The 56813-nt window shown below is 73.1% G+C and carries 50 protein-coding genes (2 of these 50 cut by a window edge); 26 read left to right on the top strand and 24 right to left on the bottom strand.

Going from position 1 to position 56813, the window contains the following annotated elements:
* The 3 genes in view from ACFW3D_RS18990 to ACFW3D_RS19000 are tightly spaced (at most 37 nt apart) and all read right to left on the bottom strand, a layout consistent with a single transcriptional unit that may run on beyond the window.
* Positions 1 to 486 carry the 5' portion of a phosphatase PAP2 family protein gene (locus tag ACFW3D_RS18990; protein WP_500505314.1) on the bottom strand. 357 nt of this gene lie to the left of the window's left edge, so 486 of the gene's 843 nt are visible here — the first part of the coding sequence; it begins with the start codon at positions 484 to 486; its stop codon lies beyond the left edge, outside the window.
* A gap of 37 nt (positions 487 to 523) precedes the next feature.
* A complete protein-coding gene (locus ACFW3D_RS18995) occupies positions 524 to 1612 on the bottom strand; it encodes a LacI family DNA-binding transcriptional regulator (protein ID WP_500505315.1) in 1089 nt (362 codons plus the stop codon).
* A 25-nt stretch (positions 1613 to 1637) separates the two neighbouring features.
* Positions 1638 to 3296, bottom strand: coding sequence for a glycoside hydrolase family 13 protein (locus ACFW3D_RS19000; RefSeq protein ID WP_500505316.1), 1659 nt, complete (start codon positions 3294 to 3296; stop codon positions 1638 to 1640).
* A gap of 325 nt (positions 3297 to 3621) precedes the next feature.
* Between ACFW3D_RS19000 and ACFW3D_RS19005 the strand changes: the two genes are divergently transcribed.
* The 5 genes from ACFW3D_RS19005 to ACFW3D_RS19025 all read left to right on the top strand — a co-directional run bounded on the left by ACFW3D_RS19005 (position 3622) and on the right by ACFW3D_RS19025 (position 9728).
* The gene (locus ACFW3D_RS19005; RefSeq protein WP_500505317.1) at positions 3622 to 4896 is read left to right on the top strand and encodes an extracellular solute-binding protein; all 1275 of its coding nucleotides are present in this window, start codon (positions 3622 to 3624) and stop codon (positions 4894 to 4896) included.
* Between the two features lie 94 nt (positions 4897 to 4990).
* Positions 4991 to 5992 (top strand): carbohydrate ABC transporter permease, encoded by a 1002-nt coding sequence (locus ACFW3D_RS19010; RefSeq protein WP_500505319.1) that lies wholly within the window; start codon positions 4991 to 4993, stop codon positions 5990 to 5992.
* Positions 5993 to 6005: 13 nt separating this feature from the next.
* Positions 6006 to 6935 (top strand): sugar ABC transporter permease, encoded by a 930-nt coding sequence (locus ACFW3D_RS19015; RefSeq protein WP_500505320.1) that lies wholly within the window; start codon positions 6006 to 6008, stop codon positions 6933 to 6935.
* 92 nt (positions 6936 to 7027) lie between these two features.
* Entirely contained in the window at positions 7028 to 8659 is a 1632-nt protein-coding gene (locus ACFW3D_RS19020) for a glycoside hydrolase family 13 protein (RefSeq protein ID WP_500505322.1), read from the top strand.
* Positions 8660 to 8690: 31 nt separating this feature from the next.
* Complete coding sequence (locus ACFW3D_RS19025) at positions 8691 to 9728, top strand: LacI family DNA-binding transcriptional regulator (protein ID WP_500505323.1); 1038 nt, start codon at positions 8691 to 8693, stop codon at positions 9726 to 9728.
* 325 nt (positions 9729 to 10053) lie between these two features.
* Here ACFW3D_RS19025 and ACFW3D_RS19030 read toward each other — a convergent pair whose 3' ends face one another.
* A complete protein-coding gene (locus tag ACFW3D_RS19030) occupies positions 10054 to 11511 on the bottom strand; it encodes an alpha/beta hydrolase (RefSeq protein ID WP_500505324.1) in 1458 nt (485 codons plus the stop codon).
* Positions 11512 to 11839: 328 nt separating this feature from the next.
* On the opposite strand from ACFW3D_RS19030, the gene pulA reads away from it, so the two are divergent.
* From pulA to ACFW3D_RS19045, 3 genes are all read left to right on the top strand, one after another.
* Positions 11840 to 17269 (top strand): pullulanase-type alpha-1,6-glucosidase, encoded by a 5430-nt coding sequence (gene pulA, locus ACFW3D_RS19035; RefSeq protein WP_500505325.1) that lies wholly within the window; start codon positions 11840 to 11842, stop codon positions 17267 to 17269.
* A 215-nt stretch (positions 17270 to 17484) separates the two neighbouring features.
* A complete protein-coding gene (locus ACFW3D_RS19040; protein WP_500505326.1) occupies positions 17485 to 18225 on the top strand; it encodes a TNT domain-containing protein in 741 nt (246 codons plus the stop codon).
* Positions 18226 to 18236: 11 nt separating this feature from the next.
* Positions 18237 to 18587, top strand: coding sequence for a hypothetical protein (locus tag ACFW3D_RS19045; RefSeq protein WP_500505327.1), 351 nt, complete (start codon positions 18237 to 18239; stop codon positions 18585 to 18587).
* Between the two features lie 85 nt (positions 18588 to 18672).
* On the opposite strand, the gene ACFW3D_RS19050 is transcribed toward ACFW3D_RS19045, so the two are convergent.
* The 3 genes from ACFW3D_RS19050 to ACFW3D_RS19060 all read right to left on the bottom strand — a co-directional run bounded on the left by ACFW3D_RS19050 (position 18673) and on the right by ACFW3D_RS19060 (position 21805).
* A complete protein-coding gene (locus ACFW3D_RS19050) occupies positions 18673 to 19182 on the bottom strand; it encodes a GNAT family N-acetyltransferase (RefSeq protein WP_500505328.1) in 510 nt (169 codons plus the stop codon).
* Between the two features lie 81 nt (positions 19183 to 19263).
* Entirely contained in the window at positions 19264 to 19629 is a 366-nt protein-coding gene (locus ACFW3D_RS19055) for a hypothetical protein (RefSeq protein WP_500505329.1), read from the bottom strand.
* 208 nt (positions 19630 to 19837) lie between these two features.
* The gene (locus tag ACFW3D_RS19060; protein ID WP_500505330.1) at positions 19838 to 21805 is read right to left on the bottom strand and encodes a hypothetical protein; all 1968 of its coding nucleotides are present in this window, start codon (positions 21803 to 21805) and stop codon (positions 19838 to 19840) included.
* Positions 21806 to 21956: 151 nt separating this feature from the next.
* Here ACFW3D_RS19060 and ACFW3D_RS19065 point away from each other — a divergent pair, with 151 nt between their 5' ends.
* Complete coding sequence (locus tag ACFW3D_RS19065) at positions 21957 to 22481, top strand: DUF1203 domain-containing protein (RefSeq protein ID WP_500505331.1); 525 nt, start codon at positions 21957 to 21959, stop codon at positions 22479 to 22481.
* 55 nt (positions 22482 to 22536) lie between these two features.
* Here the strand turns inward: ACFW3D_RS19065 and glnII are convergent, their stop codons facing one another.
* Positions 22537 to 23556, bottom strand: a complete 1020-nt coding sequence (gene glnII / locus ACFW3D_RS19070) for a glutamine synthetase (RefSeq protein WP_500505333.1) — start codon at positions 23554 to 23556, stop codon at positions 22537 to 22539.
* A 220-nt stretch (positions 23557 to 23776) separates the two neighbouring features.
* Here glnII and ACFW3D_RS19075 point away from each other — a divergent pair, with 220 nt between their 5' ends.
* Genes ACFW3D_RS19075 through ACFW3D_RS19085 form a run of 3 tightly spaced genes read left to right on the top strand, consistent with a single transcriptional unit; the run spans position 23777 to position 25480 of the window.
* Complete coding sequence (locus ACFW3D_RS19075; RefSeq protein WP_500505335.1) at positions 23777 to 24151, top strand: 5-carboxymethyl-2-hydroxymuconate Delta-isomerase; 375 nt, start codon at positions 23777 to 23779, stop codon at positions 24149 to 24151.
* Positions 24152 to 24153: 2 nt separating this feature from the next.
* Positions 24154 to 25023: a Gfo/Idh/MocA family protein gene (locus tag ACFW3D_RS19080; protein WP_500505336.1), complete on the top strand. Its 870-nt coding sequence runs from the start codon at positions 24154 to 24156 to the stop codon at positions 25021 to 25023.
* Between the two features lie 58 nt (positions 25024 to 25081).
* Positions 25082 to 25480: a hypothetical protein gene (locus tag ACFW3D_RS19085; protein WP_500505337.1), complete on the top strand. Its 399-nt coding sequence runs from the start codon at positions 25082 to 25084 to the stop codon at positions 25478 to 25480.
* Positions 25481 to 25486: 6 nt separating this feature from the next.
* On the opposite strand, the gene ACFW3D_RS19090 is transcribed toward ACFW3D_RS19085, so the two are convergent.
* Entirely contained in the window at positions 25487 to 26104 is a 618-nt protein-coding gene (locus tag ACFW3D_RS19090; protein WP_500505338.1) for a hypothetical protein, read from the bottom strand.
* A 71-nt stretch (positions 26105 to 26175) separates the two neighbouring features.
* Here ACFW3D_RS19090 and ACFW3D_RS19095 point away from each other — a divergent pair, with 71 nt between their 5' ends.
* A complete protein-coding gene (locus ACFW3D_RS19095) occupies positions 26176 to 27198 on the top strand; it encodes an NADPH:quinone reductase (RefSeq protein WP_500505340.1) in 1023 nt (340 codons plus the stop codon).
* 76 nt (positions 27199 to 27274) lie between these two features.
* Positions 27275 to 27859, top strand: a complete 585-nt coding sequence (locus ACFW3D_RS19100) for a TIGR03086 family metal-binding protein (protein ID WP_500505341.1) — start codon at positions 27275 to 27277, stop codon at positions 27857 to 27859.
* A gap of 40 nt (positions 27860 to 27899) precedes the next feature.
* Here the strand turns inward: ACFW3D_RS19100 and ACFW3D_RS19105 are convergent, their stop codons facing one another.
* Entirely contained in the window at positions 27900 to 28736 is an 837-nt protein-coding gene (locus ACFW3D_RS19105) for an undecaprenyl-diphosphate phosphatase (protein WP_500505342.1), read from the bottom strand.
* A 367-nt stretch (positions 28737 to 29103) separates the two neighbouring features.
* Here ACFW3D_RS19105 and ACFW3D_RS19110 point away from each other — a divergent pair, with 367 nt between their 5' ends.
* From ACFW3D_RS19110 to ACFW3D_RS19150, 9 genes are all read left to right on the top strand, one after another.
* On the top strand, positions 29104 to 30198 hold the full coding sequence (locus ACFW3D_RS19110) for a magnesium and cobalt transport protein CorA (RefSeq protein WP_500505343.1): 1095 nt from the start codon (positions 29104 to 29106) through the stop codon (positions 30196 to 30198).
* A 26-nt stretch (positions 30199 to 30224) separates the two neighbouring features.
* Positions 30225 to 31400: an NAD(P)/FAD-dependent oxidoreductase gene (locus tag ACFW3D_RS19115; protein ID WP_500505344.1), complete on the top strand. Its 1176-nt coding sequence runs from the start codon at positions 30225 to 30227 to the stop codon at positions 31398 to 31400.
* Positions 31397 to 31705, top strand: coding sequence for a (2Fe-2S)-binding protein (locus ACFW3D_RS19120; protein ID WP_500505345.1), 309 nt, complete (start codon positions 31397 to 31399; stop codon positions 31703 to 31705). The genes ACFW3D_RS19115 and ACFW3D_RS19120 overlap by 4 nt, the downstream gene beginning before the upstream one ends.
* Before the next feature lie 367 nt (positions 31706 to 32072).
* Positions 32073 to 33407, top strand: a complete 1335-nt coding sequence (locus ACFW3D_RS19125) for an FAD-dependent oxidoreductase (protein WP_500505347.1) — start codon at positions 32073 to 32075, stop codon at positions 33405 to 33407.
* Complete coding sequence (locus ACFW3D_RS19130) at positions 33404 to 34303, top strand: dihydrodipicolinate synthase family protein (protein WP_500505348.1); 900 nt, start codon at positions 33404 to 33406, stop codon at positions 34301 to 34303. The genes ACFW3D_RS19125 and ACFW3D_RS19130 overlap by 4 nt, the downstream gene beginning before the upstream one ends.
* Positions 34304 to 34347: 44 nt before the next feature.
* Positions 34348 to 35349, top strand: a complete 1002-nt coding sequence (locus ACFW3D_RS19135) for a proline racemase family protein (RefSeq protein ID WP_500505350.1) — start codon at positions 34348 to 34350, stop codon at positions 35347 to 35349.
* A gap of 58 nt (positions 35350 to 35407) precedes the next feature.
* Positions 35408 to 36079: a GntR family transcriptional regulator gene (locus ACFW3D_RS19140; RefSeq protein ID WP_500505351.1), complete on the top strand. Its 672-nt coding sequence runs from the start codon at positions 35408 to 35410 to the stop codon at positions 36077 to 36079.
* A complete protein-coding gene (locus ACFW3D_RS19145; protein ID WP_500505352.1) occupies positions 36067 to 36768 on the top strand; it encodes a (2Fe-2S)-binding protein in 702 nt (233 codons plus the stop codon). The genes ACFW3D_RS19140 and ACFW3D_RS19145 overlap by 13 nt, the downstream gene beginning before the upstream one ends.
* A 145-nt stretch (positions 36769 to 36913) precedes the next feature.
* The gene (locus ACFW3D_RS19150) at positions 36914 to 37705 is read left to right on the top strand and encodes an SAM-dependent methyltransferase (protein ID WP_500505380.1); all 792 of its coding nucleotides are present in this window, start codon (positions 36914 to 36916) and stop codon (positions 37703 to 37705) included.
* A 212-nt stretch (positions 37706 to 37917) separates the two neighbouring features.
* Here the strand turns inward: ACFW3D_RS19150 and ACFW3D_RS19155 are convergent, their stop codons facing one another.
* Complete coding sequence (locus ACFW3D_RS19155) at positions 37918 to 38376, bottom strand: SRPBCC family protein (protein ID WP_500505354.1); 459 nt, start codon at positions 38374 to 38376, stop codon at positions 37918 to 37920.
* Between the two features lie 245 nt (positions 38377 to 38621).
* Positions 38622 to 40034, bottom strand: a complete 1413-nt coding sequence (gene glnA / locus ACFW3D_RS19160) for a type I glutamate--ammonia ligase (RefSeq protein WP_500505356.1) — start codon at positions 40032 to 40034, stop codon at positions 38622 to 38624.
* Positions 40035 to 40233: 199 nt separating this feature from the next.
* Between glnA and ACFW3D_RS19165 the strand changes: the two genes are divergently transcribed.
* Entirely contained in the window at positions 40234 to 40701 is a 468-nt protein-coding gene (locus tag ACFW3D_RS19165; RefSeq protein WP_500505358.1) for an RDD family protein, read from the top strand.
* A 92-nt stretch (positions 40702 to 40793) separates the two neighbouring features.
* Here ACFW3D_RS19165 and ACFW3D_RS19170 read toward each other — a convergent pair whose 3' ends face one another.
* The 4 genes from ACFW3D_RS19170 to lipB all read right to left on the bottom strand — a co-directional run bounded on the left by ACFW3D_RS19170 (position 40794) and on the right by lipB (position 43835).
* On the bottom strand, positions 40794 to 41474 hold the full coding sequence (locus ACFW3D_RS19170) for a DUF4191 domain-containing protein (RefSeq protein WP_500505360.1): 681 nt from the start codon (positions 41472 to 41474) through the stop codon (positions 40794 to 40796).
* 77 nt (positions 41475 to 41551) lie between these two features.
* Positions 41552 to 41776: an SCO2195 family GlnR-regulated protein gene (locus tag ACFW3D_RS19175; protein WP_500505361.1), complete on the bottom strand. Its 225-nt coding sequence runs from the start codon at positions 41774 to 41776 to the stop codon at positions 41552 to 41554.
* A 238-nt stretch (positions 41777 to 42014) separates the two neighbouring features.
* On the bottom strand, positions 42015 to 42989 hold the full coding sequence (gene lipA / locus ACFW3D_RS19180; RefSeq protein ID WP_500505363.1) for a lipoyl synthase: 975 nt from the start codon (positions 42987 to 42989) through the stop codon (positions 42015 to 42017).
* Between the two features lie 39 nt (positions 42990 to 43028).
* Positions 43029 to 43835, bottom strand: coding sequence for a lipoyl(octanoyl) transferase LipB (gene lipB / locus ACFW3D_RS19185; protein ID WP_500505364.1), 807 nt, complete (start codon positions 43833 to 43835; stop codon positions 43029 to 43031).
* 356 nt (positions 43836 to 44191) lie between these two features.
* Here lipB and ACFW3D_RS19190 point away from each other — a divergent pair, with 356 nt between their 5' ends.
* Positions 44192 to 45709 (top strand): NsdA family TPR-like regulatory protein, encoded by a 1518-nt coding sequence (locus ACFW3D_RS19190; RefSeq protein ID WP_500505365.1) that lies wholly within the window; start codon positions 44192 to 44194, stop codon positions 45707 to 45709.
* A 781-nt stretch (positions 45710 to 46490) separates the two neighbouring features.
* Here the strand turns inward: ACFW3D_RS19190 and ACFW3D_RS19195 are convergent.
* Positions 46491 to 47777, bottom strand: a complete 1287-nt coding sequence (locus ACFW3D_RS19195) for an NAD(P)/FAD-dependent oxidoreductase (RefSeq protein ID WP_500505366.1) — start codon at positions 47775 to 47777, stop codon at positions 46491 to 46493.
* 109 nt (positions 47778 to 47886) lie between these two features.
* Positions 47887 to 48789: a TIGR01777 family oxidoreductase gene (locus tag ACFW3D_RS19200; protein ID WP_500505367.1), complete on the bottom strand. Its 903-nt coding sequence runs from the start codon at positions 48787 to 48789 to the stop codon at positions 47887 to 47889.
* Between the two features lie 50 nt (positions 48790 to 48839).
* Between ACFW3D_RS19200 and ACFW3D_RS19205 the strand changes: the two genes are divergently transcribed.
* Positions 48840 to 49325 (top strand): GNAT family N-acetyltransferase, encoded by a 486-nt coding sequence (locus ACFW3D_RS19205; protein WP_500505368.1) that lies wholly within the window; start codon positions 48840 to 48842, stop codon positions 49323 to 49325.
* 49 nt (positions 49326 to 49374) lie between these two features.
* Here the strand turns inward: ACFW3D_RS19205 and ACFW3D_RS19210 are convergent, their stop codons facing one another.
* The 6 genes from ACFW3D_RS19210 to ACFW3D_RS19235 form a co-directional block, all read right to left on the bottom strand.
* On the bottom strand, positions 49375 to 49890 hold the full coding sequence (locus ACFW3D_RS19210) for a DUF4240 domain-containing protein (protein WP_500505369.1): 516 nt from the start codon (positions 49888 to 49890) through the stop codon (positions 49375 to 49377).
* A gap of 61 nt (positions 49891 to 49951) precedes the next feature.
* Complete coding sequence (locus ACFW3D_RS19215) at positions 49952 to 50917, bottom strand: helix-turn-helix transcriptional regulator (RefSeq protein ID WP_500505370.1); 966 nt, start codon at positions 50915 to 50917, stop codon at positions 49952 to 49954.
* 402 nt (positions 50918 to 51319) lie between these two features.
* Positions 51320 to 53068 carry a 2-oxoglutarate dehydrogenase, E2 component, dihydrolipoamide succinyltransferase gene (gene sucB / locus ACFW3D_RS19220; RefSeq protein ID WP_500505371.1) on the bottom strand — a complete coding sequence of 583 codons (1749 nt, stop codon included), beginning with the start codon at positions 53066 to 53068 and terminating at the stop codon, positions 51320 to 51322.
* A gap of 51 nt (positions 53069 to 53119) precedes the next feature.
* A complete protein-coding gene (lpdA, locus tag ACFW3D_RS19225; RefSeq protein WP_450388025.1) occupies positions 53120 to 54508 on the bottom strand; it encodes a dihydrolipoyl dehydrogenase in 1389 nt (462 codons plus the stop codon).
* A 303-nt stretch (positions 54509 to 54811) separates the two neighbouring features.
* Positions 54812 to 56323 carry a leucyl aminopeptidase gene (locus tag ACFW3D_RS19230; protein WP_500505372.1) on the bottom strand — a complete coding sequence of 504 codons (1512 nt, stop codon included), beginning with the start codon at positions 56321 to 56323 and terminating at the stop codon, positions 54812 to 54814.
* A 289-nt stretch (positions 56324 to 56612) separates the two neighbouring features.
* On the bottom strand, positions 56613 to 56813 hold the end of the coding sequence (locus ACFW3D_RS19235) for an adenosylcobinamide-GDP ribazoletransferase (protein ID WP_500505373.1). 636 nt of this gene lie beyond the right edge of the window; 201 of the gene's 837 nt are visible here — the last part of the coding sequence; its start codon lies beyond the right edge, outside the window; its stop codon occupies positions 56613 to 56615.

Below are 56813 nucleotides of genomic sequence, written 5' to 3' on the forward strand. Positions count from 1 at the left end.
CAGCCGGGGCGGCGCCAGGGGGAAGAAGTAGTAGCCGAGCAGTGCGATGCCCGTCGTCACGAACAGGACCAGCCGGGTCGGCGCGTAACGTCCGGGATGCCTGCGGAAGAGCCAGACGAGCACCGCCAGGGTGACGATGAAGTGGAGCGTCGCGTAGTAATAGTTCATCCCGACGATGAGCCACGTTACGGAGTTCACGGCATGATTGACCGCGTGCTCGAAGGCGAGCCCGAGGGACTGCTCGAAGCCCCAGACGTGGCTCGCGTTCCGCATGGCGTCGTCCTGCTGCTCCGGTACGGCGTTGCGCACCAGTGAGTAGATCCAGTAGCTGATCGCGATCAGCAGGATCTCGAACCACAGCCGGGGACGGCGTGGTGCCAGCAGTCCGTTGCCCGTCGTCGCTCCATCGGCGTCACGGGAATCGATGGAGCGCGGTGGTACGCCGCCACTGCGGTGGGCCATGATCTTCGCGGTCGATTCCCCCATGGGGCGATAGTCTGCCATGCGGTCCGGTGCCGCCCGATCAACCCCCGGTGGGATTCCGTGCATCCCGCGTACGCCTCCCGGCCGACTGCTGTACGGGTACGGCTGCCCCCGCCTTGGGACCTGATGCCGTCGAGCCGCGGACGACCAGTTCGGGCAGGAAGACGAACTCGCTGTGCGGGGCCGGGGTACCACCGACCTCCTCCAGCAGCGCGCGCACGGCGGCCTGGCCCATGGCCGTGACCGGCTGCCGGATGGTGGTGAGCGGCGGATCGGTGAAGGCGATCAGCGGGGAGTCGTCGAAGCCGACGACGGAGACGTCCCCGGGGACGGACAGCCCCTGCTGCCGTGCCGCGCGGACGGCGCCCAGCGCCATCATGTCGGAGGCGCACACCACGGCCGTGCAGCCCGCGTCGAGCAGGCCGGAGGCGGCCGCCTGACCACCCTCGAGGGTGAACAGCGAGTGCTGGATACGCTCGGCCGCCTCGTCGGCGGCTATGCCGAGCACCTCCTCCATGCTGCGCAGGAAGCCCTCGATCTTGCGCTGCACGGGGACGAACCGCTTCGGACCGACCGCGAGGCCGATCCGTTCGTGGCCGAGCGCCGCCAGATGGGTGACGGCCAGACGCATGGCACCGCGGTCGTCGGGCGAGACGAACGGCGCCTTGATCCTGGCGGAGAAGCCGTTGATCAGGACGAACGGCACGCCCTGGCCGTGCAGCCGGTCGTAGCGCGCCACGTCGGCGGTGGAGTCGGCGTGCAGTCCGGAGACGAAGATGATCCCGGCGACGCCGCGCTCGACGAGCATCTCGACGAGTTCGTCCTCGGTCGAGCCGCCCGGTGTCTGGGTTGCCAGCACCGGGGTGTACCCCTGCCGGGTCAGGGCCTGCCCGATGACCTGGGCGAAGGCCGGGAAGATCGGGTTCTCCAGCTCGGGCGTGATGAGCCCGACGAGGCCCGCGCTGCGCTGCCTCAGCCGTACCGGCCGTTCGTATCCCAGCAGGTCGAGGGCGGCCAGCACGGACTGGCGGGTGGCGGCGGAGACACCTGGCTTGCCGTTGAGGACACGGCTGACCGTCGCTTCGCTCACCCCCGCCTGGGCTGCGATGTCGGCAAGCCTTGCGGTCACAGGATTGGACTGTACCGGTCGCATCTCAGATCGCCCACCAGATGCACGAATCAGCCGGAAGACGGACGGATCCGCCGGTGAAGGAGACGGGCTCGGAGGAGAGCACCGGACGCCCCGGAACGGGGAGTTGGACCGCCGCCGGATTGACGTTGACGGTGCACACCAGGCCGGGCCGGGAGAACGCCAGCACCCCCTCGGGAGCGTCCAGCCAGCGCATCGGTCCGTCGCCGAGGCCGGGCAGCTCACGGCGCAGCCGCAGGGCCGAGCGGTACAGCTCCAGAGTGGAGTCGGGGTCGCCGGTCTGCGCCTGGACGCTCAGCGCGCCCCAGTCCGCGGGCTGCGGCAGCCAGCTGCCGGCCGGGCCGAAGCCGTGGCTGGGGCCGCCGGTGGTCCAGGGGATCGGCACCCGGCAGCCGTCGCGCAGCCCGTCCTGGCCCTTGTCCCGGAAGAAGGAGGGGTCCTGGTGGACCTCGTCGGGCAGGTCGGTGACCTCGGGGAGGCCCAGCTCCTCGCCCTGGTAGACGTACACGGAGCCGGGCAGCGCGAGCATCAGCAGGGCCGCGGCGCGCGCCCGGCGCAGCCCGGCCGCGCCGTCGCCGTAGCGGGTGACGTGCCGGACGACGTCGTGGTTGGAGAGCACCCAGGTGGTGGGGGCACCCACCGAGACGGTGGCGGCGAGGGACTCCTCGATCACCGCGCGCATCGCCCCGGCCTCCCACGGGCACTGCAGGAAGTGGAAGTTGAACGCCTGGTGCAGCTCGTCCGGGCGGACGTACAGCGCCATGCGCGCGGCGTTCGGCGCCCAGGCCTCGGCGACGCCGATGCGCTCGGCCGGCAGTCCCTCCGGCCGGGGGCCGGGGGAGTAGGAGTCGAGCAGCCGGCGCCAGGAGCGGTGGATCTCGTGGACCCCGTCCTGGTCGAAGAACGGGAGCATCTGGGAGCCGATCATCTTGACCTGCTCCTTGTGCCCGATGTCGGGCAGGCCGGCCGCCTTGACCATGCCGTGGGCGACGTCGATGCGGAAGCCGTCGACGCCCAGGTCCAGCCAGAAGCGCAGGACGGCGTCGAACTCCTCGCGGACCTCCGGGTGCTCCCAGTTGAGGTCGGGCTGCTCGGGTGCGAAGAGGTGGAGGTACCAGTCGCCGTCCGAGACCCGGGTCCACGCGGGGCCGCCGAAGACCGACTCCCAGTCGTTGGGCGGTAGTTCGCCGTGCTCGCCCCGGCCGGGACGGAAGTGGTAGCGCTCGCGGGCCGGCCCCCCGCGCCGGTCCGCGAGCGCCGCCCGGAACCACGCGTGCCGGTCGGAGGTGTGGTTCGGGACGATGTCGACGATCACCCGCAGGCCCAGCTCGTGGGCGCTGCGGATGAGCGCGTCGGCGTCCGCGAGGGAGCCGAAGAGCGGGTCGACGCTGCGGTAGTCCGCGACGTCGTAGCCGCCGTCCGCCTGGGGGGAGGCGTAGAAGGGGGTCAGCCACACGGCGTCGGCGCCGAGTTCCGCCAGGTACGGCAGCCGGGCCCGGATGCCGGGCAGGTCGCCCACGCCGTCGCCGTCGCCGTCGGCGAAGGAGCGCACGTACACCTGGTAGATGACGGCGCTGCGCCACCAGCCGGGAGTGCGCCCCTCGGGGGCGGCCGGGGTCTCTTCGGTCGCGTCGTGGATGACGGGGGCGAGCTCTTGGGTCATGTCGGTCCCTCGAAAGTCGGCGCCGGTCCCTGCCGATGATTCCGATCCGCCGCGTGATCGGCAATGCCTTTCAGAAATTTGCGGAAGATCGCGTAACGGCTTCCAGGGCGGTGAGCGTCCCATGGCGCGTCTCCCGTCGGCAACTGTGAGGACACGCAGATGTAACGATCGGAAGATCTTGCAAGTCTTTGCAGCAAGGTCTTTCGTCGGGCTTTCTTCCCTGTTACGTTCCTCGACAGCCCGGCGGCCGCAACGGCGCAGTCGGCAGGGGGGACGCGGTGACGCGTCCCGCACCATCACGGGCTTTCATCCTGGAGGAGATCACATGCGGCGTGGCATAGCGGCCACCGCGCTGGTTGCGGCGCTCGGGCTCGCGGCGACGGCTTGCGGCGGCGACGACGGCGGCAGTGACAAGGCCGGCGGTCCCGTCACCATCACCTGGTGGGACACCTCGAACGCGACGAACGAGGCGCCGACCTATGAGGCCCTGGTCGCGGAGTTCGAGAAGGCGAACCCGAAGATCAAGGTCAAGTACGTCAACGTCCCCTTCGACGCGGCGCAGAACAAGTTCGACACCGCCGCGGGCAGCAAGGGCGCTCCGGACGTGCTCCGCTCCGAGGTCGGCTGGACGCCCGCCTTCGCCAAGAAGAGCTACTTCGTCGCGCTGGACGGCACCGACGCCCTCGCCGACAAGGACAAGTTCCAGGCCTCCCTGCTGAAGCAGGCCCAGTTCGAGGGCAAGACCTACGGTGTCCCGTTCACCACGGACACCCTGGCCCTGGTCTACAACAAGAAGCTGTTCCAGCAGGCCGGCATCGCCGACGCCCCCAAGACCTGGGACGACCTGAAGACCGCCGCGGGGACGATCAAGAAGAAGACCGGCGTCGACGGCTTCTGGCTGAACACCGCCTCTTACTACGCCCAGCCGTTCCTGTACGGCGAGGGCACCGACATGGTGGACACCGCTTCCAAGAAGATCACCGTCAACGGCGAGGCCGCCGCCAAGGGCCTGAAGACCTGGCAGGGCATGTTCTCCGGCGCCGGTCTGCACAAGGCCGACACCACCGCCGACTCCTACGCCCACATCCAGGACGCCTTCGTCAACGGCAAGGTCGCCGCGATCATCCAGGGCCCGTGGGAGATCACCAACTTCTACAAGGGCTCCGCGTTCGCCGACAAGAACAACCTCGGCATCGCCCCCGTCCCGGCCGGTTCCTCCGGCTCGGCCGGCGCCCCCACCGGTGGCCACAACCTCTCGGTCTACGCGGGCTCGGACAAGGCCCACCAGGAGGCCGCGATCCGGTTCGTGAAGTTCATGACCTCGGCGAAGAGCCAGACGCAGATCGCCCTGAAGAACTCGACCCTGCCGACCCGCTCGGACGCCTACACCGCCGAGGTCACCGCCGACCCGGGTGTCAAGGGCTTCCAGTCGGTGCTGTCCGTCGCCCAGCCGCGGCCGGAGCTGCCGGAGTACGGCTCCCTGTGGGGCCCGCTCGGCGAGGAGCTGACCAAGGTCGCCGGCGGCAAGGAGCCGCTGGACAAGGGCCTGGACAGCGCGGCCACCGCGATGGCCAAGCTGCTGCCCGACTACAGCAAGTGATCCCCGCGGCCGCCGGTCCCGCCCCTCACCGGGCGGGGCCGGCGGCCACCGGCTGTTCCACCCGGTAAGAAACCCCCGCAGAAGAGGGCCAACGATGACAGTCGCCGCCCAGGGCACGGTGTCCAAGTCCCGCGGTTCCCGCGGGCCGCGCCCCGGTCCGATCAAGCGCCTCAAGCGCTCCTACCAGAAGTACTGGTACGCGTACGCGATGATCGCCCCGGTGGTCATCGTGCTCGGCGTGCTGGTGGGCTACCCGCTGGCCCAGGGCTTCTACCTCACGCTCACCGACGCCAACAGCCTGAACTCGGCCCGCACCATCGGCGTCAACCACATCGACGCCACCTACGAGTTCATCGGGCTGCACAACTACGCCGACATCCTGTGGGGCCCGACGGCGTACGACCGCTTCTGGTCCCACTTCATCTGGACGGTGATCTGGACCGCGGTCTGCGTGACCCTCCACTACGGCCTGGGCATGGGCCTGGCCCTGCTGCTCAACCAGAAGCTGCGCGGCCGGACCTTCTACCGCATGATGCTGATCCTGCCCTGGGCGGTGCCGACCTTCGTCACCGTCTTCTCCTGGCGGATCATGCTCAGCGACTCGGGAGTGGTGAACTCCTTCCTCGGCGCGCTCCACCTGCCGCAGCCGCAGTGGCTGGAGGACAGCACCTTCCAGCAGATCGCCGCGATCGGCGTCAACACCTGGGTCGGCGTCCCCTTCATGATGGTGTCCCTGCTCGGCGGCCTGCAGTCGATCCCCTCGGAGCTGTACGAGGCCGCGGAGATGGACGGCGCCAACGCCTGGCAGCGCTTCCGCAACGTGACCCTGCCCGGCCTGCGCTCGGTCAGCAGCACGGTGATCCTGCTCGGCATCATCTGGACGTTCAACCAGTTCGCCATCATCTACCTGCTGTTCGGCAGCGGGGCCCCGGACGCGCAGATCCTGGTGACCTGGGCGTACTACCTCGGCTTCGGCCAGCAGCCGCGCGACTACGCGCAGTCCGCCGCCTACGGCGTCCTGCTGCTGTCCATCCTGGTCGTCTTCACCGCCTTCTACCGCCGCTGGCTCGCTCGCAACGAGCAGCTCGCCGGCTGAGGGGATCAGCAGCATGAGTACCACCACCAAGATGACGATCCCGGGCTCCGGCCCCAGCTGCGACCCGCTCGACGCCCCGGCCGGGCAGCAGCCCCCGCGCGGCGTCCGCCGTCGCGGTCAGCGCAGCCGCACCGCCTCGGTGCTGTCGCACGGTGTGCTGATCATCGCCAGCCTCATCGCGCTGTTCCCCATCGCGTGGCTGATCTTCCTCTCCCTCGGCCCGGACAAGGACGACTACCTGCACCCGGGGCGGATCCTGGACAAGGCGGGCTTCGCCAACTACTCCTTCGTCCTGGAGCACACCAGCTTCTTCACCTGGATGGGCAACACCGCCATCATCGCGGGCGCCACCTGCCTGATCGGCGTGCTCATCGCCGCCACCACCGGCTACGCGGTCTCCCGGATGCGCTTCCCGGGCTACAAGAAGTTCATGTGGGCGCTGCTGGTCACCCAGATGTTCCCGGTCGCCGTGCTCATGGTCCCGATGTACGTGATCCTCTCGGACCTGGGCCTGATCGACACCTACGGCGGCCTGATCCTGGTCTACTGCAGCACGGCCGTGCCGTACTGCGCCTGGATGCTCAAGGGCTACTTCGACACCATCCCGTTCGAGATCGACGAGGCGGGCCGGGTCGACGGACTCAGCCCCTTCGGCACCTTCTGGCGGCTCGTACTGCCGCTGGCCCGGCCGGGACTCGCGGTCGCCGCCTTCTACACCTGCCTCACCGCGTGGGGCGAGGTCGCCTTCGCGACCACCTTCATGCTCGACGACGGCAAGTACACCCTCGCCGTCGGCCTGAGCAGCTTCGTCAGCGAGCACGACGCGCAGTGGAACCTGATGGCCGCCACCGCGGTCCTGATCGCCATCCCCGTCAGCGTCGTCTTCTACCTCGTGCAGAAGCACCTGGTCACCGGCCTCACCGCCGGCGCGGCCAAGTCCTGACCCGTACCGTCCGGGGCGCCCGGCCCGACCGGCCGGGCGACCCCGCCTCGCCTCAACGCCGCACCGAGCCTTCCATTTTTCAAGGGATCACCATGACCCAGTACCTGGCGGACTCCACCCGTCACCCCCACTCCTCCGACCGGCCCGTGGCCACCACGGACTGGTGGAGAGACGCGGTCATCTACCAGGTCTACCCCCGCAGCTTCGCCGACGGGAACGGCGACGGCATGGGCGACATCCCCGGCATCCGCGAGCGCCTGCCGTACCTGCGCGACCTCGGCGTCGACGCCGTCTGGCTGAGCCCGTTCTACGCCTCCCCGCAGGCCGACGCCGGCTACGACGTCGCCGACTACCGGGCCATCGACCCGATGTTCGGCACCCTCCACGACGTGGACGGGCTGATCCGCGACGCCCACCGGCTGGGGCTGCGGATCATCGTCGACCTGGTCCCCAACCACTCCTCCGACCAGCACGAGTGGTTCAAGCAGGCGCTGCGCGAGGGCCCCGGCTCCCGGCTGCGGCAGCGCTACCACTTCCGTCCCGGCAAGGGCGAGAACGGCGAACTGCCCCCCAACGACTGGGAGTCCGTCTTCGGCGGGCCGGCCTGGACGCGCGCTGCCGACGGCGAGTGGTTCCTGCACCTGTTCGCCCCGGAGCAGCCGGACTTCAACTGGGAGCACCCGGCCGTCCAGGACGAGTTCCGCTCGATCCTGCGCTTCTGGCTGGACATGGGCGTCGACGGCTTCCGCATCGACGTCGCGCACGGGCTGGTCAAGGCCGACGGCCTGCCCGACATCGGCGCCCACGAGCAGCTCAAGCTCCTTGGCAACGATGTCCTGCCCTTCTTCGACCAGGACGGCGTCCACGAGATCTACCGCTCGTGGCGGCGCATCCTGGACGAGTACGACGGCGAGCGCATCGCCGTCGCCGAGGCCTGGACCCCCACCGTCGAGCGCACCGCCAACTACGTCCGCTCCGACGAACTGCACCAAGCCTTCAACTTCCAGTACCTCGGCACCAAGTGGGACGCCACCGAGCTGCGCGAGGTCATCGACCGCTCGCTCGACGCCATGCGCCCGGTCGCCGCGCCCACCACCTGGGTGCTGTCCAACCACGACGTGGTCCGCCACGCCACCCGGCTGTCCTCCGACGGGAAGACCCACGACCCGCGCCGCGCCCGCGCCGCCTCCCTGCTGATGCTGGCGCTGCCCGGCTCCGCGTACGTCTACCAGGGCGAGGAACTCGGCCTGCCCGAGGTCACCGACCTGCCCGACGAGGCCCGTCAGGACCCGGCGTTCTTCCGCGCCGCGGGCCAGGACGGCTTCCGTGACGGCTGCCGCGTCCCGATCCCGTGGACCCCCGACGGCCCCAGCCACGGCTTCGGCAGCGGCGGCAGCTGGCTGCCGCAGCCCGAGCGGTGGGCGGAGCTCAGCGTCGCCGCGCAGACCGGCGACCCGGCCTCCACCCTGGAGCTGTACCGCTCCGCCCTGCGGCTGCGCCGCGAGCGCGACGGCCTCGGCGCGGGCGAGTCGGTCCAGTGGCAGGACGCCCCGCAGGGTGTGCTGTCCTTCCGCCGGCCTGGCTTCGTGTGCACCGTCAACACCACGGCCACGCCCGTGACGCTGCCCGTGCCGGGAGCGCTCCTGCTGGCCAGCTCTCCCGTGGAGGTCACCGCGGACGGGGTCGTCGTCCCGGCCGACACGACCGTCTGGTGGGCCGTTTGACGTGCGTCGCGGTCGCATAGGGTCTGCAGGTGTGAACACCACAGCCCGACTCGCCGACATCGCGGCGCAGGCGGGGGTCAGCGAGGCCACCGCCAGCCGCGTGCTGAACGGGAAGGCGGGGGTCGCCCCCGCCACCCGGCAGAAGGTGCTGGCCGCACTGGACGTGCTCGGCTACGAGCGTCCGGTGCGGCTGCGCCGGCGCAGCGCCGGCCAGATCGGGCTGATCACCCCCGAGCTCAACAACCCGATCTTCCCCGCCTTCGCCCAGGTCATCGAGCAGAACCTGACCGGCTACGGCTACACGGCGGTGCTGTGCACCCAGCACCCCGGCGGTTCCACCGAGGACGAACTCGTGGAGGCGCTCGTCGAGCGCGGGGTACGCGGCATCGTGTTCCTGTCGGGGCTGCACGCCGACGTCACCGCCGACCCCGAGCGCTACGCCCGCCTCCTCGGCCAGGGCGTGCCCTACGTGCTGGTCAACGGCTTCAACCCGGCGATCGCCGGGCCGTACATCTCGCCGGACGAGCGCGCCTCCGCGCGCATCGCCGTCCAGCACCTGGTGGAGCTCGGCCACCAGCGGATCGGCCTGGCCGTCGGGCCCAACCGCTTCGTGCCCGTGCACCGCAAGGTCGAGGGCTTCGTCGAGGCACTGGGCAGCCTGCTCGGGCTCGGCGACGAGCAGGCCGCGGAGTGCGTCCAGCACACCCTCTTCTCCGTGGAGGGCGGCCACGCTGCCGCCGGGGCACTGCTGGACAAGGGCTGCACGGGCATCGTCTGCGGCAGCGACCTGATGGCCCTGGGCGCGGTGCGCGCGGTGCGGGAGCGGGGGCTGACCGTTCCCGGGGACGTCTCGGTCGTCGGCTACGACGACTCGCCGCTGATCGCCTTCACCGACCCGCCGCTGACCACCGTCCGCCAGCCGGTCGAGGCGATGGGCGCGGCCGCGGTGAACGCGCTGCTGGAGGAGATCGGCGGCAACCCGGTGCAGCGCTCGGAGTTCGTCTTCCAGACGGAGCTGGTCGTGCGCGGTTCCACGGGTCAGGCGCCCGGCGCCGGCCGGCGTTCCTGACGGCGGGGCCGCCGGTCCCTCACGCGTCCCGCGTGCTCGTGCCGGGGCGGGCCCTGGACCTGCCCCGGGCGGGGCGCAGCGGGGTGGCTTCGTCGGTCCTGGGCCCGCCCCCGCCCCGGTGGCGACCGGTCCAGCCGGCCGGGCGCGTGGGGCCCGCCGTCAGGGGCGGACCCCCGGCCGGTCGGACCGGGCTGAAGAGGAACGTAACAGCCGCTCCGGCCACGACGGAAGGCCCCTGCAGAAACTTTCTGCAAGATTCTGCAGGGGCCTCGCGGAAGGACGTGACCGCAGGTGGGAGGCCACGTGCCGGTCCGGCGGGGAGCCGCTAGGGAGCGATGCCCACGCCGTCCAGCCGGCTCCACGCGCGCTCCTGCGCGGCGGACAGCGCCGGCCAGTGCCGCGCGCCCGGCCGCGGGTACACGCGGGAGGCGTAGGAGCGCGGGACGTACCCCGGCTCGAAGAAGCACCCGGTGCCGTAGGTGGCGTCGAACGCCGGGCAGGAGGCCGCCACCGAGCCGGGCGTGGGCTTGTGGCCGGTGCGTACCCAGGTCGCCAGCGACCGCATCGCTGCGGCGTACTCCGAGGCGCTGAGCTCGCTGTGCTCGCTCTCCCGCGTGAAGTTCTGCACCAGCAGCCCTCCGCGGTGGGCGCCCTCCAGGGAGGCCCGGTAGGCCGCCTCGTGCTCGACGAAGGCGGTCGGGTCGTCGATGGCGTGGACGGTGAGCACCGGGATCGACACGGCGCCGGTGACATCGCTGTCGAAGGACAGGTCCCGCCGGGCCGCCGGGTCGGCGGCGAAGCGCTCCACGCCCGCGTTGAGCGCCGCGTCGTCGTGCGAGCCGGTGTAGCGGACGGTGGTGTTGCCGAACGGGTTACGGCCGCCCAGCCGGTTGTGCACGATGTCGCGGAAGGTGAAGGTCGCGAACCGCAGGTGCGACTCCAGCGTCCGCTCCGGGATCCCCGTCACGGCCAGGATGTCGTCGAGGTTGCGCTGCTGCAGGGCGGTGCGCTCCTGCGGGGGCGAGGAGTAGCCGGTGCACTCCTGCAGGCGGGAGCGGAGTCCGGTGGCCGTCATCGTCGAGTCGGCGCGCAGACCCATCCACAGCGGGTACTGCGGCTCGGTGGGCCTGGGGTGGTTGCCGCAGTAGTACTGGTAGACCACGCGCAGGTCCACCCGGTAGTCGTAGCCGCGCGAGCCCCCGCCCAGGACGCCGCTGGTCAGCAGGGCGCCGTCGTACGGCGACCGGTGACCGGCCGCCTGGATCTCGGCGACCTTGGCCGCCACGTTCCCGCCCCAGGACTGGCCGTGGACGAAGGTCCGGCGCGGGGTGCCGAAGCGCTGCACGAACAGCCGCCGCACGTTCTCGGTGTCCTCGGCCGCCATCCGCGTGCCGTAGCCGCCGCGGCGGTAGGACGAACCCGCCCAGGCGTAGCCCTCCTTCACCATGACCGACCAACGCGCCAGGTCCCCGACGCTGCGTTCCGGGTCGGAGGTGTCGCCCAGGTCCGGGCCGCCGTGGGCGTGGACGACCAGGGAGCCGTTCCAGTCGTGGGGGACCGCCATCGCGTAGTGGGCGCCGTTCGCGTCCTGGCCCCGGTAGCAGGTGGCCTGCTCCGCCAGCTCTGCCGGGCAGTCGGCGGGGGCGGGCCCGCCCGCGGCCGCGGCAGGCAGGGGACCCGCGAGCCCGGCGGCGAGGAGGGCGGCGATGCCCCCGGCAGCCAGGGCGATGCGGCGTCGTGCGGTTCCGGACCGGGGGTGGTGGGGGGAGTGCCCGGTGACCATCGTCTCGTCCTTCCGTCGTCGTCCGGCGCTTCATTGCGCGGGCCCCGAATGTTTCGGGACGCGGGCGGCGGGGGTCCAGAGCCGTGGCCATTGCGTTCATAGTGTTCGGTGATCCGCCGGTGCCCAGAGGAATGTGACGGAGTGTCACATCCGGAGCACGGCCACTGTCGCGAGTGCCGTTGGAAATCCTTGCGACATCTTGCTGTAAGACCTTCGTGAGAGGTACGGTCCCGGCACGGTCCGGCACCGCTGCCGGGCGAAGGCTCATGGCGCGTGGGCTCCCAGAGGTACAACCGTCCGCACACGGATTCCGCAAGGAGAACACCCCGTGGCCCAGCACACCGGGCTGCCCGCGTCCACGCGCCCACGCGCGCGCAGACGCGGAGCCGCAGCCGTCGCGGTGGCGGCCCTCGCCGCCGCCTTCGCCGTCCCCGCATCGGCGCCCGCCGCCTCCGCGGCCGCCCCGCCCCCGCCGCCCTCCGACGCGGCGCTCGCCGCCCAGGCCGCGCGTCACGACCTGACGCGGGAGCAGTTCTACTTCGTACTGCCGGACCGTTTCGCCAACGGCGACGCGTCCAACGACAGGGGCGGTCTGACCGGCACCCGGCTCAGCACCGGCTACGACCCCACCGACAAGGGCTTCTACCAGGGCGGTGACCTCAAGGGGCTCACCGACCGGCTCGACTACATCAAGGGCCTGGGCACCACCGCGATATGGATGGCGCCGATCTTCAAGAACCGGCCCGTGCAGGGCACGGGGGAGCAGGCGTCGGCCGGCTACCACGGCTACTGGATCACCGACTTCACCCAGGTCGACCCGCACTTCGGCAGCAACGCCGACCTCAAGGCGCTGATATCCAAGGCCCACGCCAAGGGCATGAAGGTCTTCTTCGACGTCATCACCAACCACACCGCCGACGTCGTCGACTACGACGAGAAGTCCTACGGCTACCTCTCGAAGGGCGCCTTCCCCTACCTGACGAAGGACGGTGTGCCCTTCGACGACGCCGACTACGCGGAGGGCGGCGAGGGCTTCCCCGCCGTCGACCGCGACTCCTTCCCCCGCACGCCCGTCGTCACCGCGAAGAGCAAGGTCCCGTCCTGGCTCAACGACCCGACGATGTACCACAACCGGGGCGACTCCACCTTCGCCGGCGAGAGCTCCGACCAGGGCGACTTCTCCGGCCTGGACGACCTGTGGACCGAGCGTCCCGAGGTCGTGAAGGGGATGGAGGAGATCTACGAGAAGTGGGTCCGCGACTTCGCCGTCGACGGCTTCCGCATCGACACCGTCAAGCACGTCGACCTGCCGTTCTGGACCCAGTGGGCCACGGCCCTCGACGCCTACGCCGCGAAGCACGGCCGCGACGACTTCTTCATGTTCGGCGAGGTCTACTCCGCCGACACCTCCATCACCTCCCCGTACGTCACCCAGGGGCGACTCGACGCGACGCTCGACTTCCCCTTCCAGGACGCCGCCCGCCAGTACGCCTCCCAGGGCGGCTCCGCAGGCAGGCTCGCCTCGGTCTTCGGCGACGACTACAAGTACACGACCGACAAGGCCAACGCGTACGAGCAGGTCACCTTCCTCGGCAACCACGACATGGGCCGCATCGGCACCTTCCTGAAGCAGGACAACCCGAAGGCCGACGACGCCGAACTCGTGCGCCGGGACCGGCTCGCCAACGAGCTGATGTTCCTCTCCCGCGGCAACCCGGTGGTCTACTACGGCGACGAGCAGGGCTTCACCGGCGCCGGCGGCGACAAGGACGCCCGTCAGACGCTGTTCGCGTCCAAGGTCGCCGACTACCTCGACGACGACCAGCTGGGCACCGACCGCACGCACGCGAGCGACGCCTATGACACCGGCGCCCCCCTCTACAAGGCGATCGCGAAGCTGGCCGGGCTCCGCAAGGCCCACCCGGGGCTCGCCGACGGCGTCCAGACCGAGCGTCACGTCACCGACGGCGCCGGGATCTACGCCTTCTCGCGCACCGATGCCAGGACCCGCACCGAGTACGTCGTCGCCGTCAACAACGCGACGGAGGCGCGGACCGCCGGCATCCCCACCGGCTCCGCCGGCACCGCCTTCACCGCCCTGTACGGCACCGAGGGCTCCGTCACCAGCGGCGCCGACACCAAGATCGCCGTCACGGTCCCGGCGCTGTCCACCGTGGTCTACAAGGCGGCCAAGCCGCTCGGTACCCCCGCCGCCAAGGCCTCCCTGACCCTGAAGGCCCCCGCCGCGGCCGCCACCGGCACCGTCGAGCTCTCCGCCGACGTCGACGGCGGGCAGCTGAACCGGGTCGTCTTCGCCGCGCAGACCGGCAACGGGCCGTGGAAGGTCCTCGGCTCCGCGGACCACGCGCCGTACAAGGTCACCCAGACGGTCGGCGACGACGTGACGCCCGGCACCGCGCTGCGGTACAAGGCCGTCGTGATCGATTCCGCAGGCCGCACCGCGAGCGCCACCGCCGGGACCACCAGCGGCACCCCGGCCGTCCCCGAGACCCCGGTGGCGAGCAGCCGCGACTACGCGGTCGTCCACTACAAGCGGGCCGACAACAATTACACCGACTGGCGCCTGTACGCCTGGGGCGACATCGCCGACGGCGAGGGCACCACCTGGCCGGCCGGCCACGACTTCATCGGCCGTGACGCCTACGGCGCCTTCGCCTACGTCAAGCTCAAGCCGGGCGCGTCCAGCGTCGGTTACCTCGTCATCGACAAGGACGGCAACAAGGACGTCGCCGCCGACCGCTTCATCGACGTCACCAAGACCGGTGAGATCTGGGTGGAGCAGGGCAAGGAGGCCGTCGCCACCCAGGCGCCGTCCGGCACCGAGCCGGGGCAGGACCGCTCCAAGGCCGTCCTGCACTACCACCGTGCCGACGGGGATTACAGCGGCTGGGGCCTGCACACCTGGACCGGCGCCGCGAACCCCACCGACTGGACCGCCCCGCTGCAGCCGGTGCGCACCGACGCCTTCGGCGCCGTCTTCGAGGTGCCGCTCGCCGCGGGCGCCACATCGCTCAGCTACATCATCCACAAGGGCGACACCAAGGACCTGCCCGCCGACCAGTCGCTCGACCTCACCGCCGGCGGACACGAGGTGTGGCTGCTGAACGGCACCGAGAAGTACCTGCTGCCCACCACCGCGGGCTCGTCCGCCGACCTCGACCTGTCCTCGGCCAAGGCCCAGTGGATCGACGCGGACACCGTCGCCTGGAAGACCGGCGACAGCGCGGCCGGCGTCCAGCTGGTGTACGCCCCCGGCGGCGGCCTGACGATCAAGGACGGCGCCCTGACAGGCGAGGGCCACTGGCTCCGCCTGCAGCGCGTCGCGGGCGGCCTGACCGACGCCCAGAAGGCCCGATTCCCGCACCTGAAGGACTACGCGGCCTTCACGATCGACCCCCGCGACCGCGACCGCGTCCGCACCGCCCTCACCGGCCAGGTCGTCGCCACGCAGCGGCTCGCCAATGGCGCGTTGCTGTCCGCCACCGGCGTCCAGATCCAGGGAGTCCTGGACGACCTGTACGCGGCCAAGGCGACCAAGGCCGCGCTCGGACCGGTCTTCGACTACGGCAAGCCCAGTCTGTCCGTGTGGGCTCCGACGGCGCAGTCCGTCGCCCTGGACCTCGACGGGCGCACCGTCCCGATGCGGCGCGACGCCTCCACCGGCGTATGGAGCGTGCACGGCGAGCGGAGCTGGACCGGCAAGCCGTACCGCTACGTCGTCAAGGTCTGGGCGCCCAGCGTCCAGAAGGTCGTCACCAACAAGGTCACCGACCCCTACTCGGTCGCCCTGACCGCCGACTCCAAGCAGAGCCTGGTGGTCGACCTCGACGACGCGTCCCTCGCCCCGCGCGGCTGGTCCGGCCTCGCCAAGCCCCGGGCCGTCGGCCTGAACAACGCCCAGATCCAGGAACTCCACATCCGGGACTTCTCCGTGGCGGACACCACCGTCCCCGCGAAGGACCAGGGCAGGTACACCGCCTTCTCCGACACCGGGTCCGCGGGCATGAAGCACCTGCGGGAACTCGCGAAGTCCGGGGTCTCCTACGTCCACCTGCTGCCGGCCTTCGACTTCGCGACCGTCGCGGAGAAGAGCGCCGACCAGGCCACCGTCGGCTGCGACCTCGGCGCCTACCCGGCCGACTCCGACCAGCAGCAGGAGTGCGTGGCCGCGGTCGCCGCGAAGGACGCCTACAACTGGGGCTACGACCCCTTCCACTACACCGTTCCCGAGGGCTCCTACGCCACCGACCCGGAGGGCACGAAGCGCACCGTCGAGTTCCGGAGGATGGTGCAGGGCCTCAACCAGGCGGGTCTGCGGGTCGTCATGGACGTGGTCTACAACCACACCGCGGCGAGCGGCCAGGACGACAAGTCCGTCCTCGACCGGATCGTGCCCGGTTACTACCAGCGCCTGCTGGACGACGGCACCGTCGCCAACTCCACCTGCTGCTCCAACACCGCGACCGAGAACGCGATGATGGGCAAGCTGGTCGTCGACTCGATCGTCACCTGGGCCAAGGAGTACAAGGTCGACGGCTTCCGCTTCGACCTGATGGGCCACCACCCCAAGGCGAACATCCTCGCGGTCCGCAAGGCGCTGGACGCGCTGACCCCCGCGAAGGACGGCGTCGACGGCAAGAAGATCATCCTCTACGGCGAGGGCTGGAACTTCGGCGAGGTCGCCGACGACGCCCGCTTTGTGCAGGCCACGCAGAAGAACATGGCCGGCACCGGTGTCGCCACCTTCTCCGACCGGGCCCGCGACGCGGTCCGCGGCGGCGGCCCCTTCGACGCCGACCCCGGTGTCCAGGGTTTCGCCTCCGGCCTGTTCAACGAGCCCAACGGCTCCGCCGCCAACGGCAGCGAGGCCGAGCAGCGGGCCCGTCTGCTGCACTACCAGGACCTCATCAAGGTCGGCCTCACCGGCAACCTGAAGTCCTTCTCCTTCACCGACAGCAGCGGCAAGGAGGTCACCGGCGCCGGGACCGACTACAACGGCTCGCCCGCCGGCTACGCCGACGCCCCCGGCGACGCCCTCGCCTACGCCGACGCCCACGACAACGAGTCCCTGTTCGACGCGCTCGCCTTCAAGCTGCCCCAGGGCACCTCGCCCGCCGACCGGGCCCGCATGCAGGTCGTCGCCGAGGCCGTCCCGGCCCTCTCCCAGGGTCCGGCGCTCTACCAGGCGGGCTCGGACCTGCTGCGCTCCAAGTCCCTGGACCGCAACTCCTACGACTCCGGCGACTGGTTCAACGCCATCCACTGGGACTGCTCCTCCGGCAACGGCTTCGGCCGCGGCCTGCCCCCCAAGGCCGACAACGAGTCCAAGTGGTCCTTCGCGAAGCCGCTGCTGACCGCGGACACGCTCCGGGTCGGCTGCGGCCAGATCACCTCGGCCTCGGCCGCGTACCAGGACCTGCTGCGGATCCGCTCCACCGAGCCGGCCTTCGGGCTGACCACGGCGGCGCAGGTCCAGGAGCAGCTGTCCTTCCCGCTCTCGGGAGAGCAGGAGACCCCGGGTGTCATCACCCTGCAGCTGGGCCGGCTGGTGGTGGTCTTCAACGCGACCCCGAAGGCCCAGGACCAGCGGGTCGGCGCCCTGTCCGGGAAGGGCTACGCCCTCCACCCGGTGCAGGCCGCGGGCTCCGACCCCGTGGTGAAGCGGGCCTCCTACGACGCCGCGTCCGGCACCTTCACCGTGCCGGGCCGCACCGTCGCGGTGTTCGTCCGGAAGTAGCGACACGTTCCGTGACCGCCCGGTCGGCGGCCCGCTCCCCGCGGGTCCCGGCCGGGCGGTGCTGCGTACGGGCGAAGTGGGTGGCCATCCGGATGAATCGGCGGCGCGCCGGTCCCGGTGGGTGATCCGCCAGGGGTACGTATCCGCGCGGCTCCGGTGACGCACGGTGATTGCCGTCCCGGGAGGCCTCGTTCCCGTCGTCCCTTGGAGGACCCTTGAAGCGGCGCCAGCGAATATCGCTTTCCAGCCTTCCCGCCCTGCTCGTCCTGCTCGTCGGCACCCTCCTGGGCACGGTCGTCCCGGCCCACGCCGAGGACTGGGGGCCGGGTGCAAAGCCCGCGGCCCCCGAGGGCCGTCCCGCCGCGGGCCACGGGCCCGGTCCGGTCGCGAGTGCCCCCGGGCGCCGGCCCGGCGGCCCGGAGAACTCCCGCATCTGCATCGGTGCCACCTTCACCGACCCCAAGTTCTTCTGCGGCGACCCCCGGCTCGGCCCGCGGCAGCTGCCCACCAAGGGCCTGCTCGGCGCGATGCTGACCGACTACCGGCGCCTCGACTCGCAGAACGCCAACGGCTTCCTGCGCACCTGGTTCGACTTCGCGGCGAACAGCTACAAGTTCCCGCCCAACGACGGCTTCCTCCCCGGCGGCCCCGTCTCGGTCATCAACCTGGCCGTGGGGCAGCGGATCGACCGCTTCGGCGGCGAGGGCGGGCGGTTCCTCGCACCGGCGGGCTCGCCGTACTCCCAGCGCTCCATCGCGCCCTCGAACCTCAACACCTTCGACCCGGGCTACCCCTTCAACTACCACCTGTACAAGGTCGTCAGGCCGTTCGCGGTCTCCGCGGGACCCGTGGCGCCGTTCTACGGGCAGCCCGGCAACGGCCTCCAGTACGTGCTGCCGCTCGGTGACAGCGTGGCCAACCGCATCGCCAACGGCGACCTCATCCGGCTGAACTGACGGGCGCGGCCATGGACCGGCGTGAGCTGTGCGAGGCGCTCGCCTCCGCGGGAGTGCCCGGCGGGCTGTACGAGGTCCCCGGCTTCCACGAGTCCGACCCGAGGCCCCCGGATTTCCTGTACCTCCGGCGGGAGGGCGACGCGTGGGTGGTCGGCAACTTCGAACGCGGCGTCCACGATCCGCACCGGCGCTTCGGCACCGAGGACGCCGCCTGCCGCTACCTCCACGACCGGCTCACCGACCGCGGGCCGGGCCCGGGCCCCGGAATCGACCAGGAGATGGAGGAGGTGCTCCGCGACCGGGAGGAGATCCGGCGCGCGGCCCATGATGCCTATGAACGGTCCCGGCGCCGGGAGACCTGACCCGCCGCCCCGTGAGCCGCACACGGCGGAGCGGCCCGCCCCGGACCTCCGGGCGGGCCGCTCCGCTTCGTGGCGCGGTTCTCGCCTACAGCTTCTTCTCCAGCAGGGTCACCGCGTACGGGCTGCCGCCCTTCCCGCCCTGCTTGTGGGGCTGCTCGCCGACGACGGCGTAGCCCGCGCCCTCGTAGTACGCCCGCAGCTGCGGGTTGGCCGCCACGCAGTCCAGCCGCGCGTACGGGCGGCCCTCCTCGGCGATGCGGTGCTCCGCCCGGTCGAGCATGGCCCGGCCGGTGCCGCGCGGGGCGGTCGTCCGGTCCACCATGAGGCGGTGGACGTAGCCCGCGTCCGGTGGGCGCACTCCCCAGGCGTGCTGGTCCTCCCACCACAGCTCCCAGGCGCCGACCACCCGGCCCGCGCGTTCGGTCAGCCAGACCTCGCCCGCCGCCATGCGGGTGCGGAAGTGCCCCTCGTCCATCTCGCCGGGCTTCCACTGGTCGATGCCGTGCTCCTGCATCCATTGGGCGGCCTCGTCCCGGAGGCGGACGAGGAGGGCGGCGTCGTCGGGCAGCGCGAGGCGGAAGGAGAGGTCGTTCACGCCTCCATTGTCCGGGAACCGTTTCCGGGCCGTCGCCCGGCCGGTCCCGGGGAGGCCGTCGTGGCATGGCGGGGTGCCGCGTCACCGCCCGGGACCGGACCCTTCGGCAGGAGGGTGTTGCCGAGGGTACGGCCAGGTCCACGTACAGCCAGGGCCGCCGTCCTGGCCGGAGTCGTTGACCGGGGCCCATTTCGCGGTGAGGAAGCCGTCGGCGAAGCAGAGCGAGGAGCCGGAGGCCCTGGTGAACCGCTGGGCGGCGACGCCGCCGGAGGAGACGGCCGAGGTGTACGGCGGGTTGTCGACCTTGATGCTCCTGACGACCGGCGCACCCGCGCCGTTGCTGCCGCGGCTCGCGCTCGGGAAGGTGTGCGCGGTGACCGGCTCGGTGGCGGTGCGGGGGCGGCCGGGTTGGCGGTGACGGTCGCGACGAAGGTCGACTGCGAGCACGGCACGCCGCTGGTACCGGTGGCGCTGGAGTGGAGCGTGGCGCTGGTGCCCGGGGCCGGCCCGGCACCCCGGCGGGGCCTCGCGGCGCCGCGAACGCTCCCGGCACGACGCCCCGGCGCCCGCTGCTCCGCGGAGCGGGCCACCGGGGCGGGCCACCGGGGCGGGGGAGGGCACCGGCTCGAGCGCCGGGGGGCGAACCGATCCGGACTCAGCGCAGCGTCGTGAGCGCCGCGCCCGAGTCGAGCACCGCCGACAGCTCGGCCCGGGCGCCCTGTTCGGCCCGTACCGCCATCGTCGGACCCTTCGAGGCGCCGGTCACACCGCCCGTGGCCTTGATCCGCGTCACGTCACGGCTGCCCGCCGCCAGCAGGTACCAGTGGCCGGCCGTGGACTTCCACAGCGCCCCGGCCAGTACCTGCGGCACCGCCCGGCCGCACGCCCCGGCGTCCCGGCCGCTCTGGCCCACCGGCGCGCCCGGGGTGCCCGGGTCGGACACCGGGGGCAGGAACAGCGCGAGCGCCCGGCCGTCCGTGCCGCGCCAGGTGTCGGCGCGGGCGCAGACCCACGACGCCTGCCCGTTGTCCTCCGGCAGCCGCTGCGTGGCGTACCGCCAGACGTTGACCGACCGGGTGCCCAGGCCGCTCATGGAGGAGAGGTTGCAGGCCGTCCGGGCCACGTTCGCCAGCGCCGTGGGGCCGGTCGCCTCCAGCGGCGTGCCGTCCGCCGGCGGCTGGTACGTCAGGTGTGCCGGCACGAGGTCGCCGAGGTCGGTGAGGAGGAACGGCCGGTCCACCCCGAGCCCCCCGGCGGCGCGGAACTGCAGTGCGGGCCAGGTGTCCCCGCACACCCCGGGGCGGCTGTCCGCACCCGGCATCCGCACCGGCTCGGTCACCCCGTCCGCCGTGCGGTCCAGCTTCGCCGGTGCGCGCCCCGGGTCGCGCAGGTCGCGCGAGGCTGCCTCGGTGACCCACGGGGCGGTCAGGAAGCGGGTGTTGCCGTCCGTCCGGCCGAGGACCACGGCCGCGGTGGTCACACCCGCGCCGTCCACCCGGGCGAAGTCCAGGGCCGCCGTGCCCCCGCCCTCGCGCGGCTCGGCGTAGCGCACCAGCCGCAGGCCGTCGTACATCAGCACCACGGTGGCGCCGTCCACGTCCCCCGCGTACAGCAACTGCGGCTGCTGCGCGGGCAGTCCCTCGGCGGTGCCCTTGGTGGCGGACACGGCGACCCGGGCGGAGGGCTGTGCCCACACCGCCATCGCCCGGCCCAGCAGCGCCCGGTCGCCGGCCCGCCCGCCGCGGGTCGGCCAGGCGGTGAAGTCCACCCGGGAGGCACGGGTCCACGCGGTGTCCTTCACCCGCACCAGCTTGGCCGGGTCCAGCAGCCCCGCGGTCCCGTAGGCGCCCGGTGACCCGCCCGCCGCGTACGGGTCCTGCCCGCCGGTCAGCACCGCGACCAGGGTCGCGGTGACGGCGACCGCGCCCGCCGCGATGAGACCCACCCGCACGTGCTGCCGCCTGCGCAGCAGATCCGTCGGCCGGGCCTGCACCGTGCACGGGTCGAACCCGCTGCCGCCCAGCAGCAGCCCCTCCGGCACCGCCTTCGCGGCCTTCAGCGCGCCCCGCGGGTCCGCCACCCCGGCGGCCACCAGCAGCCTGCGCACCTCGCGGCCGTCCGCGTGCCGGGGCCGCTCCAGCTCCAGCAGCGCGTACGCGGCGCGCCCGGCCGCGTTCAGCCCCGACAGCGCCCGGTCCAGCTCCGCCTCGTCGGTCCCGGTCGCCTTGGTGTGCAGCCGCAGGCCCCACACGTACGGCGCCGGACCGCCCACCAGCGTCCTGCGCAGCCGGCCGCGCCAGCCCCGTTCGCGCCCGAACGCCAGCGCGGTGTCCAGCACTTCCTGCCGCACCAGGGCGTACGCCGGGTCCGTGGTGCCCCGCGGCCCGGGCACGTCCGCCACGGCGGGGTCCGGTTCGCACGGCGAGCGCGGCAGCGCGCCCTGCGTCAGGGTGTGGGCGGTCAGCACCCTCCGGTGCCGGCCGAGCGACGGCGGCAGCGTCAGGTAGGCCAGCCGGACCAGGTGCGGGTAGTTCTCGACGAGTGCGGCCTCCGCCTCCTCGACGTCCACGATCACGGGTGCGCCGTGCCGGGGACGGGTGGCGGTCGCGTGCTGGGCGTTCACGTTCCGTTGAACGAGTGCATCCTGGGATGGTCACTCCGCCGCCCCTCCGCGCCCGGCCCGGGCCGCCCGACGACGGCACCGGCGGCCGGCCCCGAGCGCGACGTCCGAATCCCGCCGGACCCGGTGACCGGACCCGGCGACGCTGGGGGGCATGGACACCCATCGCATCACGTACGAGGTCCGGGCCCTCGACCCGGCCGTGGCGGAGGAGCTGCGGCGCCTTGACGACGCCGGTCTCGTCCCCCGCCCCGGGCCGGACCCGGAGGGCGGCGCCCCGCTCCGCTGCTGCCTGCGGCACAGCGCACCGGGGGAGCGGATCGTCCTGGCCGGCTACGCGCCGCTGCGGCGCTGGGCCGCCGGGACCGGCGCCGACCCGGGACCCTACGCCGAGACCGGGCCGGTCTTCGTGCACGCCGCCGCCGAGGACTGCCCCGGCCCGCCGGACACCCCCGGCTACCCCGTCGCCCTCCACGGCGAGCGGCGGGTCTTCCGCTGCTACGACGCCCGGGGCCGCATCCTCGGCGGGCGCCTCGTCCAGCTGACCGCGGACGAGGTCGCCGCGGGCGCCGCCGACGCCGTCCTGGCGGCCCGGTTCGCCGATCCGCGGGTCGCCCTGGTGCACGTACGGGCCGTGGAGTACGGCTGCTTCCTCTTCGAGGCCGTCCGCACCCCGTGAACACGCCGAGGGCGCCCGGCGTGTGGACGGGCGCCCTCGGTGACGGTGCGGAGCGTCAGACGAGCTCGGCCTTCTCCAGCGCCGAGCAGCAGGTGCCGACGATGAGGCGCGTGACGACGTAGGGGTCCACGTTGGCGTTGGGCCGGCGGTCCTCGATGTAGCCCTTCTTGTCGACCTCGACCTGCCACGGGATGCGGACCGAGGCGCCGCGGTCGGAGACGCCGTAGCTGTACTCGCTCCAGGGGGCGGTCTCGTGGGCGCCGGTCAGGCGGGCCTCGACGCCGGAGCCGTAGTTCTTGATGTGCTCCATCGGCTTGTCGTCGCGGCCGAGGGCCTCGCAGGCCTCGATGATCGCGTCGTAGCCCTCGCGCATGGCCTTGGTGGAGAAGTTGGTGTGCGCGCCCGCGCCGTTCCAGTCGCCCTGGGCCGGCTTGGGGTGGAGGGTGGCGGAGACGCCGAACTCCTCGGCGGTGCGGTACAGCAGCCAGCGCGCGACCCACAGCTGGTCGGCGACCTCCAGCGGGCTCAGCGGGCCGACCTGGAACTCCCACTGGCCGGGCATGACCTCGGCGTTGATGCCGGAGATGCCCAGGCCCGCGGCGAGGCAGTTGTCGAGGTGCTTCTCGACGATCTCGCGGCCGAAGATCTCGTCGGCGCCGACGCCGCAGTAGTAACCGCCCTGCGGGGCCGGGTAGCCAGCCTCGGGGAAGCCCAGTGGGCGCGAGCCCTGGAAGAAGGTGTACTCCTGCTCGATGCCGAACAGCGACTCCTGGCCCGCGAACTGCTCGGCGACCGGGCGCAGCAGGGCACGGGTGTTGGAGGCGTGCGGGGTGTCGTCGATGTTGAAGACCTCGCACAGCACCAGCAGGTTCGCGCCGCCGCGGATCGGGTCCGGGTAGGTGGCGACGGGCTTGAGCACGCGGTCCGAGCTGTGGCCCTCCGCCTGGTTGGTGCTGGAGCCGTCGAAGCCCCACACACCCGGCTCCGCGCCGTCGGCGAGGATCTTGGTCTTCGAGCGCAGCTTGGCGGTCGGCTCGGTACCGTCGATCCAGATGTACTCGGCCTTGTAGCTCACGGGCGTCATCCTTGTTGGCGTGTGCCTTGCGGGGCGGGTGGTGTTGCCGCTGCAGCGTCACAACCCGCGATTTCGCATCCATTGCCCATGTGTTAACCCGATGTGAACGAGCCGCCGTCCCACCTGCCGGACACCCCGGCCCGGTGGGTGCCGGCCCGGGTCCCGGGCCTGGTGCCGGGCCCCGGCGGACCGCCGTGACCAGGGACGTAAGGTGTGTGCCATGCCTCACATCACCGTGGACTACACCGGCAATCTCGCCGACGCGTTCGACCGGCGCGGCTTCGCGACCGCGCTGCACCCGCTCGTCACCAAGATCATCGACACCAGGGTCGAGGCGTGCAAGACCCGGTTCCGCCGGTCCGACGAGTACGTCCTCGCCGACGGCGCCCCCGAGCACGCGCTGGTCCTCGTCCAGGCCGCCATCCTGTCCGGGCGTACGCCCGAGGCCAAGACGCAGCTGAGCGAAGCCGTCCTGGAACTGCTGAAGGAGCACCTCGCGCCGACCCCGGGGCTGAGCGTGCAGACCGCCGTCGACATCGTCGACCTCGACCGCACCTGGTACCGCAGCCACACCGAGCCGGCGGGGGAGCGGTGACCATGCGCATCGGACTCCTCGGCACCGGCCCCTGGGCGGAGATCGCCCACGGCCCCGCCCTCGCCGCCCACCCCGACGTCGAGTTCACCGGGATCTGGGGTCGCCGCCCCGAGGCGGCGGCCGCCCTCGCCGCGACCCTCGGCACCCGCGCCTACGCCGACGTGGACGAGCTCATCGGCGACGTGGACGCCGTGGCGATCGCCCTGCCGCCGGACGTGCAGGCCCCGCTGGCCGCGCGGGCCGCCGAGGCCGGCCGGCACCTGCTGCTCGACAAGCCGGTCGCGACGACCGTGGCCGACGCCCGCCGCGTCGCCGAGGCCGCCGAGGCCGCCGGGGTCGCGTCGGTGGTGTTCTTCACCCTCCGCTTCGACGCCACGAGTTCCGCCTGGATCGACGAGCAGGCCGCCGTGGACGGCTGGTTCACCGCCCGCGCGCAGTGGCTCGGCTCGGTGTTCACCTCCGGTGACAGCCCCTTCGCCGACTCGCCCTGGCGGCGCGAGAAGGGCGCGCTGTGGGACGTCGGGCCGCACGCGCTGTCCGTGCTCCTCCCCGTCCTCGGGGACGTCACCGCGCTCACCGCCGTCCAGGGGCCGGGCGACACCGTCCACCTGGTGCTGCGGCACGACAGCGGCGCCTCCAGCACGGCGGCGCTCAGCCTCACCGCCCCTCCGGCGGCCGCCGGCATGACCGTCGAGCTGCGCGGCACCTCCGGCGTCGCCTCGCTCCCCGACCGCGCCGACGGGCCCGTGCCCGCCTTCGGCAACGCCATCGACGCCCTGCTCACGGCCGTGCGCACCGGCGTCCCCCACCCCTGCGACGCCCGTTTCGCGGCGCGCGTGACGGAGTTGCTGGCCTCGGCCGACCCTGTGTGACGCGCCGTCAGGGGCCGGACCCTGGCGGGCGACTTGCGAAGTGCCTATCGTTTTGGGTATGGCAGCGGACTGGTGGTCCATCGAAGTCCTCAACGCCAGCACACCCGCCGCGGCATGGCGTGACGCGTATGCGCCGACGCTCGTGGAGTCGGCGGTCACCAACCGTGCACTGGCGTGGGAATGGCACACGTACGGGTGGGGCGTCGTCTTCGAGCTGTGCTTCCGTGAAGAGGAGCACTGGCTCGGGTGGCGCGCCCTGCCCGGCACTCGCGCGGCGCTCGACGCCGTCCCCGATCCGGTCTCCGGCGTCCTGGTCCACCGCGGTCGCGGCGGCACCAGCGGAGCCTTCGTCCCCCGCGCCCCGCACCGGTCGCCGGGCGCGGCCGCGGTGGGCCTCCCCGAGCCACCGGCCGAACCGGCCGGGGCGGTTCTGTGCGAACGGGCGGTGCGGGCGTAGCGCGGATCAGCGCGCGCCCCGCCGTGCCCTCATCTGCCGCGGCCACGCCCGGCCCGTCGTCTCCACGGCCGCGGTCCGCAGCAACTCCGGCACGGCGGCCGCGGGATGGCCGCCGAACCCGGGGAACCGCCAGAAGTGGTACTCGTTCCAGTAACTCACCGCGCGCCGCTCGGTGACGGCGAGGAACTCCGGGTGCTCCGCGGCGAACCGCCCGTGCACGCGGCGCGCCTCGCTCCCCGGCGCCAGGGCCTCGGTGAGCCGTGCGTGCAGGTCGGCGACGATCTCCGGAACGTACTCGCCCGTGAGCCGCACCACGAACGGCACGGTCCATGGCTCGGCCACCCCGGCGATCTGCGCCGCGTGCCGCTGCCGTACGTACCCGTCGTGGTGCACCGCGTACAGGCAGTGCAGGACGAGGCGCTGCCGGGGGGTGAGGGATGGCGCCACGTCCGGGTCGGGCTCGTCGTGGTACAGGCGCACCGGTATCCGCACATCGCCGTGGACCTCCCAGATGGGGCCGAAGGGCGGGGGCGGCAGCAGGGCTGCGACGGCGCGCACGTCCGGCGCGAGCGCGGCGGGGAACGCGGCCTCCGGGGACGGCGGATCGGCAGGCGGGGAGGACATCGGCCGACCCTTCCCGGACCGCGCTCCCGGGCGGCGGGAAGAATGCGCGTCGGGGCCGCCTTGTACGGATCATGAAGGCCATCGTGTACACGGAAGGCGGCGGCCCCGAGGTGCTGCGCCTGACCGAGCGGCCGGTGCCGCAGCCGGGTCCGGGCGAGGTACGGGTACGGGTCGAGGTGTCGGGGGTCAACCCGACGGACTGGAAGTCGCGGCGCGGCGGTCCGCCCGCCGCGGTCGCGGAGCAGGTGCCGGACCAGGACGGCGCCGGGGTGGTCGACGCGGTCGGCGAGGGCGTCGACCCCGGGCGGACCGGTGAGCGGGTGTGGCTGTGGGAGGCCGCCTGGCAGCGGGCGGACGGCACCGCCCAGGAGTACGTGACGCTTCCCGGGGCCCACGCCGTGCCGCTGCCCGATTCCGCGTCCTTCGACCTCGGCGCCGCCCTCGGCATCCCCGCGATGACCGCGCACCGCGCGCTGACCGTGGCGGAGCGCGGCCCGGCACGGCTCGCGCCGGGCGCCCTCGACGGCCGGACCGTCCTGGTCGCGGGCGGCGCGGGCGCGGTCGGCCACGCGGCGATCCAGCTCGCACGCTGGGCCGGGGCCTCGGTGGTGACCACGGTCAGCGGCCCCCGCAAGGCCGGCCTCGCGCGGGCCGCGGGCGCGCACCACGTCGTCGACTACCGCGGGAGCGATGCCGCGGCGGAGATCCGCAGGGCCGCGCCCGGAGGCGTCGACATCGTCGTGGAGGTGTCCGTCGCGCAGAACACCGCGCTCGACCTCGCGGTGCTGGCGCCCGGCGGCGTGGTCGCGTACTACGCCGACAACGGCGGCGCCGAGTTCACCCTGCCCGTACGCGAGAGCTTCGCGCGCAACCTGCGCTGGCAGGGCGTGCTCGTCTACACCATGCCGGCCGCGGCCAAGGCGGAGGCCGTCGCGGCCCTGACGGCCGCCCTCGCCGACGGGGCGCTGCGGGTCGGGGAGGACGCGGGGCTGCCGCTGCACCGCTTCCCGCTGGCGCGGACCGGCGACGCCCACGCGGCCGTGGAGGAGGGCGCGGTGGGCAAGGTGCTCGTCGACGTCCGGACCGGCGCTTAGCCGGGCGGGGCGGGCGGGCGGTCCGGTGTCGCGTTTGTTCAAGACCGGCGGCCGCCCGTCCCCGCAGGATGGGCGCATGACCGAAGCCCATGCGTTCATGATCGAAGCTGCCGCGGAGGCGGCCCGGGTCGCCCGCGGGGTGGGCGGGGACCCCGCCCGCCTCTCCGCACCGACCCCGTGCGGGGAGTGGGACCTCCGCACGCTGCTCAACCACTGGATCCTCTACACCTCGCACGGCCTGGAGCTCCGGGCGCTGCGCGAGCCGCTGCCCGAGGAGCTCGCCGCCCGCGACTTCACCGCGGCCCCGGACTGGGCCGGGGCGTACGCGCGGCAGCTGGACCGCGCCGTCGCGGCGTGGGCGGTGCCGGAGGCGTGGGAGGGCGAGGTGGACCTGGGGCACGCGAAGATGCCGGCCGCCGAGGTCGCCTCGATGATCGTCAAGGAGCTCGCCGTCCACGGCTTCGACGTGGCCCGCGCCACCGGCCAGGAGTACCGCTGCGGCGAGGGCCTGGGCGCGTTCGTCCTGGAGGTCGTCGACAGGTACGCCGAGGTCTACCGCCAGTACGAGGGCTTCGCGGAGCCCGTCACGCTCCAGGCCCCCGCCGCGGCCACCGCCTTCGAACGGGCCCTGGCCCTGTCGGGCCGTACGCCCACGGGCTGACGGGGCCCAGGCGCCGGCGGGGGCCCGCGCCGGCGACGGCCTACGCGCTGATGGCGTTCGTGCCGAGCAGGCCGAAGAGCAGGGCGCCGATCACGAGCCGGTAGATGATGAACGCGTTGAACGAGTGCTTGGCCACGAACTTCAGCAGCCAGGCGATCGACGCGTACGCGACGACGAAGGAGACGACCGTCCCGACGACGAGCGGCGCGGTGTCCACCCCGGCGCCGAGCGCCTCCTTCAGCTCGTACAGGCCGGCGCCGGTCAGTGCGGGGATGCCCAGGAAGAAGGAGAGCCGCGTCGCGGCGACCCGGTCCAGGTCGAGGATGAGCGCGGTGGACATCGTCGCGCCGGAGCGGGAGAAGCCGGGGAAGAGCAGGGCGAGGATCTGCGAGGAACCGACGAGCATCGCGTCCTTGAACGTGGTGTCGTCCTCGCCGCGCTTGTGGCGGCCCATCTGGTCGGCCGCCCACATCACGCCGCTGCCGACGATCAGCGAGCCCGCGACCACCCACAGCGAGGCCAGCGGCCCCTCGATGAGGCGCTTGGCCGCCAGGCCGACGACGACGATCGGGATCGTCGCGAAGATCACCCACCAGCCGAACTTGTAGTCGTGGTGGTACCGCTCCTCGCGGTTGACGATGCCGGTGAACCACGCCTTGCAGATCCGGACGATGTCCTTGAAGAAGTAGACCAGCACGGCCGCGATGGCACCGGACTGGATGACCGCGGAGAAGGCGACGACGGCCTTGTCGTCCACCGGGATGCCCATCAGGCCCTCGGTGATCTTCAGGTGGCCGGTGGACGAGATCGGGAGGAACTCGGTGACCCCCTCCACGACGCCGAGCACAGCTGCCTGACCGATACTGATGGCGCTCATGGGACCCATCTCTGCGGAGGACGTGGCATGCCCGGGCCTGCACCGGCCGGAGCCCTACGGAGTGTAAGAGAAGTCCCGCGCCCCCCGCGAACCAGGTCCGCCCCGACCGCACGCCCCGCCGCGGGGCGGCCCCGCGAACGGGGCGGTCGTGCGGGAGGCCCGAACGGCGGCGTGTCACGCATGTCACATCAGGGTCATCTCATTGGAAATCGTAAAGAAGCGGACTTGTGCCGCCAAAGGTGACGGTATGCACAAGGGTGCAGGGGTCGCAGTGCGGTCGCGCGGTGCGAGGACGATGTGACGGAAAGCTCGAACAGGCCCGGTCGTGGGCAATACTGGCGGCCGCATGCCTGCGTAGGAGCCTTTCATGTCGATGATCAGCAATCTCCGCAAAGCCGTCCGCCTCACCCACGTACGCCAACGGCGCGTGGACCTCAGCCACCCGGCGCGTTCCCCGCTGGGCAGCTCGGTGGTGAACTGCGTGGTCTACATGGGCGGACTGCGGCAGGACGACTGCGCCGCCTACGAGGCGATCGCCCGGGTCCGCAAGTCCGGCCGCGGATTCGTGTGGATCGGGCTCCACGAGCCATCGGAGGCGGAGTTCGCCGGTGTCGCCGAGCTGTTCGGGCTGCACCCGCTGGCCGTCGAGGACGCCGTCCACGCCCAGCAGCGGCCCAAGCTGGAGCAGTACGGCGACACCCTGTTCACCGTCCTGAAGACCGCCCGCTACGTCGAGCACGACCGGCTCACGGCCACCAGCGAGGTCGTGGAGACCGGCGACATCATGGTCTTCACCGGGCCCGACTTCGTCATCACGGTGCGCCACGGCGGCCACGGCTCCCTCGGCCCGCTCCGGGAGGGCCTGGAGACCGTACCCGACCAGCTCGCCAAGGGGCCGGCCGCCGTCCTGCACGCGATAACCGACCACGTCGTCGACGAGTACCTCGCCGTCACCGCCGCGGTCCACGAGGACATCGAGCAGGTCGAGACGGACGTCTTCTCCGATCACCGGGGCCGCGGCTCCGACGCCGGCCGGATCTACCAGCTCAAGCGCGAACTGCTGGAGCTCAAGCGGGCCGTGGCCCCGCTGGGCCGCCCCCTGCAGCGGCTCGCCGAGGAGGCCCTGCCCGGCGTCGAGGCCGACCTCCGGACCTACTTCCGCGACGCCGCCGACCACCTCGCCCGCGCCACCGAGCAGGTCAACTCCTTCGACGACCTGCTCAACTCGATCCTCCAGGCCAACATCGCGCAGGTGTCCATGGCCCAGAACGAGGACATGCGCAAGATCAGCGCCTGGGTCGCCATCCTCGCCGTCCCCACCATGATCTGCGGCCTGTACGGCATGAACTTCGAGCACATGCCGGAACTGCGCTGGACCTACGGCTATCCGCTCGCCGTGGGCGTGATGGTCGTCGCCTGTTTCGTCATCCACCGCGGATTCCGGCGCAACGGCTGGTTGTGAGCAGTGCTGTGTGACATATTACCGGCGTGAGCAAGCCGACGAGCTGCGATGTCGTGGTCGTCGGCGCCGGGATGGTGGGCGCGGCATGCGCCCTCCACGCCGCGGCGGCCGGGCTCCGCACCGTCCTGGTGGACCGCGGACCGGTGGCCGGCGGCACCACCGGGGCCGGCGAGGGCAATCTGCTGGTCTCCGACAAGGAGCCGGGTCCGGAGCTCGGACTCGCCCTGCTCTCGGCCCGGTTGTGGCACGAGCTGACGGATCGTCACAACCTGGGCGTGACCGCCGAGTACGAGGCCAAGGGCGGGCTCGTCGTGGCCGCCGGCCCTGACGGACTGCGCGCGCTCCTGGACTTCGCCGCCGCCCAGCGGCGCAGCGGCGTCGAGGCGGTGCCCGTCCCCGCGGACGGGCTGCGCGACCTCGAACCCCACCTGGCGGACGGCCTCGCCGGGGGCGTCCACTACCCCCAGGACGCCCAGGTGCAGCCCGCGCTCGCCGCCGCCCGCCTCGTCCGGGCCGCCCGCGACCTCGGCGCCGAGGCGCGGTTCGGCACCGCGGTGACGGCGGTGCTCCGGACGCCCGACGGCGCCGTGCGCGGGGTGCGCACCGACCGCGGCGACATCCACTGCCCGGCCGTCGTCAACGCCGCGGGCACCTGGGGCGGTGAGGTGGCCGCCCTCGCCGGGGTACGGCTGCCGGTACTGCCGCGGCGCGGCTTCGTCCTGGTCACCGAGCCCCTCCCGGCGCGCACCGTCCGCCACAAGGTCTATGCGGCGGACTACGTCGCCGACGTCGCCAGCGACTCCGCCGCCCTGCAGACCTCCGCCGTCGTCGAGGCCACCGCCGCGGGCCCCGTCCTCATCGGTGCCAGCCGCGAACGCGTCGGCTTCGACCGCACCTTCTCCCTGCCCGTCGTACGCCGCCTCGCCGCCCAGGCGCTCGCCCTCTTCCCGGTGCTCCGGGACGTCGCGACGCTGCGCGCGTACACCGGCTTCCGGCCCTACCTGCCGGACCACCTCCCCGCGATCGGCCCCGACCCCCGCGTCCCCGGGCTCCATCACGCCTGCGGCCACGAGGGTGCGGGCATCGGACTCGCCCCCGCCACCGGCCACTTGATCGCCCAGTGCCTCACCGGGGCCCGTCCCGACCTGGACCTCACCCCCTTCCGCCCCGACCGTTTCCCCGCCGAGGAGGCCACCCCGTGAGCCGCCGCAGCCCCCTGCGCCTGGCCCGCGCCGAACCGGGCCCGGGCTTCACCTTCACCTTCGACGGGCGCGACATTCCCGCCCACCCCGGCCAGTCGGTCGCCGCCGCCCTCTGGTCGGCCGGCGTCCTGTCCTGGCGCACCACCCGCGTCGACGGCGCTCCCCGCGGCGTCTTCTGCGGCATCGGCGTCTGCTTCGACTGCCTCGTCACGGTCAACGGCCGCCCGGGTCAGCGTGCCTGCGTCACCGCCGCCCGCGCCGGCGACGTCGTCACCCCGCAGGTCGGCACGGGAGAGCTGCCGTGACGGCCCCCGGCGGGGCCGCCCCCGGCCGCGGTGCGGTGCGGGCGGCCGGGCTCCGGTGTGTCCTTGGCGGGGCGGCCGAGCGGAGTCGCCCGCCCCGGGGGCGTGGCCAACCGGCAGGTGCGAGCGGGGGAGCCGCCATGGGTGTCCGCGGCCGGGCTTGCGCCGGTCCGGCTGCCGCGGACCGGCCCGGTCCGTCGCTGTCGGCGACGACGTATCCGTCCGCGGCCGCGGGTGTACGGGTCGCGCTGGTGGATGCCGTGCCGCAGGCCGGCGGGCGGTTGCACCGGCATCCCGCGACACCCGGTGGGTGCCGCGGCGTGCGCCCCGCGCGGGGCCCGTCGGGGAAACGTCGTCGCGGGAGGCAGACGTGAGCGGGGGAAGGTACGAGCTGGCCGTCGTGGGCGCCGGGCCGGCGGGGGTCGCGGCGGCGCTGGAGGCCGCGGACGCGGGTGTACGGGTCGCGCTGGTGGACGCCGCGCCGCAGGCCGGCGGGCAGTTCTACCGGCAGCCCGCGCCGGGGCTCCGGGCGCGCAGGGCGGGGGCCCTGCACCACGCGTGGCGCACCTGGCGGAGGCTGCGCGGGCGCCTGGATGCCCACATCGGCGCGGGCCGCATCACCCACCTGCCGGGGTGCCAGGCCTGGAGCCTGGAACCGGGGTTCACCGTGCACACGCTCGAGGCGGGCGCGATCGGCGCGGACGCGGTGGTCCTGGCGACCGGGGGCTACGAGAAGGTGCTGCCGTTCCCCGGCTGGACGCTGCCGGGGGTCGTCACGGCGGGCGGCGCGCAGGCCATGCTCAAGGGCGGCCTGGTGCTCCCCGGCCGTACGGTCGTCGTCGCCGGGACGGGACCGCTGCTGCTCCCGGTCGCCGCGGGCCTCGCGGCCGCCGGGGCGCGCGTCGCGGCGCTCGCCGAGGCCGCCGACCCGCGCGACCTGCTGCGGCACGCCGCCGCCGTGCCCCTCGGCAAGGCCGTGGAGGGTGCCGCCTACGCCGCCCGCCTCGCCCGGCACGGCATCCGCGTGCGCTGGCGGCACACCGTCGTCGCCGCGCACGGCGAGGACCGCGTCGAAGCGGTCACCCTGGCGGGGCCCGGCGGCGCACGGCGCCGCGTCGCCTGCGACGCCCTCGCCGTCGGCCACGGGCTGCTGCCGCACACCGACCTCGCCGGCTCCTTCGAGGTGGACGCCGAACAGCGCACCCCCACCCCCGGCGTCTGGGCCGCGGGCGAGGTCACCGGCGTCGGCGGCGCGGAACTCGCCCTTGCCGAGGGGGAGATCGCCGGCCGCTCCGCCGCCGCCCGGCTGCGCGGCCGCGAGCCCGACCCCGCGTCGTGGGCGGCCGCCGCGCGCCGCCGCGAACGGCTGCGGAGGTTCGCCGCCGTGCTGGACGCCGTCTACCGGCTCCCCGGCGACTGGGCGGAGTCCGCCGTCACCGACGACACCCTGGTGTGCCGCTGCGAGGAGGTGCCCGCCTGCGCCGTCCGCGAGGCCGTGCGCGACCTCGGCGCCGGCGACCTGCGCACCGTCAAGCTGCTCACCCGCGCCGGGATGGGCTGGTGCCAGGGCCGCGTCTGCGGCCCCGGTGTCGCCGCCGTCGCCGGATGCCCCTTCACCGACCCCGGGCGGCCCCTCGCCCGGCCCGTGCCGCTCGGCCTGCTGGCCGCTGGGGCAGCCGAAGAGGAAGAGAGGGAACAGCCATGAACACCATCCCCGACCGTCCGTGGCGCGGCGTGCTCGTCGCCACCGCCCTGCCGCTGCGCGCCGAGGACCTGTCCGTCGACTACGAGGCCTACGCCGCCCACTGCGCCTGGCTGGTGGCGAACGGCTGCGACGGCGTCGTGCCCAACGGCTCGCTCGGCGAGTACCAGGTCCTGACCCCCGCCGAGCGCGCGCGGGTCGTGGAGACGGCCGTCGCCGAGATCGGAGGGGAACGCGTCGTGCCGGGCGTCGCCGCGTACGGCTCCGGCGAGGCGCGCCGCTGGGCGGAGCACGCCGCCGACGCCGGCTGCTCGGCCGTGATGCTGCTGCCGCCCAACGCCTACCGCGCGGACGAGCGTTCCGTGCACGCCCACTACGCCGAGGTCGCACGGGCCGGGCTGCCGGTCGTCGCGTACAACAACCCGTACGACACCAAGGTCGACCTGACCCCGCGCCTGCTCGCGGAGCTGCACGAAGCGGGCCACATCCAGGCCGTGAAGGAGTTCAGCGGCGATGTTCGCCGTGCCTGGGAGCTGGCCGAACTTGCCCCGGAACTCGACCTCGTGATCGGCGCGGACGACGTCCTGCTCGAGCTGGCCACCGCGGGCGCCAAGGGCTGGGTGGCGGGCTACCCCAACGCCCTGCCCCGCGCCTGCGGCGAGCTCTTCCGCGCCGCGGTCGCCGGGGACACCGGGACGGCGCTGCCGCTCTACCGGGCGCTGCACCCGCTGCTGCGCTGGGACTCCCGGACGGAGTTCGTCCAGGCCATCAAGCTGTCGATGGACCTCGCCGGACGGTACGGGGGCCCCTGCCGCCCGCCGCGCGTCCCGCTGCTGCCGGAGCAGGAGAAGGAGGTCCGCGCCGCCACCGAGGCCGCGATCGCCGCCGGCCTCGCGTAGCCGGCCCCGGCCCCCCCCGAACCCCACGAGGAGGACACACCCCCATGCGCAGCAAACTCGTCCTGCACGCCGTGGACTCCCACACCGAGGGCATGCCCACCCGCGTCGTCACCGGCGGCATCGGCACCGTCCCCGGTGCCACCATGAACGAACGCCGCCTCCACTTCCGTGACCACCTCGACCACATCCGGCACCTGCTCATGGACGAACCGCGCGGCCACGCCGCGATGAGCGGGGCGATCCTGCAGCCGCCGACCCGCCCGGACGCCGACTACGGCGTGATCTACATCGAGGTCTCCGGCTACCTCCCGATGTGCGGGCACGGCACGATCGGCGTGGCGACCGTCCTCGTCGAGACGGGCATGGTGCCGGTGACCGAACCGGTTACCACGGTCCGCCTCGACACCCCGGCCGGTCTGGTCGTCGCGGAGGTCGCCGTCAGCGGCGGCGCGGCGACCGCGGTGACCCTGCGCAACGTCCCCTCGTTCAGCGTCGCGCTGGACCGCAAGGCCGTCCTCGCCGACGGCCGCACGGTCACCTACGACCTCGCCTACGGCGGCAACTTCTACGCGATCCTGCCCCTGGACGCCTTCGGTCTGCCCTTCGACCGGTCCCGCAAGGACGACATCCTCGCCGCGGGCCTCGCGCTGATGGACGCGATCAACGCCGAGGAACCGCCCGTCCACCCGGAGGACCCGACCATCCGCGGCTGCAAGCACGTCCAGTTGCTGGCGCCCGGGTCCACGGCGGTCCGTTCGCGGCACGCCATGGCCATCCACCCGGGCTGGTTCGACCGTTCGCCGTGCGGCACCGGCACGAGCGCGCGCATGGCGCAGCTGCACGCCCGTGGCGAACTGCCCCTGCGCCAGGACTTCGTGAACGAGTCCTTCATCGGCACGCACTTCACCGGCCGGCTCACCGGCACCACCGAGGTGGCCGGCGTGCCCGCCGTGCTGCCGTCCGTCACGGGCCGCGCCTGGATCACCGGCACGGCCCAGTACCTGCTCGACCCATCCGATCCGTTCCCCGCCGGATTCGTCCTCTAGCGGCCCGGACACCGATACTGGTCGCATACATGCCACGTCGCCGAGGAGGAGCCACCGCATGGCAGCGCACGACGGGCCCGCCCTGCCCGCCCTCGGCGGGCAGCGCACCGGCAGTTACCGCGAACTCGTCGCGGACGCGCTGCGCGCCGCACTGGTCGCGGGGGAGCTGCGCCCCGGCGAGGTGCACTCGGTGCCCGCGCTGGCGGCCCGCTTCGGCATCTCGGCCACGCCCGTCCGCGAGGCGCTGCTGGACCTGTCCAAGGAGGGACTGCTCGACCCGGTGCCCAACAAGGGCTTCCGGGTGACCGCGGTCTCCGAGCGGCAGCTCGACGAGTACACCCACATCCGCTCGCTCATCGAGGTCCCGACCGTCACCGGTCTCGCCTCCACCGCCGACGCCACGGCGCTGGAGGCGCTGCGCCCGGCGGCCGAGGAGATCGTCACCGCCGCCGCGGCCGGCGACCTCATCGCCTACGTGGAGGCCGACCGCCGCTTCCACCTCGGGCTGCTCGCGCTCGCCGGCAACGAGCACCTGGTCGAGGTCGTCGGCGACCTGCGCAAGCGCTCCAGGCTGTACGGCCTCACGGCGCTCGCCGAGCGCGGCCTGCTCCGGGCCTCCGCGGAGGAGCACCTGGAACTGCTGGACGCGCTGCTGGCCCGCGACGGGGCGGCCGTACAGGCCGTCATGACCCGTCACCTCGGGCACGTCAGGGGCCTGTGGGCACGCTGACCGGCGGAGGCGGCCCGGGACCGTTCTTCGCCGTGCGCACCGGGCCGGGGGAGCCGCAGGCCGAGGGCTTCGTGCCGCTGGCGGAGGTCTGCGCAGGACGCCCTTCGCCAGCGCTCACCGGACGGGTGGCGGAGGTCGGCCGGCGGCTCGGCACGCCGGAGCGGCGCGTCGCCGCCTCGCTCGCCCAGCAGGGGCTGGCCGCGCGGCTGTGGTCCGTCGCGCTCGGCCCGGCGGCGCTGACCGGCCGCATGCCCGACCTGTCCGGCGGACGCCTGTGGTGGCACCCCGGCCGGTCCGCCCCGGACGAGCTGTGGCTGCCGGACGGCGCCCCGCGGGTGCCCGCCGGCCGGCTGCGCGAGGACGTGCTCCTGGGCCACCTGGTGCCCCTCTGCGAGGCCGTGCACGCGGTGTCGGGCGTCGCGCCCGGGCTGCTGTGGGGCAACGTCGCCTCGGCCCTCGCCGGCACCCTGCGGGTGCTGCACTCCTGGTGCCTGGGGGAGGGTGCGCGGCCTGACGCGGCCGCCCGCGCCGTCGCGCTGGCGGAGGAACTGACGGCGGATCCGCTGCTGCGCGACGCCGGCGAGCTCCGCCTCACCGGGCCCGGGGCGCCCGCCTACACCCGCCGCAGCTGCTGCCTGTACTACCGGGTGCCGGGCGGCGGGCTGTGCGGCGACTGCGCGCTGCGCTGAGGGCCGGCCGACCGCCCGCGGGCGCCCCGGCGAACTCCCGGTGACCAGGAACTATCCATGTGGGCATAGAAGTTGATGATGTGAAAAGCTGTCGTCAGCGGTGCCGGGTCAGGGCCCGGACGGCCGCCGAGAGGAGCGCAGCGTGATGGAGAACGGCTTCCGCGCCGAGGAGATCGACACCGGCAGGCCGCACCCCGCGCGGATCTACGACTACCTGCTGGGCGGCAAGGACAACTACGAGGTGGACCGCAAGGCCGCCGACGCGCTCGCCGCCGCCGCGCCCGAGGTGAGGATCGGCGTCCGCGCCAACCGGGCCTTCATGCGCCGCGCCGTCCGGCACGTGGTCGGCAGCGGCGTCCGCCAGATCCTCGACGTCGGCACCGGCCTGCCCACCTCCCCCAACGTGCACGAGATCGCCCAGGAAGTGGCGCCGGACGTCCGCATCGCGTACGTCGACAACGACCCGATCGTCAACACCCACGCCAACGCCCTGCTCAGCCGCTCGGGCGCCACCAGCGTCGTGCTCGGCGACCTGCGCGACCCCCGGGCGGTGCTGGAGCACCCCGACGTCCGCCGGGTCATCGACTTCGACGAACCGGTCGCCCTGCTCCTCGTCGCCGTCCTCCACTTCCTCACCGAGGAGGAGAAGCCCGCGGAGGTGGTCGCCACCCTGCGCGACGCGCTCCCGGCCGGCAGCTACCTGGTGCTCTCGCACGCCACCGGCGACTTCGCCGACCGCAGCGACGCCCAGGCCGTCTACAACAACGCCACCGCGACCCTCAACCTGCGCTCCCGCACCGAGGTCGAGCGGCTCTTCGACGGCTTCGAGCTGGAGGAGCCGGGCCTCGTCCAGGTCCCCTTCTGGCGCCCCGACACGCCCGTCCCGCCGCGCTCCGGCGAGATCGGCTTCTACGGCGGCGTCGCCCGCCGCGGCTAGGCCGTGTCGTCAAAGTAGCTCCGGCCGCCCGGAGGGCGGGCCCCGCGGGGTCTGGTGCGGTGCATCGCAAGGCGGAGAGTCGTCCTCGTAGTGGGCTACTCGGACGATTCGACAACGCAGCGAAGTGCCGTGCCTGGGGGCACCTCCCAGCGGAGCTGGGGGAGCGCTGCGGGGCAGGAGGGACTTTGACGACACGGCCTAGGCCCTGTCGTTCAGGCGGGCCGGTCCAGCCGGGCCTTGAGCACCCGGGCCCTGGCCTGCTGGACCGCCCCCGCCTGGGAGGCGGCGAAGCGCAGCAGGCCCGGAGGCGTGCGCAGGCGCAGGGTGTCGGTGACGAGGCTGCCGGCACCGTCGCGGTCGATGGCGAAGCGGTAACCCATGCGCACCCGGGCGGGGCTGCGGACCTCGCCCGAGATCTCGGCGGAGTCCGGCAGCCGGTCCGGGACGGCGACGAGCGTCACGTCGATGACGTTGTCGTGCCGCAGCAGACCCAGGAGCCGGAACCGCTCCACGGCCGTGTAGCGCACGCCCCCGTCGCAGCGGCGCACATCGCGGACGTCGACGAGCAGCGGCGACAGGCCGATGTAGTGCGCCGGCTCGGCCAGGTGCGCGAAGACCTCCTCCGGCGGCGCGGCTATCCGGAAGGTGTGCTCCAGTTCGGTGGACGGCATCGCGAACCCTCCTTGGCGCGGCGGCACATGGCACGGCGATCCTCCCACCTCCCGCCGCCCGCGCACCCCGCACGACCGTGCGGCCCCGGTCCGGAGGGCAGGGCACGTGCCGGGGGGTCGGCGGCGGGTGAGGCCGGGCGCCAAACGCGCGGGGCCGTCGACCGCGTCTTCCGGAGGAGGAAGGACGCAGGCGACGGCCCACGACGGCCCCAGAGGGGATGCAGGTCCTGTGACCTGCGGTGTTCTTAGATGTCGAAGTAGAGCTCGAACTCGTGCGGGTGCGGCCGCAGCGCGATCGGGGCGATCTCGTTGGTCCGCTTGTAGTCGATCCAGGTCTCGATCAGGTCGGAGGTGAAGACACCGCCCTGGAGGAGGAACTCGTGGTCGGACTCGAGGGACTCCAGGACCGCCGACAGCGAGGTCGGGACCTGGGGGACGCCCGCGTGCTCCTCGGGGGCGAGCTCGTAGAGGTCCTTGTCGACGGGCTCGGCCGGCTCGATCTTGTTCTTGATGCCGTCGAGGCCGGCCAGCAGCAGCGCCGAGAAGGCCAGGTACGGGTTGCCGGAGGAGTCCGGGGCGCGGAACTCGATGCGCTTGGCCTTGGGGTTCGCACCCGTGATCGGGATGCGGATGGCCGCGGAGCGGTTGCGCTGCGAGTAGACCAGGTTGACCGGGGCCTCGAAGCCGGGGACCAGGCGGTGGTAGGAGTTCACCGTGGGGTTGGTGAACGCCAGCAGCGCCGGGGCGTGCTTCAGGATGCCGCCGATGTAGTAGCGGGCGGTGTCGGACAGGCCCGCGTAGCCCTGCTCGTCGTAGAACAGCGGGTCGCCGCCGGCCCACAGGGACTGGTGGACGTGCATGCCGGAGCCGTTGTCGCCGAAGATCGGCTTGGGCATGAAGGTCGCGGTCTTGCCGGCGCGCCAGGCGACGTTCTTCACGATGTACTTGAAGAGCATCAGGTCGTCGGCCGCGGCGAGCAGCGTGTTGAACTTGTAGTTGATCTCGGCCTGGCCGGCGGTGCCCACCTCGTGGTGCTGGCGCTCGACCTGCAGGCCGGACTTGATCAGCTCCAGGGTGATCTCGGCACGGAGGTCGGCGAAGTGGTCGACCGGCGGGACCGGGAAGTAGCCGCCCTTGTACTTGACCTTGTAGCCGCGGTTGTCCTGCTCCGCACCGCTGTTCCAGGCGCCGGCCTCGGAGTCGATGTGGTAGAAGGACTGGTTCGCGCTGGTCTCGAAGCGGGCGCTGTCGAAGACGTAGAACTCGGCCTCGGGGCCGAAGTACGCGGTGTCGGCGATGCCGGAGGAGGCGAGGTAGGCCTCGGCCTTCTTCGCCACGTTCCGCGGGTCACGGCTGTACTGCTCGCCGGTGATCGGGTCGTGGATGAAGAAGTTGACGTTGAGCGTGGAGTCCCTGCGGAACGGGTCCAGCTTGGCCGTGGAGAGGTCGGGCACCAGAGCCATGTCGGACTCGTGGATCGCCTGGAAGCCGCGGATCGAGGACCCGTCGAACATCAGCTGCTCGTCGGGGTCGAAGGACTCGACCGGGACCGTGAAGTGCTGCATCACACCGGGCAGGTCGCAGAACCGGACGTCCACGAACTTGACGTCGTTGTCCGAGATGAACTTCTTCACCTCGTCGGCGTTTTGGAACGACATCCAACTCCTCCTTGGCCCGGCCCGGGAGGCCGGATTGCAGCTCATGGGTGCGACCAGTGCGGTGGCGCACGTTGGTGCCGACCATAGAGATCGGGCATTTCCCTCTCGTGACCCAATTGTTTCTTGCAGGTTAACCGAGCCGCCGCGCGGGTGCCGGGTCGGACGCGGGCGCCCGGGGGCGGGGGGTTACCGTGGAGCGGTGGACAACAGGGATGTCATCGGATCGTGGATCGAGGGCCCGAAGGCCGCGGCGGAGCGGATGGGCGTCGACTTCGGCTACCGCGGGCAGCGCCTCGGGCTGCCGGAGCACGGCCCCGGCTCGATCGCCCCGCTGGGGCGGCGCATCGGGGCCCTCTTCATCGACTGGGGCCTGTGCGCGCTGATCGCATACGGGCTGATCGCGCACCGTGACGCGGCCGCGGCCAATCCGTGGACCACGGTGGTCTTCGGCCTCATGAGCGTGCTGCTGCTGGGCACCGTCGGCACCACCCCGGGCAAGCGACTGCTGGGGCTGCGGGTGGTGAGGCAGGACGGCGGGCGGCTCGGCCTGGGCGCGGCGGTGCTGCGGACGCTGCTGCTCCTGCTGGTCGTCCCGGCGGTGGTCTGGGACCGCGACACCCGCGGCATGCACGACCGGGCCGTGAAGGCGGTCCAGGTCCGGATCTGACCGCGGCGCCCGCGACGCGAAGCAGCTGCGAAGCGAAGTGCCCCGGACGAAGGGATTCGTCCGGGGCACTTCGCGTTCGGGTTCGTATGCGATCAGCGGCCCTTCGGCATCCGCATGCCCTTCGGCATCGGACCCTTCGGCACCGGCATGTTGCTCATCAGGTCGCCGAGCGCCCGGAGCCGGTCGTTGACCTCGGTGACCTTGGGGCCGGGCAGGACCCGCGGCAGCTTCAGCAGCGTGGTGCGGATCTTCTTCAGCGGTACCTGACCCTCGTCGTTGCCCACGATGAAGTCGGTGACCGGGACGTCGACGACGATGCGCGCCATCTTCTTCTTCTCGGAGGCCAGCAGGCCCCTCACCCGGTTCGGGTTGCCCTCGCCCACCAGGACGATGCCGGCCTTGCCGACCGCGCGGTGCACGACGTCCTGGCTGCGGGTCATCGCCACCGCGGGCGTCACCGACCAGCCGCGGCCGACGTTGTCCAGCACCGCGGCCGCGGCGCCGGGCTGCCCCTCCAGCTGGCCGAACGCCGCCTTCTCGGCACGCCGCCCGAAGATGATCGCCATCGCCAGCAGGGCCAGCAGGAAGCCCAGGATGCCCGCGTAGATGGGGTGACCGATCAAGAAGCCGATGGCGAGGATGACACCGAAGGTGACGATTCCCACAGCCGCAAGGACGAGACCGACCTTGGAGTCGACCCGCCTGGTCATCTTGTAGGTCTGGGCGATCTGCTTGAGGCGCCCAGGGTTGCTCTCGGATGTATCCCTCGCCATGCCGCACAGGATACGTGGCCCGGGCCGTCCGGGCCCCACCGGAGGGGGTCCGGTCTTCGCCCGCAGGCCCTCGGGGGCTACAGGGCGTCGCCGCGCGAGGCCCGCGAGGAGACCAGGGCGTCCATCACGTGCTGGGCGTCACGGCGGTCCTTGGCGCGCTTGCGGTCCTCCAGGACGGCGGACCAGGCGTTGCGGCGGGCCGTCTCCTCGGCCCCGCGGAACAGGAGGTGCTCCACGGCGCGCAGCGCGCCGGCGGCGGCGCCGGGGATGGTGCTCTGGCGGGTGAGGTGTGCGGCCTGCATGGTGGTGTCCCCCTCAGGACGGCTCAGACGCGGTCGGATGTTCCGCTTATCCAGAGTCACCACATTGTGTTACCAGTCCGTGACCGGTCGGTCAAACCGTCGTGAAGGCCCGGCGGTGGCTTTGCGCCGTTCTCCGCGGAGGCGCCGCACGTCAGGGACGCGTCAGGGGCCCCCGCGGGGGCCCCTGACGTGACGAACCGCACGTTCCCGCGCCGACCCGCAGGTCAGCGCAGCGTGATCAGACCGCCTGGGCGGCGACGACCTCGCCGCGCTCGCCGCGGCGCTCGACGGCCTGCTGGAAGAGCCGGCCGGCCCGGTACGAGGACCGCACGAGCGGGCCCGACATGACGCCGGCGAAGCCGATCTCCTCGGCCTCCTCCTTCAGTTCCACGAACTCCTGGGGCTTCACCCAGCGCTCCACCGGGTGGTGCCGCAGGCTCGGGCGCAGGTACTGGGTGATGGTGATCAGCTCGCAGCCGGCGTCGTGCAGGTCCTGCAGCGCCCGGCTGACCTCCTCGCGCTCCTCGCCCATGCCGAGGATGAGGTTGGACTTGGTCACCAGGCCCGCCTCGCGCGCCTTGGTGATGACCTCGAGCGAGCGCTCGTAGCGGAAGCCCGGACGGATGCGCTTGAAGATCCGCGGCACCGTCTCCACGTTGTGGGCGAGCACCTCGGGGCGGGCGCCGAAGACCTCGGCCAGCTGCTCGGGGACCGCGTTGAAGTCCGGGATCAGCAGCTCGACCTTGGTGCGGCCGGCGGCCCGGTCGGCGGTCATGGCGTGGATCTGCCGCACTGTCTCGGCGTACAGCCAGGCTCCGCCGTCCTCCAGGTCGTCGCGCGCGACGCCGGTGATGGTGGCGTAGTTGAGGTCCATGGTGACGACGGACTCGCCGACGCGGCGCGGTTCGTCACGGTCGAGGGCCTGCGGCTTGCCGGTGTCGATCTGGCAGAAGTCGCAGCGGCGGGTGCACTGGTCGCCGCCGATGAGGAAGGTGGCCTCGCGGTCCTCCCAGCACTCGAAGATGTTGGGGCAGCCCGCCTCCTGGCAGACCGTGTGCAGGCCCTCGCGCTTCACCAGGCCGTGCAGCTCGGTGTACGCCGGACCCATCTTGGCCCGGGTCTTGATCCACTCGGGCTTGCGCTCGATGGGGGTCTGGCTGTTGCGGACCTCCAGACGCAGCATCTTGCGGCCTTCAGGCGCTACAGCAGACACGTCCGACTCCCTCTCGAGGCTTCGTTTCCTTGGTGAACATCAGCGTACGCCTGTGGATTCCGGGATGACCCGGGGGAGCGGCTCGGCCGACTCCAGGACCAGCCGCAGGTGCTTCTCCACCACCGGGAGGACTTCGGCGACGGTGACCTCACGGCCGAGTTCGTTGCTGAGCGAGGCGACGCCGGCGTCGCGGATGCCGCACGGCACGATCCGGTCGAACCAGGTGTTGTCGGGGTTGCAGTTCAGCGCGAAGCCGTGCATCGTCACGCCCTTCGCGACGCGGATGCCGATGGCGGCGAGCTTGCGGTCCTCGCGGCGCTGGCCCGCGTTGGACGGCGCGTACTCGGGGCCCGAGAGGCGGGGGTCGAACTCCTCGTCCTGCAGCCGCGGGTCGAAGTCCAGGGTCAGCCCCGGGATCACCGGCGGCCGGTCCTCGATCGGGTCGCCCAGCACCCACACGCCGCTGCGGCCCTCCACCCGGGTGGTCTCGAGGCCGAACTCCGCGCAGGCGTTGATCAGCGCGTCCTCCAGCCGGCGCACGTGAGCGACCACGTCCACGGGGCGCGGCAGCTTCAGGATCGGGTAGCCGACCAGCTGGCCCGGGCCGTGCCAGGTGATCTTGCCGCCACGGTCGACGTCCACCACGGGGGTGCCGTCCAGCGGACGCTCGCTGTCCTCGGTGCGGCGGCCCGCGGTGTAGACGGGCGGGTGTTCCAGCAGCAGGCACGTGTCGGGGATCTCGTCGGCGAAGCGCGCGGCGTGCACGCGGCGCTGCTCCTCCCACGCCTCCAGGTACTCCACCGCGTCCTCGCCGAAGCCCAGGTGGACGAAGCGCAGGTCACTCACGGCCGCTCCCTTTGTGGTCCTTTGCGGCGCCCCTCCACGCGTCAAGAGCGCCTCAGCAACTGTACGTCCGGTGGGGTGGTGTCCTGCACGGGCCCGGGGGCTTAGCACTCGACGTAGGGCAAAGGAAGCGTTCTGCGGATATGTGGGTGCAGATTCACCCGATACGGCGAATGCGCGGCGCTCGGGTGGTGAGTGAGTCGATACAGAACGTTACATTCGCGCCGTTCTGCGGATGGCCCCCGCGGGCTGCGGACGGTGGAAGCCGTCCCGGAAACCGTGACGCCGCGAGCGCGAACGCCCGTACACCCGCAACCTCGCACGCCCGCACGCCCGGAAGGCAGGGGACCGCACCACTGATGTCCGACCGTTCCTCGCAGCGCCCCCCGAACCGTCAACTGGCCGCCCTGATCGCCGAAGCCGGGTTCTCCAACGCCGGGCTCGCCCGCCGGGTGGACCAGCTCGGCATCGAGCACGGTCTGGACCTGCGGTACGACAAGACCTCCGTCACCCGCTGGCTGCGCGGCCAGCAGCCCCGGGGGACGACGCCCGCACTCATCGCCGAGGTCTTCACCCGGCGGCTCGGGCGGCGGCTGTCCGCCCACGACCTCGGCCTCGACGCCGTCGCCCCCGTCTACGCGGGGCTGGAGTACGCCTCCTCCCCGGAGGAGGCCGTGGAGATCGTCTCGGGGCTGTGGCGGAAGGACACCGGGAACCAGGCCGACCTCCGCAAGATCGCGTTCACCCCCGCGGGGCTGGTCGTCCCGAGCCGCGACTGGCTGATCGGCCGGGCGGACGACAGGGTGGGGCGCAGTCCCGAGCCGGGGACCGTCCCGGCCGGTCCCGGGCACGGCGGCGGCCCGGCCGCCGCACGGCTGCCTGCGCAGCGGGCGGGCGGCGCCCTACGCGGCGCGCCCGCGCCGGTCGCGGTCGCCGCGCCCGCGGTGTTCGGCGGCAGCGGCCAGCGGGTCGGCATGGGGGACATCGCCGCCCTGCGGTCCGTCGGCGAGCTCTTCCGCACCCTCGACAACGCCTACGGCGGCGGCCACGCGCGGCAGGCCCTCGTGCGCTACCTGGAGCACGAGGCGGAACCCATGCTGCGCGGCAGCTACGGGGAGACCATGGGCCGCCGCCTCTTCGCCTCGGTCGCCGACCTGACCCGGCTCGCGGGGTGGACCTCGTACGACATCGGCGCCCACGGGCTCGCCCAGCGGTACTTCGTGCAGGCCCTGCGGCTCGCGCAGGCCGCCGGGGACCGGGTCTACGGGGGGTACGTGCTCGTCACGATGAGCCGTCAGGCGGTCTACCTCGGGCACGGCCGCGAGGCCGTCCAGCTGGCCCGGGTCGCCCAGCAGGGCGTCGGCAGCGGCGCCCCGCCGGTCGTGCAGGCGCTCTTCCACGCGGCGGAGGCACGCGGCCACGGGCTGCTCGGCGAGGTCCGTGCCTGCACGGCGGCACTGGTGCGGGCGGAACGCGCGCTGGAGGCGGTCAGGAACGGCGACGACGTCCCCTCCTGGGCGCGCTTCTTCGACGAGGCCCAGCTCGCGGACGAGTTCGGCCACTGCCACCGCGACCTCGGCCAGTACCGCGCGGCCTCGCAGCACGCCGAACGCTCGCTGCAACTGCGCGGCCACGCGTACGCCCGCAGCCGGGTCTTCTGCCGCACGGTGCTGGCCACCGCACGGCTCGGCCTCGGCGAGGTCGACGCCGCCTGCGCCCTGGGCGCGGAGGCCATGCAGGCCGCCGTCGAGATGCGGTCGCTCCGCGCCGTCGAGTACGTCCGCGACTTCGGCCGCCGCCTCGAAACCCACCGCGACGCCGCCCCCGTCCGCGCCTTCCACGACCGCGCGACGGCCCTGGGGGTCCCCGTGGGGTGACGCCCTGCGGGTGCGGGGAGGGGGGTGCCGGGGACGCCGACGCGGTGGTCGTGCTCGTGGGTGGGTGCGGGTCCGTCTCGCTCCCTTCGGTCGCAAAGATGCGGGCTGCGGAAGGGAGGGAGGGGGCCGGCGTGGGTCGGCGGTGCGCGGGTGGGTGGGTGGCCGGGGTTCAGGCGCCGGAGCGGGTGGGGTTTCCGGTGCCTTGGGTCTCCTTGCCGTCCGCGGGTATAGATGGCCGCTTCCACGCCTGCTCCCGGTGGGTGGCGAGCCCGCCGTGACCGGCGTCTGCGGCTGATTCGAGGTGCTGATGAGGGTGGGCGGGACATCGGGCTCGCTTTCACCGACATAGTCGGCGGAACAGAGCCCGATCTTTGAAGCGGGGGACATCGGGCCCGCTTTCGCCGAATATGTCGGCGAAACGGAGCCCGATCCCGGAATGCCACCCCCAAGCCTGCTGCCCTGCCGGGGAATCACCCGCAGACGCCGGTTACGGCGGGCGCGCCCACCACCCAGGGTGGGCGTGGAAGCGGCCATCTCTACCCGCGGACGGCCACGAGACGGACACCCGCGAACAACCGGCCCCGCTCCGGCGCCTGGACCCCGCCACCCACCGGCCCGCACACCGCAGCGATGGACCAGCCGCCCACCCTCCCCGTCCGCAGCCCGCCGCTTTGCGCCGAAGGCGCGAGACGCAGGGACAGCCGAAGAGCCCAGCAGAGCCGCAGACCCCGGTGCCCCAGACCCCGGTGCACCGGACCCCGCAGCGCCGAACCGGCGGCTCCTACGCCGCGAGCGGCCGCGTGCCGGGGCCCTGGTGGAGGCCGACGTCGCGGAGGAGGTGCTGGGCGGCGCGGCGGCCGGAGAGGAGGGCGCCCTGGACGGTGCTGGTGTCGCGGTGGTCGCCGCAGACGTACAGGCCCTGCAGTATCCGCACCGGGCGGCGCAGGTCGTGCGGGGCGGTCATCGCGGGGAGCGCTTCCGCGTCGTGGTGGACGGCGAGCAGTTCCCACCCGGCCGTGGACGTGCCGTAGAGCTCCGCGAGGTGGGCCCGGACGGCGATGTCGTCCGGTGCGGGGGCGGCGGCGGGGCCGAGCAGGACGGAGGTGACGAGGGCGCGCCCCACGGGTGCACGGGAGGGGTCGACGAGGCTGGCCGGAAACGTGTGGGAGACGGGGCCGCGCCGGTCCGCGTCGAGCACGAGCGCGGGCTGCTTCAGCGGCGCCGCCGGCGCGGCGTGGTGCAGGACGGTGACGCCGTGGAAGGCCGGGACCCGCAGTCCGGGCAGCAGTCCGGCCGCCGCGCCGGCCCCGGTGGCGACGACCACGGCCCGGCACGGGATCTCGTCCCCGCCCGCGGTGCGGACGCCGTTCGTGGCCGCGGCGACCGCCCGGACCCCGGTGCGGACCGTCCCGGGCGGCAGCGCGGCCGCCAGCACCTGCGGCACCGTCGCCGCGCCGCCCGCCGGCAGGCACGTACGGCCGAGGGCGAAGCCGCGCAGGACCAGGTCGGCGACCCGGCTGGACGTCGTGAGGTCCGGGTCGCAGAGCAGCGCGGACAGCAGCGGCCGCAGGTAGCCGTCGACCGTGCGGGGCGCGAAGCCGCGCGAGGCGAGGGCGGCGGCGGCCGTGGTCTCGGTGCGCTCCAGGAGGCGCTCGACGGGCGCGTCGGCGAGCCGGTTGAGGGCGGTCCGCAGCCGGGCCTTGTCCAGTGGCGAGCCGATGGGCGCGCGGGCCGCGGCGAGCGCGGCGCGCGGGTCGCCGACGCGGTAGCCGCGGCCGGCGGACCGTACCAGGACGCCGGGCGAGAGCGGCCGCAGCTGCAGCCCCTGCAGTTCCGGGGTGCGGCGCAGCTCCGGGTAGGAGGTGTTGAGCAGTTGTGGACCCCGGTCGAGGAGGAAGCCGTCGACCTTCTCGGTGGCCATGCGGCCACCGACCCGGTCCTCGGCCTCCAGCACGGTCACGGTGAGCCCCGCACTGGTGAGATGACGCGCCGCGGAGAGACCGGCGAGGCCGGCCCCGATCACGCACACGTCCGTCTGTGAACCGGTAGAGCGTGCTGTAGAGAGCACGTTGCCCCTCCCCGAGGTCGGCACGTTTCCCCGCTCGCGTCAGCTGGCGCTGGAACCGTCATGCCCACTCACGCGCCAACTGATGCCGGAAATCGGCTGTGGGTGGCATTCAGTGCCTTTCTTCGGCCAGTGCGGCGCGGATCGCCTCGTCGATCCCGGGGTGGGCGTAGGTGAAGCCGGAGTCCAGCAGCACCCGCGGCACCGCGCGGGTGCTGCCGAGGATCTCGGTGGCGAACTCCCCCACGACGGAGCGCAGTACGGGCCCCGGGACCGCGAACACCGTGGGCCGGCGCAGCACCCGTCCCATCGCCCGGGTCACCTCGGCGTTGGTCAGTGGCTCGGGCGCGCACATGTTGACCGGCCCGGAGACGGACTCGGTGCCGACGATGTGGCGCAGCGCCGCGATCTGGTCGTGCAGGGAGATGAAGCTCCAGTACTGGCGCCCGTCGCCGAGGCGGCCGCCCAGGCCCGCCTTGAAGAGCGGGAAGAGCCGGCCCCACGCCCCGCCCCTGCCGGAGACGACCAGGCCGGTGCGGGCGAACGCGGTGCGGACGCCCGCGTCGCGGGCCGGCCCGGCGGCGGCCTCCCAGTCGCGGCAGACGGAGGGGAGGAACCCCGTGCCCAGCGGGGCGCCCTCGTCGACCCGGCGGTCGCCGGTGTCGCCGTACGCGGTGATGCCGGAGCCGCTGACGAGCACCCGCGGCGGGGTGTCCAGCGAGGCGAGGGCCCGCGCGAGGGTGGCGGTGCCCTGCACGCGGCTGTCGCGGATGGTCCGCTTGTAGGCGTCCGTCCAGCGGTGGTCGCCGACACCGGCGCCGGCGAGATGGACGACGGCCTCCACGCCCTCGAGCCCCGCGGTGTCGACGGTGCCGCCCTGCGGATCCCAGCGCACTTCGTCCGGCCCGGACGGCTCGCGCCTGACGAGGCGTACGACCTCGTGGTGGTCGGAGCGCAGGGAGCGGACCAGAGCGGAGCCGATGAGGCCGGACGAGCCGGTGATGGCGATGCGCATGGGGACATCGTCGCGCGGAACGGCCCTTCCGGTGTGGGAGGGTGACACGCATGTCCGACATCCGTGTGCGCCCGGCCCTCCTCTCCGACGATCCCGCACTCGTCCGTCTGGAGCGGGCGACCTGGTCGACCCTGCACGCGGTGCGGCCGCCGCGGGAGGAGAACGAGGACTTCTTCGGCGAGGGCTCGGGACCGGACGCGTTCCTGGTGGCGGAGACCGACGGCCGGGTCGCCGGATTCGTCGGACTGGTGCCGCCGACGCCACTGGCCTCCAACGCCCATGTGCGCCAGATCCAGGGCCTGGCGGTCGACACCTGGGCGCGGGGCCGCGGGGTGGGGCTGGAACTCGTCCTGGCGGCCGTTGCGGAGGCCCGCCGGCGGGGCGCGGTGCGCGTCACGCTGCGGGTGCTGGGCCACAACACCCCGGCCCGGCGGCTGTACGAGGCGGCCGGGTTCAGCATGGAGGGCGTGCTGCCCGGGGAGTTCCTGCTGGACGGCGTCTACGTGGACGACGTGTGCATGGGGCGCCGGGTCTGACGGGCCGCCCGGTGCGGACCGGCGGTGCGGACCGGCGGTGCGGGCCGGCTCAGCCGAAGCGTTCCCAGAGGCGGGGGAATCGTTCGGCCACCGCGGCCGCGTTCTCGAAGTCGATGTAGACGCCCTCCGGCTCGGCGGGCTGCGTCGGCAGGTCCAGGTCCGGCAGCCGGACCCCGGTGAGCTGCTCGTACGCCTCGTCCGCCGCGTAGCCGAGGTCCTCCGCGTCGCCGTCGACCTCCGGGTCGAAGGAGGCGGTCATCTCCGCGAGGCTGTCGGGGTCGTGGACGGCGGCCTCGAAGACGTGCCGGCCCTGACCGATGAGCCAGCACCGGAAGAAGTCGAACGCGTCGTCACCGGCGCCCCCCAGCATCAGGTCGGCGGCGCCCCACACGTCCCAGCGGTAGGCCCGGTTGAAACGGCTCTCGAAGTGCCGTGCGAAGTCGACGACGGACTCCGGGTCGAGCTGGGTCAGCCGTTCCACCAGCAGGTCGGCGTGCTCCTCCGGGTCGCCCCCCGCTGCCTCTCGCGTGCTGTCGACGATCTCCCAGAACTCCGTCTCGTCCATCACCGCTCCAGCATCCTGGCTGCGGCCCTCCGACGCACGTGGAACACGGCAGACGCGGCCCTCAGGCGTAGAGGGCGGCCATGGCGCGGACGGCGGCGGCCAACCGCTCGCGCAGCGCGTCCGGGCCGAGCACCTCGGCGTAGGGACCGAGGGACAGCAGCTGTTCGCAGGCGACGTCCAGGCCCTCGACGGGAAGCGTTACGGTCACCCGCCCCCGTGCGTCCGGTGGGGCGGCCGCCGCGAGGGCCTCGCGGGCGGCGGTGCGGTCGGTGACGTACGGCAGGCGGCGGGCGCCCTCGGGCGTGAGGCGCAGGACGACCTCGTCACGGAGCACCGAGCGGGCGAACTCGGCGGCGCGGGCCTCCCAGAACGCGGCCAGGTCGAAGTCCGGGTCCCTGGCGAAGCGATCCTCCGTGGGCTCCGCCGCGGTGAACCGGTCCACCCGGTAGACCCGGACGTCCTCGCCGCAGCGCGCCACCGCGTACCAGACGCCCCCCTTGAGCACGAGGCCGTAGGGATCCAGCTCGCGCTCCGCCGCCTCCTCCCCGCGCCGGTACCGGGCCCGCAGCCGGCGGTCCCCCCACACCGCCGCGGCGAGTGCCGGCAGCAGCGGCGGCGTCTCCGGTTCCTGCCACCAGCCCGGCGCGTCCAGGTGGAAGCGCTGGGCCGCCGAGCGCGGTGCGTCGCGCAGCTCGGGCAGCAGGGCGGCCGAGACCTTCAGCCGGGCGGAGGAGCCCGCGTCGTGCAGGCCCATGGCCCGCAGCGCGGCGGGCACCCCGGACAGGAAGAGCGCCTCGGCCTCCGCGCGGGCCAGCCCGGTGAGCCGGGTGCGGTAACCGTCGACCAGCCGGTAGCCGCCGGCGCGCCCCCGCTCGGCGTAGACCGGCACCCCCGCCTCGGACAGGGCCAGCACGTCCCGCCCGACGGTGCGCTCGGACACCTCCAGGGCCTTGGCGAGTTCGGTCGCCGTCATCGACTCGCGGGACTGGAGCAGGAGGACGAGGTGGATCAGTCGTGCCGCACGCATGCCCCGAGGCTATGCGGTCGCCCCGGGCATCGGGACGGGGCCGGTCCGGGAGGTCCGGACCGGCCCCGCCGGAGCCCGCTGCGTGCGCGTCGGCGCGGGGGGAAGGACATCGCAGCGCGCAACCCGCCAGGGCGGCCGGGCCGGTGGGGACGGTGGCGCCCCGGCGGGAGCCGGTGGCGGTGACGCGCCCGTCACCGCCCGGTGAACCGCCGTTGCCGCAGGGCGGGTTCGCCGGAGTGCGGTTCCCCGGCCCTGCTCCCTGAAGTACGTCCGCCGGGCCCGGACCGTTCAATCCGGCGGGCAGTCCCCTGCCGAGGGCGGGACGGCACGACGGCCGAGGCCCCAGCCCGGGAAGGGGCTGGGGCCTCGGCCGTCGTACGGTCCCGCGAGGACTCCGGTCGGTTACAGACCGAGGTCGCCCTCGAACTCGCCGGCCTCGAGACGGGCCTTGACGTCGTTCAGGTAGCGGGCGGCGTCCGCGCCGTCGACCAGCTGGTGGTCGTACGACAGGGTCAGGTACGCCACGTCGCGGATCGCGATGGTCTCACCCAGGTCAGGGTGGTTGACGACCATCGGGCGGCGCACGGTGGCGCCGATGCCGAGCTCGGCGACCTGCGGGTAGTTCACGATGATCGTGTCGAACAGCGCACCGCGCGAGCCGGTGTTGCTGATCGTGAACGTGCCGCCGGACAGGTCGTCCGGGCTGATCTTCTTGTTGCGGACCTTGCCCGCCAGCTCGGCGGTCTTCTTGGCGATGCCGGCCAGGCTCAGGTCGCCGGCACCCTTGATGACCGGGACCATGAGGCCCTGCTCCGAGTCCACCGCGATGCCCACGTTCTCGACGTCGTGGTAGGTGATGGTGCCGTCGTCGTTGATCTTGGCGTTGATGACCGGGTGGGCCTTCAGCGCCTCGGCGGCGGCCTTCACGAAGAACGGCATCGGCGAGAGCTTGACGCCCTCGCGGGCCAGGAAGGACTCCTTGGCCCGGGCCCGCAGCCTCATGATCCTGGTGACGTCCACCTCGACCACGGTCGACAGCTGCGCCTGGTTGTGCAGGGCCTTCATCATGTTCTCGGCGATGACCTTGCGGATGCGGGTCATCTTGACGGTCTGCCCGCGCAGCGCGGCGGCGGCGGCCGGCACCGTGACGCCCGCGGACGGGGCCGGGGCGGTCGGCGCGGCAGCGGCGGCCTTGGCGGCCTCGGCGGCGGCCAGGACGTCCTGCTTGCGGATGCGGCCACCGACACCGGTGCCCTTGACCGACGCCAGGTCCACGCCGTTCTCGGCGGCGAGCTTGCGGACCAGCGGGGTCACGTACGCGCCCTCGTCGGTCGGCGCCGTCGCCGAGGGGGCGGCCGGAGCGGCCGGTGCCGGGGTGACCGGAGCCGGGGCGGCGACCGGGGCGGGCGCGGGAGCCGGCGCGACCGGAGCCGGGGTGACCGGTGCGGGGGCGGGCGCGGGGGCCGCGACCGGGGCGGGCGCCGGAGCCGCGGCGGCCGGGGCCGGAGCGGGGGCTGCGGGAGCCGGGGCGGCGGCACCGGCGGCACCGATGACGGCGAGCTTCGCGCCGACCTCGGCGGTCTCGTCCTCACCGACGAGGATCTCCAGCAGGGTGCCGGCGACCGGCGACGGGATCTCGGTGTCGACCTTGTCGGTGGAGACCTCGAGCAGCGGCTCGTCGGCCTCGACGCTCTCGCCGACCGACTTCAGCCAGCGGGTGACGGTGCCCTCGGTCACCGACTCGCCCAGCGCCGGCAGCAGCACCGGGGTGCCCTCGGCACCGCCGGCCGGAGCCGCGGCCGGGGCGGGGGCCTCGGCGACGGGCGCCGGGGCGGGGGCGGGAGCCTCCTGCACCGGAGCCGGCGCGGGCGCCTCGGCGGCGGCCGGGGCGGGAGCGGCAGCGGGGGCACCCGTGCCGTCGTCGATGACGGCCAGCTCGGCGCCGACCTCCACCGTCTCGTCCTCGGCCACCTTGATGGAGGAGAGGATGCCGGAGGCGGGCGCCGGGATCTCGGTGTCAACCTTGTCGGTCGACACCTCGAGCAGCGGCTCGTCGGCCTCGACGCGCTCACCCTCGGCCTTGAGCCAGCGGGTGACGGTGCCCTCGGACACGCTCTCGCCGAGCGCCGGCAGGGTTACGGAAACCGCCATGGTTTCGGTTGCTCCTAACGATCTGTGCGGATGGTTCTGCGTGTCCGTGTGTCAGTCGTGCGAGTGCAGCGGCTTGCCGGCCAGCGCAAGGTGGGCCTCGCCGAGGGCTTCGCTCTGCGTCGGGTGCGCGTGGATGAGCTGCGCGACCTCCGCGGGCAGGGCCTCCCAGTTGTAGACCAGCTGGGCCTCGCCGACCTGCTCGCCCATGCGGTCACCGACCATGTGGACGCCGACCACCGCACCGTCGCGGACCTGGACGAGCTTGATCTCGCCCGCGGTCTTGAGGATCTTGCTCTTGCCGTTGCCGGCCAGGTTGTACTTCAGGGTGACGACCTTGTCGGCGCCGTACAGCTCCTTGGCCTTGGCCTCGGAGATGCCCACGGAGGCGACCTCCGGGTGGCAGTACGTGACGCGCGGCACACCGTCGTAGTCGATCGGCACGGTCTTCAGACCGGCCAGCCGCTCCGCGACGAGGATGCCCTCGGCGAAGCCGACGTGGGCGAGCTGCAGGGTCGGGACGAGGTCGCCGACCGCGGAGATGGTGGGCACGTTGGTGCGCATGTACTCGTCGACGAGGACGTAGCCGCGGTCCATGGCGACCCCGGCCTCCTCGTAGCCCAGGCCCTGGGAGACCGGGCCGCGGCCGACGGCCACGAGCAGGACCTCGGCCTCGAACTCCTTGCCGTCGGCCAGGGTGACCTTGACGCCGTCGGCGGTGTACTCGGCCTTGGAGAAGAAGGTGCCGAGGTTGAACTTGATGCCCCGCTTGCGGAAGGCACGCTCCAGCAGCTTGGAGCTGTTCTCGTCCTCGGCCGGCACGAGGTGCGGCAGGCCCTCGACGATGGTGATGTCGGCGCCGAAGGACTTCCACGCCGAGGCGAACTCGACGCCGATGACGCCGCCGCCCAGGATGATCGCCGACTTCGGCACGCGGTCCAGGACCAGCGCGTGGTCGGAGGAGATGATGCGGTCGCCGTCGATGGCCAGGCCCGGCAGCGACTTCGGCACGGAGCCCGTCGCCAGCAGGACGTGCCGGCCGGTGTAGCGCTGGCCGTTGACGTCCACGGTGGTGGGGGAGGAGAGCCGGCCCTCGCCGGTCACGTAGGTGACCTTGCGGGAGGCCACCAGGCCCTGCAGGCCCTTGTAGAGGCCCGAGATCACGTCGTCCTTGTACTTGTGGACCCCGGCGATGTCGATGCCCTCGAAAGTGGCCTTGACACCGAACTGCTCGGCCTCGCGGGCCTGGTCCGCGATCTCACCGGCATGCAGCAGAGCCTTCGTGGGGATGCAGCCGCGGTGCAGGCAGGTGCCGCCGAGCTTGTCCTTCTCGATCAGGGCGACGTCCAGACCGAGCTGCGCCGCGCGCAGGGCCGCGGCGTAGCCGCCGCTACCGCCACCGAGGATCACTAGGTCGAAAACGGTGCTGGCGTCGTTCGCCACGTCACGTCCTCCATGCATGGATACGCCGGAGCCGGTCCGTCGTGACCGGGCGGCGGCTTTTGTTCGGCCGCTTCTGTTGAACGGGGCCCTGTCGTGCCGAGACAACATCTTCGCACTTGTTCGGGGCGGACGAGGCACCGGGCCGGTGTCTGAGACGTACGGAACGTCCCCGGCCGGGGCTACTCGCCGGTATCCCCTGCGGAATACGGAGCGGTTGCACTCTTTGCTCGCTCTTGGCGAACGCGTACGGCCCCGGATGCCATACCCGGGGCCGTACGGAATGTGCCGAGGCTTACACCGTGGTCAGAGCAGCTCGCCCTGGCCGGCCTTCTCGGCCACGCGCACCAGGGTGCGGATGGCGGAACCGGTGCCGCCCTTGGGGGTGTAGCCGAAGGGGCCGGACTCGTTGAAGGCGGGGCCCGCGATGTCCAGGTGGGCCCAGGTGATGCCCTCGCCGACGAACTCCTTCAGGAACAGGCCGGCCGCCAGGCCGCCGCCCATGCGCTCGCCCATGTTCGCGATGTCCGCGGTGGGGGAGTCCATGGCCTTGCGCAGGTCGGCCGGGAGCGGCATCGGCCAGGACTGCTCGCCGACCTCCGTCGCGACCTCGTGCAGCGCGGTGCGGAAGGCGTCGTCGTTGGCCATGACGCCGAAGATGCGGTTGCCCAGGGCCAGCACCATGGCGCCGGTCAGGGTCGCCACGTCGATGATCGCGTCGGGCTTCTCCTCCGAGGCGCGGGTGAGGGCGTCGGCCATCACCAGGCGGCCCTCGGCGTCGGTGTTGAGCACCTCGACGGTCTTGCCGCTGTACATCTTCAGCACGTCGCCGGGGCGGGCGGCGCTGCCCGAGGGCATGTTCTCGGCCAGCGCCAGCCAGCCGGTGACGTTGACGGGCAGACCCAGGCGCGCGGCGGCGACCACGGTGGACAGGACGGCGGCGGCGCCGCTCATGTCGCACTTCATGGTCTCGTTGTGACCGGCCGGCTTCAGGGAGATGCCGCCCGAGTCGTAGGTGATGCCCTTGCCGACCAGCGCCAGGTGCTTGGCGCCGCGGCCCTTGGCGCCCGTGTAGGCGATCTTCACCAGGCGGGGCGGGTTCGCCGAGCCCTGGCCGACGCCCATGATGCCGCCGTAGCCGCCCTTGACCAGCGCCTTCTCGTCCAGGACCTCGATCTTGAGGCCGTGCTCCTTGGCGGCCTCCTGTGCGAGGGCGGCGAAGGACTTCGGGTGGAGGTCGTTCGGCGGCATGTTGATCAGGTCGCGCGCGCGGTTGACCTCGGCCGCGATGACGGCGGCCCGCTCGGCGGCGGCCTTGTACGCCTTGTCCCGCGGCTTCGCGCCGACCAGCGCGATCTCGGCGAGCGGCGCCTTGCCGTTGGACGACTGGTACGCGGTGTACACGTAGGCGCCGAGCAGCGCGCCCTCGGCGACCGCCTGCGCGGCGTCCGCGTCCTGCACCGGGAGCGCGTAGGCGGCCTTCTTCGAACCGGAGAGCGCGCGGGCGGCGGCGCCGGCGGCCTTGCGCAGCGCCTCGGTGTCGTAGGCGGCGCCGTCGGCGGGGGCCTCACCGAGCCCGACCGCCAGCACGACCGGGGACTTCAGACCGTCCGGAGCGGGGAGCTTGGTCACCTCACCCTCAGCGCCCGAGGCGCCCAGTGTCTCGAGCGTCGCGGCGAGCCGGCCAGCGAAGGCCTGGTCGACCGCCTCCGCCCCGGCGGCCACCTCGGGGCCCTTGGCGCCCTTGGTCACGCCGACGACGACGGCGTCAGCGCGCAGCGCTGCCGCGGAGGAGGTGCTGAGAGTCAGTGCAGTCACGGTGATGCGGATCCTGTTCCTTCGGGGGTCCAATGGTTGACGCCGGACTCCGTCCGGCTCCCCTCGTGTCCCGACGCCGGGCGTCCTTCGCGGCACGGGACGGGGGTGCAGGACCGACCTTACGCTCACTCCTGTCACTTGCGACCACGACCTGCGCCCATGACGTCGAAGGCGCGGGTTTTCCCTATGGGAGCGCGCCCGCGCGGCACCCCCGGAGGGGGCCCGACCCCCGCTCCCCAGGCGGGAGTTGGGGAATCCGCCGACGCCGCGCGCGGTCGCCGCCCGGTGCTCAGCCCAGGGTCAGCACCAGCAGCGCGGTCGTCGCCGCGGTCTCGCACAACGCGCCGAAGACGTCACCGGTGACACCGCCCAGGCGTCGGCGGCACCGCCGCAGCAGCAGTTCCGCGGCCGCCAGCGCCAGCACCGCCGCCGCCGCGCCGCGCAGCGCGTCCGGCACGCCGAGGGCGGCCCCGCAGGCGGCGCAGACCGC

Source organism: Streptomyces sp. NPDC058864 (genome assembly GCF_042742985.1).
In the GTDB taxonomy this organism is placed as follows: domain Bacteria; phylum Actinomycetota; class Actinomycetes; order Streptomycetales; family Streptomycetaceae; genus Actinacidiphila.

Bases quoted from the DNA above. Each gene is read 5' to 3' on its own strand.
- ACFW3D_RS19045 (WP_500505327.1), top strand. From the start codon at position 18,237: ATGGACCGGCGTGAGCTGTGCGAGGCGCTCGCCTCCGCGGGAGTGCCC.
- ACFW3D_RS19135 (WP_500505350.1), top strand. From the start codon at position 34,348: ATGCGCAGCAAACTCGTCCTGCACGCCGTGGACTCCCACACCGAGGGC.
- ACFW3D_RS19210 (WP_500505369.1), bottom strand. From the start codon at position 49,890: ATGGACGAGACGGAGTTCTGGGAGATCGTCGACAGCACGCGAGAGGCA.
- sucB (WP_500505371.1), bottom strand. From the start codon at position 53,068: ATGGCGGTTTCCGTAACCCTGCCGGCGCTCGGCGAGAGCGTGTCCGAG.
- ACFW3D_RS19205 (WP_500505368.1), top strand. From the start codon at position 48,840: ATGTCCGACATCCGTGTGCGCCCGGCCCTCCTCTCCGACGATCCCGCA.
- ACFW3D_RS19110 (WP_500505343.1), top strand. From the start codon at position 29,104: ATGTCGATGATCAGCAATCTCCGCAAAGCCGTCCGCCTCACCCACGTA.
- ACFW3D_RS19105 (WP_500505342.1), bottom strand. From the start codon at position 28,736: ATGAGCGCCATCAGTATCGGTCAGGCAGCTGTGCTCGGCGTCGTGGAG.
- ACFW3D_RS19020 (WP_500505322.1), top strand. From the start codon at position 7,028: ATGACCCAGTACCTGGCGGACTCCACCCGTCACCCCCACTCCTCCGAC.
- ACFW3D_RS19000 (WP_500505316.1), bottom strand. From the start codon at position 3,296: ATGACCCAAGAGCTCGCCCCCGTCATCCACGACGCGACCGAAGAGACC.
- ACFW3D_RS19140 (WP_500505351.1), top strand. From the start codon at position 35,408: ATGGCAGCGCACGACGGGCCCGCCCTGCCCGCCCTCGGCGGGCAGCGC.
- ACFW3D_RS19215 (WP_500505370.1), bottom strand. From the start codon at position 50,917: ATGCGTGCGGCACGACTGATCCACCTCGTCCTCCTGCTCCAGTCCCGC.
- ACFW3D_RS19080 (WP_500505336.1), top strand. From the start codon at position 24,154: ATGCGCATCGGACTCCTCGGCACCGGCCCCTGGGCGGAGATCGCCCAC.
- ACFW3D_RS19155 (WP_500505354.1), bottom strand. From the start codon at position 38,376: ATGCCGTCCACCGAACTGGAGCACACCTTCCGGATAGCCGCGCCGCCG.
- ACFW3D_RS19200 (WP_500505367.1), bottom strand. From the start codon at position 48,789: ATGCGCATCGCCATCACCGGCTCGTCCGGCCTCATCGGCTCCGCTCTG.
- ACFW3D_RS19010 (WP_500505319.1), top strand. From the start codon at position 4,991: ATGACAGTCGCCGCCCAGGGCACGGTGTCCAAGTCCCGCGGTTCCCGC.
- ACFW3D_RS19170 (WP_500505360.1), bottom strand. From the start codon at position 41,474: ATGGCGAGGGATACATCCGAGAGCAACCCTGGGCGCCTCAAGCAGATC.
- ACFW3D_RS19130 (WP_500505348.1), top strand. From the start codon at position 33,404: ATGAACACCATCCCCGACCGTCCGTGGCGCGGCGTGCTCGTCGCCACC.
- ACFW3D_RS19030 (WP_500505324.1), bottom strand. From the start codon at position 11,511: ATGGTCACCGGGCACTCCCCCCACCACCCCCGGTCCGGAACCGCACGA.
- ACFW3D_RS19190 (WP_500505365.1), top strand. From the start codon at position 44,192: ATGTCCGACCGTTCCTCGCAGCGCCCCCCGAACCGTCAACTGGCCGCC.
- glnA (WP_500505356.1), bottom strand. From the start codon at position 40,034: ATGTCGTTCCAAAACGCCGACGAGGTGAAGAAGTTCATCTCGGACAAC.
- ACFW3D_RS19075 (WP_500505335.1), top strand. From the start codon at position 23,777: ATGCCTCACATCACCGTGGACTACACCGGCAATCTCGCCGACGCGTTC.
- ACFW3D_RS19095 (WP_500505340.1), top strand. From the start codon at position 26,176: ATGAAGGCCATCGTGTACACGGAAGGCGGCGGCCCCGAGGTGCTGCGC.
- ACFW3D_RS19005 (WP_500505317.1), top strand. From the start codon at position 3,622: ATGCGGCGTGGCATAGCGGCCACCGCGCTGGTTGCGGCGCTCGGGCTC.
- ACFW3D_RS19015 (WP_500505320.1), top strand. From the start codon at position 6,006: ATGAGTACCACCACCAAGATGACGATCCCGGGCTCCGGCCCCAGCTGC.
- ACFW3D_RS19085 (WP_500505337.1), top strand. From the start codon at position 25,082: ATGGCAGCGGACTGGTGGTCCATCGAAGTCCTCAACGCCAGCACACCC.
- ACFW3D_RS19090 (WP_500505338.1), bottom strand. From the start codon at position 26,104: ATGTCCTCCCCGCCTGCCGATCCGCCGTCCCCGGAGGCCGCGTTCCCC.
- ACFW3D_RS19175 (WP_500505361.1), bottom strand. From the start codon at position 41,776: ATGCAGGCCGCACACCTCACCCGCCAGAGCACCATCCCCGGCGCCGCC.
- ACFW3D_RS19150 (WP_500505380.1), top strand. From the start codon at position 36,914: ATGGAGAACGGCTTCCGCGCCGAGGAGATCGACACCGGCAGGCCGCAC.
- ACFW3D_RS19065 (WP_500505331.1), top strand. From the start codon at position 21,957: ATGGACACCCATCGCATCACGTACGAGGTCCGGGCCCTCGACCCGGCC.
- ACFW3D_RS19100 (WP_500505341.1), top strand. From the start codon at position 27,275: ATGACCGAAGCCCATGCGTTCATGATCGAAGCTGCCGCGGAGGCGGCC.